Source organism: Klebsiella quasivariicola (genome assembly GCF_002269255.1).
GTDB classification, from domain to species: domain Bacteria; phylum Pseudomonadota; class Gammaproteobacteria; order Enterobacterales; family Enterobacteriaceae; genus Klebsiella; species Klebsiella quasivariicola.
The window spans coordinates 2854028-2910565 of sequence record NZ_CP022823.1; the positions used below are offsets into that span (position 1 = coordinate 2854028).

Here is a 56538-nt window from a genome sequence, read left to right on the forward strand (position 1 = left end):
GAGAAGACAAACCGCATCTGCGGATCGTGCGCCAGCTGTAAGAACGCGTCGAAATCGGCGTAAGCGCTGATCTCCCGGTTGACCGAACGGATCAGGCGCGCATCGCTGACCGCTTCGCCCTTCTCGTTCAGACCGCGAATAATGGTGGTGTAAAGGCCGTCCTGGGTGTTCAGCGACGGCGGAAAATCGGTGGCGATCGGCCGTACGACCACGATGCCCGCATTAAGGTCGGTATGCTCGTTGAGCAGGTCAATCTGCCAGTCAACGAATGCGCGCAGGAAGTTACCTTCTCCAAACTGGATGATACGGTCAGGGTACTGCGCGCCGGGGAAATCACGACGGTTTAAAGTTTTCACAATGGGTTCCCTCTAATAGTAGTCATACAACCTGAGTAATTGGTCCAATAACTTATCAGGTTTTTCTACCATTGAAACCCTGTTTTGATCAAAGCATTCTGCAATAGCGCCCGTCAGGGCAAAAACTTATAGAACAGGGAGGTGGCGGTCATCTCGCCGTCAGGCATCAGCGCATAGCGCGGGATTTCTCCTGCTTTTTCCCAGCCGCAGCGAACGTAGAACTGTTCCGCCCCGCTGCCGGTCGCCGTGTCCAGTACCAGCACCGTCTTTCCTTCCTGTCGGGCAAGCCGCTCAAGCTCAGTCATCAATGCCTGAGCGATCCCCTGTCGGCGGACATTTTGGTGAACCAAAAGTTTGGCGACATCCGCTCGATGGGGCTGGTTTTCCGGTTGACTGGTGATAAGTTGCACGGTGCCGACGGGACGTTCATCCGCGTCAACGGCGGCCAGCACGATGCGCTCCCCGGCGGCCACGCTGTCGGCAGTGCGTTGCCAGAACGTTTTAGCCGTTTGCGGCGCGAAAGCGCAGCATAAAGCTCACCGAAGCGCCGCCGTTGACGCAGCTTGCCAGGATATCGCTTAGTGCTGGGAGGTGATGAAGAATATCGTCACGCGATAGCGTGCGCAGTGAAAAGGATGTGGTCATAAAAGCTCCCTGTTATCGACCACATCACTATGTTTTTAACCAATAATTAACACAAGCAGAATGGGTATAGGATTTTCTTATGGCGCGCTTTCGGTCAGCGTTGGCATACAGATACGGTTGCGGCCGGTCTGTTTGGCTTTCACCATCTCATCGTCCGCCGCCAGCAGTAGCTGATTAAACAGCTCGGTGATGCGGGCCTGTCCTACCTCGCGCGTCTCCAGTCCCATACTGATGGTCAAGTGAATAGGGTTTTGGCCCAGCCCGAAAGTCTGCGACTCCACTCCGTGACGGATCTTCTCCGCCAGTAAATAGCCCTGCTGGGTACTGTCGACGACCGCCGCCACCGCGAACTCTTCGCCACCAATGCGGGCCACCATCCCCTGCTCGCCCACCAGCTGTCGCACCTGCTGGGCAAACTGGGTCAGCACGCAGTCGCCGCCCTCATGACCCAGAGCGTCATTCACCCGCTTAAAGCCATCGATATCCAGCACCATCACCGTCAGCAGTTTATCCGCCGGCAGCGCCTGACGCTTCAGCGCTTCGCTCAGCCCGGAACGGGAATAGACGCGGGTCTGGAAATCAAAATCGGCGCGCAGGGCCAACTGTTTCACCAGCATGTTAATCGCCTCGACGCTGGAGGCGACAATCACCGGGCTAATCAGCATGGCCGCGATCCCCAGCCGGGTGGAGAACAGCTGCCACGGCTGCATTCGCGCATCCGGCGAAAGGTGGATTAACGAGTTAGCCACCAGCAGTATTTCGCCGATGCCGGTGAGAAAAGTCAGCAGGCAGGTCAGCGGCAGCGGATAGCGAACAGCGCACCAGATCAGGGCCGGTAACGGGAAGGTAATGCTGCCCGCGCCCCCCACCGCTACGCCAAGCGCAATCGACAGGACCAGCGCCAGTACCGGCAGCAGCTGGCGAAAGCGAAAGCCGCTTAATGCAGAAGGCAACGTCAGGGTCAGAATAAACGGCACGATCAGCACCGCCGTCGAGAACTGTTCGCTAAACCAGTCCGCCAGCTGGGGAATGAAGGTCGCGCGCTCAACGTCCACCGAACCCAGTGCGCCAACGGCCGCACACAGCAACGCGGCGAACAGGCAGAAACAGAATAAATTCAGCGCATTGATCGGGCCGGGCATGGAATCGGCGCGTCGTTTGTCCCACAGCACCAGCTGCGCCAGCGTCACAATAAAAACAATATTGGAGAAGTTAATTAGCAATGAGGCAAAGCCCATCCCCCAGCGCGAGGTTAATCCGTCATAAACCAGCATGGCTGCAAAACAGACGGCATAAAAATAGCTGCGGTTAAGCCATACGTAGCGCGCAAAAATCCCAGCCATTACTGCATTGAGCGGCCAGAAGAACGAAAGCTCCTGCACCAGACGCAGCATCGCGCCCAGAAAATGCAGCAGTAGTGTTAACGTAAATAAGACCAGTGCATCGCGCACGGGTTGTTCTTCACGAAACAGCGTAAATGACCGAATCGACAGTGAAGACATTCAGTAATTATCCGTCTAATTGTTTCAGGTAGTTATTATGTTAATAATTAGTTAGCGGATTATCATAACATGAGAATATTTATCAGGCATACTCCGGCGCCGATCAAATGCACATTACCGCACCGACGGGCCGTTCATCTGCAGCACCAGCCAGTGATGGATCACCTGCACAATATAGTGTTGTTCCTGTTCGCTCAGCGCGCGGCCGTGGGGAATGGCGTGCCATTTCTCCAGACAGCCGCGACAGCAGGTGGCGGTCGCATGCTGGGCGATAAATACCGGATGGCCGCGCATCGGCGTCTGCTTACCATCGTTCACCGGTTCCGCGGGCGCCAGCCGCTGGCGAATAAAATCCGCCGCGTGCTGGTCGATGATCGCCGGCCCCTTATCGAGACAGTATTGCCGCTCTTTTACCCCCAGCCGAAAACGTGAACGAAACGTCGAGCGCGCCAGGCGGGCAAACAACCGATCCTGATTGTCCATCAGAACACCGACCTCCCCATCCGCTGAGTCAGTTTTTCCAGCAGCGCCACGCCGGCCAGCGAGTTCCCGGCGTCGTCAAGTTCCGGGCTCCACACGGCGATCGCCATCTCCTGCGGCACAATCGCCACAATCCCGCCGCCAACGCCTGATTTCGCCGGCAGGCCAACGCGCCAGGCGAATTCGCCGGCGTTCTGGTACATGCCGCTGGTCATCATCAGGGCATTCACCTGGCGGGACTGAATGGGCGCGATAACCGGCGCATCGAGATGCGGGGCAATACCGCGGTCGGCAAGAAACAGAAAGGTGCGCGCCAGTTCAACGCAGCTCATCTCCAGCGAGCAGTAGTGGAAATAGTTCTGCAGCACGGTGGCGACATCGTTATGGAAATTACCGAAGGATTTCATCAGCCAGGCGATGGCGGCGTTGCGCGCCGAATGCTCAAACTCAGAGCGGGCCACCACCGGATCGTAGGCGATATCGGCTACACCGCTCAGGCGGCGGACAATCTCCAGCATCCGCTGGCGCGGGGCGCTGAGCCGGCTCTGCAGCATGTCGCAGACCACCAGTGCCCCGGCGTTAATAAACGGGTTGCGCGGTTTGCCCTGCTCGATCTCCAGCTGCAGAAGCGAGTTGAAGGGCTGGCCGGAGGGATCTTTCCCCACCCGCTGCCAGATCTCCTCTTCCTGATAGTGGTTCATGGCCACCACCAGGCTCAATACCTTGGAGATAGACTGGATGGAAAAACGTTCATGGGCATCGCCAGCGGCAAAGTGCTGGCCGTCGACCGTACTGATCGCGATACCAAGCTTGTCGCCGCTGACGCTGGCCAGCGCCGGAATATAATCCGCCACTTTTCCGCGGCCAATCAGCGGCCTGATTTCTGCCAGAATGGCTTCCAGCATTGCATTGTTGATCACCGTCGCCACACGCGGCTCCTTGCCCACCATCGAAATTTGGTGGGCGAGTATAGCAGACGAGAACGACGGTCGTCAGGGGGCGAACGATGTATTAGCGGCGGTCTTTCCAGACGGTCTGCGCATTACAGAACTCGTGCAGGCCGAAATGCGACAGCTCGCGACCGAACCCGCTCTTCTTCACGCCGCCGAAGGCCACGCGGGCATCGCTGGCGCAGTAGCCGTTAAGGAAGACGCCACCGCACTCCAGCTCGCGGGCAAAGCGCTGGGCCTGCGCCTCATCGGTGGTATAGACCGTGGCCGACAGGCCAAACTCGCTGTCGTTGGCGAGAGCCAGCGCGTGGTCAGCGTCGCGAGCGGTGGTCAGGGTCGCTACCGGGCCAAACAGCTCCTGGCGAAAGCCGGTCATTCCGGCGGTAACGTTGCCCAGCACCGTTGGCGCATAGTAGTTGCCTGCCCCTTCGATTTTTTCCGCACCCAGCAGCAAAGTCGCCCCTTCATCGAGGGTCGCCGTCACCTGCTGGTGCAGTTCATCGCGTAGATCAAACCGCGCCATCGGCCCGACGTAGTTTTGCTCATCGCGCGGGTCGCCCATCTTCAGCGCCGCGACGGCATCGACGAATTTGCGGGTGAACGCGTCGGCAATGCCGGCTTCGAGAATAAAGCGTTTCGAGGCGGCGCACACCTGGCCGCTGTTCTGATAGCGACCGGTGACGGCAGCCTTCACCGCCTCATCCAGGTCAGCATCGTTGAGCACGATAAAGGGATCGGATCCCCCCAGTTCGAGGACGCATTTCTTCAGCGCCGCGCCCGCCTGCGCGCCAATCGCCTTGCCGGCACGGACGCTGCCGGTGACGGTCACCGCCGCGATGCGGTCATCGTTGATGATCTGCGAGACGCCGTCATTGGTGGCGTTCACCCAACCGAACACGCCATCCGGCAGGCCGGCGGCGGCAAAAATCTCGCCCAGCAGTTGGGCGCTGCCCATCACATTCGGGGCGTGCTTCAGCAGGTAGCTGTTGCCGGCCAGCAGGATCGGCACCGCGCCGCGCAGCACCTGCCAGACCGGGAAGTTCCACGGCATGACCGCCAGAATAGCGCCCAGCGGACGATACTCAACCACCGCCTGATTATTTTCCACCAGGGTGGCTTCGGTCGCCAGCATCGCCGGGCCGTGTTCAGCGTACCAGTCGCAGAGGTTGGCGGATTTCGCCACCTCGCCGCGCGCCTGAGCGATCGGTTTGCCCATCTCAAGGGTGATCATCTGGGCCACCTCTTCACCGCGGGCGCGCAGCGCGGCCCCGATGCGGCGCAGGGCGTCGGCGCGGTCGGCGAGCGGCGTCTGACGCCACTGGCGATAGCCTGCCGCGGCGAGCGCGATCGCCGCATCAACCTCACTTTCGCTGGCCCACGGCAGCGAGGAGACCACCTCACCGGTAGTCGGATTGACGGAGACGGCGTGCGTTGCAGATAAATTCATCGTTATTCTCTCTCTCGTTGCTTGCGAAGTGACCGTATTCTGGCTTACCTTTCCATTCATTGAAAATGAATAATATTAAGCAACACATTCACAAAAGAAGAATATTATGGACCTGACTCAGCTAGAGATGTTTAACGCGGTCGCCAGCACCGGCAGCATTACTCAGGCGGCGCAGAAAGTGCATCGCGTGCCGTCCAACCTCACCACCCGCATCCGCCAACTGGAGGCCGACCTCGGCGTTGAGCTGTTTATTCGCGAGAACCAGCGCCTGCGCCTGTCGCCCGCGGGCCACAGCTTCTTACGCTACAGCCAGCAGATCCTCGCCCTGGTGGACGAGGCGCGGATGGTGGTGGCGGGCGACGAACCTCAGGGACTGTTTTCCCTGGGTTCGCTGGAGAGCACCGCGGCGGTGCGGATCCCCACCACCCTGGCCCACTTTAATCAACGCTACCCGAAAATTCATCTGGCGCTCTCCACCGGCCCGTCCGGGACGATGATCGACGGCGTGCTGGAGGGGGCGCTTAGCGCCGCGTTTGTTGACGGCCCGCTGGTGCATCCGGGTCTGGAGGGGCTGCCGGTGTTCCCTGAGGAGATGATGATCGTTGCGCCTTACGGCCACGCGCCCATCGACCGCGCCAGCGAAGTGAACGGGGCCAACGTTTACGCCTTTCGCGCCAACTGCTCCTACCGCCGGCATTTTGAGAGCTGGTTCCATGCCGACAGAGCGACCCCGGGCCGGATCCACGAGATGGAGTCTTACCATGGGATGCTGGCCTGCGTGATCGCCGGCGCCGGCCTGGCGCTGATCCCGCGCAGTATGCTGGAGAGCATGCCAGGCCATCAGCAGGTTTCCGCCTGGCCGCTGGCCGAAGAGTGGCGCTGGCTAACCACCTGGCTGGTGTGGCGCCGGGGCGCCAAAACCCGCCAGCTGGAGGCCTTTATAGCGCTGCTGAACGAAGATCGACAAACAGCGGTTTCTCCATAAACACGCTGAGCGGATCCGGCAGATACGGCGCAAACGCGCAGCGTGTCTGGTAGCCGTTGCGCGTATAAAGGGCAATCGCCGCATGCTGATGGATGCCGGTCTCCAGGCGCAGGGTATGGCAATCGCGCTGACGCGCTTTCGCCTCCAGCGCCGCCAGCAGTTTTTCCCCCAGCTGTTGTCCGCGGTGCTGCGGATCGATATAGACCCGTTTCATTTCGCCAAAACCTTCCTCACTGAGGACGATAGCCCCGCAGCCAACGGCCTCGCCCAGCGGGCTGCGGATCGCCAGGGCGATCACCGTCTGCGGCGGCAGCTGGCCGAGGTCCAGCAGATGGTTGCTCTCCGCCGGATAAAGTGTCTCCTGCCAGGCGTCAAGAGCGGCAATCAGGGCGGTAAATTCAGCGTCGGTGGCGGCGATGTCGGTGATGGTATACATAGGTGAGCTCCTTTTTTTACGCCACTGTAGCGCGGCCGGCGGCGCTTACCGGCATAGCATTAACTTATATTGTCGCCCTCCTATTGCACTAACTCACTGAAACACAGTAACTTTATTGTCTGTCGTTCGTTTCTGAGACCACAACATGCACACTAAAGCCCGTAAAGTGATGATTATTGGCGCTGGCAACGTCGGCGCATCGGCGGCCTATGCCCTGCTCAATCAGAGTATTTGCGAGGAGCTGATCCTCGTCGACCTTAACCAGCAGCGCGCTGAAGCCCACGCTCAGGACCTGAGCGATGCCGCCGCTTACCTGCCGGGGATGATGACCATCTCCACCCGCGAGGCCAGCGACTGCGCCGATGTCGATATCGCGGTGATCACCGTCTCCGGCGGCGCGCTGCGCCCCGGTCAGAGCCGGCTGGATGAGCTGACCGCCACCGCGAAGATTGTGAAGAGCATTGTGCCGGCGATGATGGCGAACGGATTTAACGGCATCTTCCTGGTGGCCACCAACCCCTGCGATATCATCACCTGGCAGGTATGGCAGCTCTCCGGCCTGCCGCGCAGCCAGGTGCTGGGCACCGGCGTCTGGCTGGACACCACCCGCCTGCGTCGCCTGTTGGCGCAGGAGCTGGAGATTGGCGCCCAGAGCATCGACGCCTTTATCCTCGGCGAGCATGGCGATACCCAGTTTCCGGTGTGGTCGCACTCCTCGGTGTACGGCTCGCCGATCGCCGACCTCTATCAGCAGCGCACCGGCCACCCGCTCGATCGCGAGGCCATGGCCGAAAAAGTGCGTAAGCTGGGGTTTGAGATCTACGCGGGTAAAGGCTGCACCGAATATGGCGTGGCAGGCACCATCGCCGAGATCTGCCGCAATATCTTCACCGGCAGCCACCGCGCGCTGGCGGTCTCCTGCATTCTTGACGGCGAGTACGGGGTCAGCGGCGCAGCGGCTGGGGTGCCGGCGGTGCTGGCCCAGGGCGGCGTGCAGCAGATTATTGAACTGCGGCTGGCCGCCGAAGAGCAGGCGAAGTTCAGCCAGTCGATAGCGGTGATCAAAGCCAATATCGCTCGTCTGCCCTGACGACGTCCGGGTCAGTCGGCAATGATCAGCTGCGGGGAGAGGGTCAGCAGCGCTTCGCGGGTCTCTTCCGGCAGGTGGGCGTCGGTGACGATATCGGTCAACGACGCCAGCGGAGCAATGTTGAACAGTGACCAGGCGCCGTATTTCGAGCTGTCCGCCAGCAGAATCCGCCGCCGGGCATTGGCCATCAGATCCCGTTTCAGGGCGGCCTTCTCTTCGGTCGGGGCGGTGATGCCTTTCTCAAGGTCCCAGCCGTTGCAGCTGACGAAGGCAAGATCCGGCCAGATAGTCTGCAGCAGACGGCGGCCGTGATCGCCGATGCACGACTGGCTGCTGTCGTCGATGCGCCCGCCGATAATCGTCACTTCAATCTGCTTAAATTCCGATAAGAACAGCGCGATATGTAAATCGCTGGTGATCACCCGCAGCGGCAGATGGGTGATCTGCCGCGCCAGCTCAATCATGGTGGTGCCGGCGTCGAGCACGATAGCGTCGCCGGCTTTCACCAGCGCTGCCGCCGCGCTGGCGATCGCCTGCTTCTCCAGCGGGCTGCGCTGGGCTTTCTCCAGCGTCGTCGGCTGGGAAGGAATAAACCGATTCAGCGTCACCCCGCCATGCGTGCGACTGATCACCCCTTCCTGATCGAGTTTGATCAGGTCGCGGCGAATAGTGGCCGGTGAGGCGTTGGTCGCCGCCACCAGCTGGTCGACTGTCACCAGATTATGGCTTTTCAGGAAGTCCATAATCTGCTCTAACCGGTTATATCCCTTCATGTTATTCCTGCGCGATTTGCATGGCGAGCTCAATGGAGGTTGCCATGCTCTCAGACTTCGCTTTACCTGTCCAGGCAATATCAAACGCGGTGCCATGATCCGCTGAGGTGCGGATGAACGGCAGCCCGGCGGTGATATTCACCCCGTCATAGAACCCGAGCAGCTTCAGCGGGATATGCCCCTGATCGTGGTACATCGCCACTACCATGTCGTACATCCCTTCATGACACTGCATAAACACCGTGTCCGGTGGACAGGGTCCGGTGACCGCTATCCCCTGCGCCTGCATGGCGGCGACCGCCGGGGCGACGATGCGGATCTCTTCATCGCCAAACAAGCCATTCTCCCCGGCATGCGGGTTGACCCCGGCGACCGCAATGCGTGGACGCTGATAGCCGACACGGCGCAAAAACCGATCTGCCACGCCAATCACCGTCTCAATCCGCGGCTGGTTGAGGGTATCGAGGAACTTGCGCAGGGAAATATGGGTGGTGATATGGATAACTTTAAGCTTCTCGGTATACAGCACCATGGCGTAATCGGTGGTCTGCGTCAGGTGGGCCAGCAGTTCGGTATGGCCGGGGAAAGCATGCCCCGCCAGATGAAGCGCCTCTTTATTCAGCGGCGCGGTGGCGATGGCGGCGACGGCGCCCTCCAGCGCGAGGGCGGTCGCGCGTTTGATGCAGCGAAACGCGAGATCGCCCGCCTGGGCCTGGACTTCGCCTGGACGCAGCTCCTGCGGGTCGCTGAGCGGTTCATCGATAACGTTAATCGTCGCCGGGGAAAATACTGCTTCGGCGGGATGGTCGATGATGCGTAGCTCCACCCGCGGCGTGATATTCAGCGCCAGGATCCGCCGCAGCGTCTGGGCACAGCCCACCACCACCACCGGTGCGCCGCTCAGCGCCCCCTCGGCGAGGGATTTAATAATAATCTCCGGACCAATACCTGCCGGGTCGCCCATTGTGACTGCAATCGTTTTAGACACTCAGTTTCTCCTCAATAAAATTCACAACATGTAACAGCGTGGTGTCGGTGCCGAATCCTCCGGCTTTGGTCATCACCGGCCGCGACCAGCGGCCACCGAGAAAATGCCCGTAAGGAACGCACTCCGCCACCCGGCCACGGATCTGGAACCCGCTGGCGCCGAGCGCCTGAGCCACAGCGATGGCCACATCGCCGCCGGAGAGATACAGGGCGCCAGGAGGGCACTGCGCCACCGCCTGCGCCGTAAGCGCGGCAAGCCAGCCACAAATGCGCTCGCCGTATGCGGCACGGCTCAGGCCCTGTTCACGGCACCGGGCTTCTATCCCCTGCCGGGCAGCGCTGTCCGGGCGGGTAGTCACCACGCAGTGCCGGCCTTCGCGCAGCACCCCGGCGATCCGCCGGGCCTCATCCTCAGGCGAGCCGCTAAAGACCCGCGCCACGTCAATCTCAATCTGCCTCACCCGGGGGTGGGCCTGCAGGGCCGCAACCTGTCGCTGCGCCATCTCACTCATTGAACCGACCACCGCCAGCAGCGGCCCCTGCTCACTACGTCGCAGGCGGCGGGCCAGCGCGAAGCGCTGGCCCGCCGAGCCGACCAGCAACGTCTTGCGCGCATGGGGCGCGACGGCGTCGATCACCTGATCCAGGTGGCCGTCTTCCCAGGCATCGACAATCAGTACCCGCCTCTCCTCGTCAGCAGCCGCTAACGCCGCCGGAAGCTGCGCGGCGCTCAGCGAGCGGCACGGCAGCCGGCTCTGCATGGCGAGAATGCCGGCAATATCCGCCCGGCTCACCGGCGTTTTCGGATCGCTGGCAAATTCAGTCTGATCGAGGGCTACCCCACGGACATAACAGCGCCCGTCCCGGGTATGCCGCCCGGCCGCCGGATACGCCGGCGCCACCACCGCCACCCGACAATTCTGCACCGTCATCATCGCCTCCAGTTCGGCGCCGGGATTTCCGCGCAGCGTGGAGTCGATCTTCTTTACCTGCCAGTGCGCAGTGAATGTCACCGCACCGCGCAGCAGAGCGGTAACCTTGTACGCCGCCGCGGCGGCGCTCATCGCCCGGCTGTCGCTGTTAAGAATTAATGCCCGCACGGAGGACGCCTGCCCGGCGGTAAATGCCACTTCCACCGCCATCCCTGCTTCTGCCAGGCTGACCCCGGCATCATTCGCCCCGGTAAAGTCATCCGCCAGCACCAGCACGTTGTTATTGCCGTCGTCGTTCATTGTCCTGCCTTGTGGTCGATGAAATCCTGAATTGATTATATGCAATCATATTTGATTAAATGTGAGCAATCTCAAGTTATTAACCTGCCGTATAAATTATAACTTTTCCCCACCAGACGAGTCCTGTGACTCATGAATGATTGAAAATAATCAATTACTACCAAGGAGAAACGTGTGGCGACGATACACAGCACGATTATCAGCGGGGCGGGCGCCTCATCGGCTCTGCGCCCGCTGCTGGCCGGTAAAACCTCTATCCTGCTGGTGACCGACAAGAACGTCGGGGCGCTGGAAGCAACCCAGGCGATCCATCGCCTGCTGACGGCTGAGGGACGCGAGGTCGAGGTCATTGACACGGTGCCGGCGGAGCCAAGCCATCATGATGTGGAGCAGATCGTCAGCCAGCTGGGCGCCAGCCAGCCACAGATGGTCGTTGGCATCGGCGGGGGGAGCGTGCTGGATGTGGCAAAACTGCTGTCAGTACTTCTGCACCCTGAGGCGCCCGCTCTGACGGCCCTGCTGGCCGGTGAGCAGCCGCAACGACGGCTCGGCTCATTGTTAATCCCGGCCACCGCCGGGACCGGCTCTGAAGCGACGCCGAACGCCATTCTGGCAATCCCCGAGCAGCAGACCAAAGTGGGGATCATCTCCCCGGTGCTGCTGCCGGACTATGTCGCCCTGCTGCCGGAACTGACCACCAGCATGCCGGCCAGCATCGCGGCGTCGACCGGCATTGATGCCCTGTGCCATCTGCTGGAGTGCTTTACCTCCACCGTCGCCAATCCGGTGAGCGACAACGCGGCGTTAATCGGTTTGCACAAGCTGGTGCGCCATATCGAGCGCTCGGTGAATCAGCCGCAGGATCTAACGGCAAAACTGGAGATGCTCTGGGCCTCGTGGTACGGCGGCGCAGCGATTAACCATGCGGGCACCCACCTGGTGCATGCGCTCTCCTATCCGCTCGGCGGCACCTGGCATCTGCCGCACGGCGTGGCCAACGCCATCCTGCTGGCGCCCTGTATGCGGGTGGTCCGCCCCCACGCGGTGGCGAAATTTGCTCAGGTCTGGGATCTGATCCCCGACGCGGATCGCACGCTCAGCGAGGAAGAGAAATCCCATGCGCTGGTCGCGTGGCTGGCGGCGCTGGTGAAACGACTGCCGCTGCCCGACAACCTGGCCGCGCTCGGCGTGCCGCAGGAGAGCATTCCCGCCCTCAGCGCGGCGGCGCAAAACGTCAAACGCCTGATGAACAATGCCCCCTGCAGCGTCAGCCGTGAAGAGATAGCGGCTATCTACCAGACGTTGTTTCCAGAACATGCCTAACAGGAGAAAGTAAAATGAGGAAAGCTATTAGCGGCGTACTGACCGCCATCGTCACCCCCTTTACCGCCGAGGGCGCGCTTAACCTGCCTGCGCTACGCCAGCAGGTACAGCGCCAGATCGCCGCGGGCAACGGTATTTTCTGCGGCGGTACCAACGGCGAATTTTTTGTCCTCAATGAGGAAGAGAAGATCGCCGTCGCCAGAACCTGCGTGGAAGAAGCGGCCGGTCGCGTCCCGGTGGTGGCCCATATCGGGGAAATATCCACCCGGGAAACTCGTCGACTGGGCCAGCAGATCGCCCGCCTCGGCGTTGACGCGGTATCGGCCATCACCCCGTGGTTCGTGCCCTTGAAGCAGGAAGAGCTGATTAACCACTATACGGCGATCGCCGACGCGCTGAGCGTCCCGCTCTTTCTTTACAACATTCCCGCGCGCACCGGGAACACCATTGCCCCGGAGACCGCGCGCCAGCTGGCCCGGCACGAGAATATCGTCGGCATCAAGGACAGCGCCGGCAGCTATGAGAGCCTGAAAGGCTTTCTCGACGCGGTGCGCGATATCGACGGCTTCGACGTTCTGAACGGACCGGACTCGCTTATTCATCAGGGATTTGTCGACGGCTGTTCAGCCTGCATCTCGGGGCTTGCCAACGTCGCGCCCGCTGAAATCAACGCCATCTGGTCGCACTTTCACGCCGGGGATATCGCCGGATCGCGCCAGGCCCAGGAGCGAGTGACGGGCCTGCGCACCGATCTGTATAAGGTGGCGTTCTCGCCCGCGGCGGTGAAAAAAGCCCTGCAGCTGATGGGTCATGAGGTGGGCGACAGCCGCTACGCGGTGCAGTTCAGTGACCAACAGCTGCAGCAGATTAAAAATATCATTAACACCTACCTTCACTAATTTACATATCCGCCCCGGCCTTCACTGGCTGGGGCAAGACCTTGTATTTGCGACGCTACGCGTCGCCAGTAAACAGGAAACGGTTATGAAAGTAATTTGCACCTCGCCCTCATTCGCCAAATACGACGACGCGCCTATTTCAGCGCTGAAAGAGGCCGATCTGGAACTGGTCATGTTGCCTGCCGATGCCTCGACAGAAATGCTGGCTCAGCATCTGCCTGATGCCATAGCGATGATTGTCGCCTTTACCGATATCAATGAATCTCTGCTGGAAAAAGCGCCCAGGCTTAAAATTGTCTGCAAACACGGCGTTGGTGTGGATAACATCGATCTTAACGCGACACGTCAGCGCAATATTTTTGTCACTAACGTTCCGGATGCCAATAAGCATGCGGTGGCCGATTTTGCTTTTGGTTTAATTCTCAATACTGCCCGCCAGATTTCTCAGGCAATAAGTGAAACGAAAGCAGGCAACTGGCCTCGTATTTTTGCCACTGATGTTTATGGCAAAACGCTGGGGATCGTCGGTTTAGGCCATATCGGCAAGGAAGTGGCGCGACGTGCGCGCGGATTCAATATGCGAGTGCTGGCCACCGACGCCTGGCCGGACAGAGAATTTGCTCAGGAGCATCAGGTTGAATATGTTTCACTGGATACTCTGACGGCGCAAAGTGATTTTATTAGTCTGCATACGCCGTTAACCCCGGAAACTGAAAATATGTTTAATGCCGCCCGGCTACAGCAGATGAAATCAGGGGCGTTCCTCATTAATGTTTCCAGAGGCGGTATCGTTGATGAACACGCTTTGTATGAGGCACTGAAATCAGGACACCTCGCCGGAGCCGCAGCTGACGTTTTTCTCGAGGAGCCGTGCGCTACGCATCCTTTGTTTACCCTGGCCAATTTTGCGCCAACCTCGCATATTGCTGGATATACGGATGGCGCCATTAGCAATATTAGCGCACGCTGCGTCAACAATATTATTACCTGCGTCTGTCGCGGTGAACGACCTGAAAACATTATGAATTCGCTGTAAATAACGAGGTGGGAAGCATGTCATTCCCACCAATATAACGAACATCTACTCAGAGCCGAATATATGAACACGACAGCTAACACTACTCGTATTCGCTGGTGGATAGCCGGATTAATGTGGTTGGCTATTGCCATTAACTATATCGACCGGACAGTATTATCTGCCGCCGCCCCTCATTTAATTGATGAACTGAAGCTCGACCCCGAAATGATGGGGTTTATCATGGCTGCTTTTTTTTGGTCATATTCGTTATTACAGATCCCCGCGGGGTGGTTCGCCGATCGTTTTGGACAGAAAAAAGGTCTTGGTTTAGCCGTTGCCTGGTGGTCAATCGCCACCTCGATGATGGGGGTTGCCACGGGGTTTAAATCACTTCTCGCCTTGCGTCTGGCTTTAGGTGTTGGCGAGGCCGCCGCCTACCCCAGCAATGCAGGGATCGCCGCACGCTGGTTTCCGGACAAAGAGCGCGCGACGGTATCCGGCCTGTTCGACAGCGCGTCTAAATTTGGCGGTGCCGTTGCCATGCCGCTTATCGTCTGGATGATCTACACCTTTGACTGGCGACTGACCTTTCTGATCATCGGTAGTGTGGGCATTTTATGGGTTATCGCATGGTATTTTATCTATGCTGAAAACCCTGAAGAACATAAACGCATCAGTCCTTCGGAAGTGCGCATTATTCGCGATGGCCAAAAACAACATCACGGCGACAAAACCGTATTGCCAATGAAATGGTATAAGCTCTTGCGTTATCGTAACATTTGGGCAATGTGCATCGGCTTTTTCACCATCAATTATACGTCCTATTTTTTCATTACCTGGCTTCCCACTTACCTGGTAAAAGAGAAAGGTATGGATTTTATTAAAATGGGGATGGTAGCCGCTCTGCCTTTATTATGTGGGATGGTGATTGAAGTTTTTGCTGGCTGGGCCTCAGATCGCCTGGTACATAAGAAAATACTGTCTCTAACAGCGACCCGTAAACTGTTTTTGACCATCGGCTTACTCATGGCACTTTGCATCGGTTTTGCACCATTTACCGACTCGGTTTTCATGACTGTTTTTCTTCTTTGTGTCGCCAAATCAGGAACCACGGTTGCTGCGTCGCAGGTTTGGGCCTTACCGGGTGATGTTGCCCCCAAAAACAGCGTCTCAATTGTCGCTGGGCTGCAAAATACGGTTTCGAATATGGGAGGCGCAGTCGGCCCTATCATTACGGGTGCGATCGTTGCTGCGACAGGCTCATTCAACTGGGCACTGATTTTCTCGGCCATTCTTGTCGTTATCGGGATAATCAACTACCTGTTCCTGATGGGTAAAATTGAACCTATCAATGACAAGGGTGAAAAATCACCCGTCCTTAATGCTGCTGAACAACATTAAGTCCAATCCGCCCGGTAGAGGATGCCACCGGGCGTAAACACATTGTTACCCTCGCAGGTAAACCGTCCCGCGCAGATAGGTGGTCGCCTGGCCGCCGATCAGCACCCGGTCGCCCTGCCACTGGCAGCGCAGGTCGCCGCCGCGGGTGGAACCCTGGCGCGCCATCATGGTGGTTTTCCCCAGCTTTTCGCCCCACCAGGGGATCAGCATGCTATGGGCGGAGCCGGTCACCGGATCTTCCGGTACTCCTTCACCCGGGCAGAAGAAGCGGCTGACAAAGTCATACTCCACATCCGGCGCGCTAACACAGATCATTTTGCCAAGCGTTTGCAGCCGCACCATATCCGGCTGCACGGCTTCAACCTGCTGGCGATCCGCCAGCACCACCAGATAATCGCGCCCTTCCCGTACTTCAACGGCGGACTCAAGCCCCAGCCCGGCCAGCAGGTCCGCTGGCGGATTGGCCACCGGCGCGGTCGACCAGGCCGGGAAGTCGAGCGTCAGCCAGTCGCCGCTGCGGGTGACCCGCAGATCGCCCACAAAGCGAGTACTGAAGGTAATGGTCGCCGAAGGATGGTCAAGATATTCGAAAATCACGTGCGCTGTCGCCAGGGTGGCATGGCCGCAGAGGTTGATTTCGCCGAGTGTGGTAAACCAGCGTAGCTCATAACCCTCGTCGGTACGGACAAAGAAAGCCGTTTCGGACTGGTTATGCTGTTGGGCCATTTTCAGCAGCACATCGTCGGCTAACCACTCGCTGAGCGGGCAGACGGCAGCGGCATTGCCACCGAAGTTTTTATCGCTGAAAGCATCGACCAGATAAAATTGAATTTCCTGCATACACTGTCCTTACTTTTTTTACTTTCCCTCAACATGACATAAAAGCGCCTCCCTGACACTATCCATAGCAAAATTAATTGCTTAACCGCGGCCAGGCGCCGCCAACAAAATGAGATGCAGATCACAAAATGATTGTCTTTTCGCCAGCAATCGTTTTAAGATCAGCGTCACATCTTCCCCTGAATCACCAGTCCAGAGCTTATGACTACGAATACGGTCTCACGCAAGGTAGCGTGGCTACGTGTCGTGACGTTGGCCATCGCCGCGTTTATTTTTAACACCACAGAATTTGCCCCGGTTGGCCTGTTGTCGGATATTGCCGACAGCTTCGGCATGGAAACCGCGCAGGTGGGCATGATGCTGACCATTTATGCGTGGGTAGTGGCGCTGATGTCGCTGCCATTTATGCTGCTGACCAGTAAAGTGGAGCGCCGGCGGCTGCTGATCGCCCTCTTTATTCTGTTTATCGCCAGCCACATCCTGTCGTTTTTTGCCTGGAATTTTGACGTGCTGGTCATCAGCCGCATCGGCATCGCCTTTGCGCATGCGGTGTTCTGGTCGATAACCTCGGCGCTGGCCATACGCATGGCGCCGCCAGGCAAACGCGCGCAGGCGCTGAGCCTGATCGCCACCGGTACCGCGCTGGCGATGGTGTTCGGTATTCCGATTGGCCGCATCATCGGCCAGTATTTTGGCTGGCGGATGACCTTCCTGGCGATTGGCCTCGGCGCGTTAGCCACCCTGGCCTGCCTGGTGAAGCTGCTGCCAACCCTGCCGAGCGAACATTCAGGCTCGCTGAAAAGCCTGCCGGTGCTGTTCCGCCGCCCGGCGCTGGTCAGCGTATATATTCTGACCGTGGTGGTGGTGACCGCCCATTATACCGCCTACAGCTATATCGAGCCCTTTGTCCAGACCGTGGCAGGCCTGAGCGGCAACTTTGCCACCGTGCTGCTGCTGATCCTCGGCGGGGCCGGTATTATCGGCAGCATTCTGTTCGGTAAGCTCGGCAACCAGCACGCTTCCGGGCTGATTAGCATCGCTATCGGCCTGCTGCTGGCCTGTCTGCTGTTGCTGCTGCCGGCCTCGCATAACCCGCACCACCTGATGCTGCTCAGCATCTTCTGGGGGGTGGCGATCATGATTATCGGCCTTGGCATGCAGGTGAAAGTACTGGCCTCCGCCCCGGACGCCACCGACGTGGCGATGTCGCTGTTCTCAGGCATCTTTAATATCGGTATTGGCGCAGGAGCGCTGGTCGGCAGCCAGGTGAGTCTGCATCTGTCGATGGCCTCTGTCGGCTATGTCGGCGCCATTCCGGCACTGGTGGCGCTGGTCTGGTCGCTGATGATTTTCCGCCGCTGGCCGGTATCGCTGGAAGACCATCAGCCGCACCACTCCTGAATCCATCGCACAAAAAAGCCTGCCGGCATTACTACCGGCAGGCTTTTGTCTCTCATCCCATCCGGGGCGGTCAGGGATGCCAGGTCGAAATAATCTCCAGCACGCCGTTAATAATAAACTGCACGCCCATACAGACCAGCAGGAAGCCCATCAGTCGGGAAATCGCTTCGATCCCCCCTTTGCCGACCAGACGCATAATCGCGCCGGAACTGCGCAGACACGCCCACAGAATCACCCCTAGCAGCAAAAAGATGATCGGCGGCGCCGCCAGCACCACCCACTCCGGGAAGTCCACGCCGTGCTTAACGGTCGAGGCAGAGCTAATGATCATCGCTATGGTGCCCGGACCGGCGGTACTGGGCATCGCCAGCGGCACAAAGGCGATATTGGCGGTCGGCTCATCCTGCAGTTCTTCCGATTTGATCTTCGCTTCCATCGAATCGTGGGCTTTTTGCTGGGGAAACAGCATACGGAAACCGATAAAGGCCACAATCAATCCCCCGGCGATACGCAGCCCAGGTATTGATATGCCGAATGTATTCATCACCACCTGTCCGGCATACCACGACACCATCAGAATGGCGAAGACATACACCGATGCCATCAACGCCTGCTTGTTCCGCTCGGCGTTGTTCATATTGCCCGCCAGGCCCAGGAACAGCGCCACGGTTGTGAGTGGGTTAGCCAGCGGTAAAAGCACCGCCAGGCCGAGTCCTATCGCTTTAAACAAATCGAACATAGTTAATTAAAGTCCCGTTAATCTTCATTTTTTCAGGATGATTTCGTTCCGTGAGTATACCGGCTTCGAGGGATCCGACACCAGCCCGGGTGATAAACCACTTCTGTTAAAAAATAACAAGCGTTAGAAAAATCATAAAAAGTGACCCGTGTCAGATTTTTTTCTTTTAGCAAATCGTGGCATCGGCAAATTCATAATGTTGACTTATGATTGCCTGGGCAATAGTATCACCTGCAACTAATTACTTGCCTGGGCAACCATCATGAAAAGTACCAGCGACCTGTTTAATGAAATGATCCCGCTGGGTCGCTTGATCCAGATGGTTAACCAGAAAAAAGATCGCCTGCTCAACGACTACCTCTCACCTATGGATATTACCGCGACCCAGTTTCGCGTGCTCTGCTCCATTCGTTGCGAAGTATGTATTACCCCCGTTGAGCTGAAAACCGTGCTTTCCGTCGACCCGGGCGCGATGACGCGTATGCTCGACCGCCTGGCGTGCAAAGGCTGGATTGAACGGTTACCCAACCCCGCTGACAAACGCGGCGTGCTGGTGCAGTTGACGCCAGACGGCGCAGCCCTTTGCGAGCAGTGTCATCAGGTTGTGGGTCAGAAGTTACACCAGGAGTTAACAAAAAATCTGTCGGCGGACGAAGTCGCCATGCTTGAGCAACTGCTCAAGAAGGTCCTGCCGTAAAAATAAGAAGAGGTAAGATGATGTCCAGACGTAATAATGACGCCATCACTATCCATAGTATTTTGTCGTGGATCGAGGATAACCTGGAATCGCCCCTGTCGCTGGAAAAAGTGTCTGAGCGCTCAGGTTACTCCAAGTGGCACCTGCAACGTATGTTTAAGAAAGAGACCGGCCATTCCCTCGGCCAGTACATCCGCAGCCGCAAGCTGACGGAGATTGCGCAAAAGCTCAAGCAGAGCAATGAGCCAATCCTGTACCTGGCGGAACGCTACGGTTTCGAGTCGCAGCAGACCCTGACGCGAACGTTCAAGAACTATTTCGATGTTCCGCCCCACAAATATCGCATAACGAATGTACCTGGCGAGTCCCGCTATCTACATCCGCTAACTCACTGTTGTTAAACACCTGCACGATAAAAAACGTATTGAGGAAATCATGAAACTATTCGCTGCCGCAGCTATCGTACTCTTGTCGCTGGCCTCCAGCCTCAGCTATGCGGAGCAAAACACCACGCCGGTGCGTCAAAACCAGCGTGATACGATGATTATCCCTTCGGAACATAACGACTCGCCATTTGATTTCAATCATATGGCGGCCGGCAATGATAAATCTGACGAGCTTGGCGTGCCGTACTACCAGCAGCACGACCTGTGATGCCATTACACGCATAATTGTGTATAGCCCCGTCTCCGGGGCTTTTTTTTATCCGCGCGCCATGCCTGGCCGCACCAGACGTAAGCCGAAGACGTTAATGTAGAGCCCGGCCATAATCAGCACCGCCCCGGTGAGCTGCAGTCCGCTGAGCGTCTCCCCCAGCAGCAGTGCGGCGCTGGCCATTCCCACCACCGGCACCAGCAGCGACAGCGGCGCCACCCGCCAGGTTTCATAGCGCCCCAGCAGCGAACCCCAGATACCATAGCCGACGATAGTAGCGATAAACGCCAGATAGAGCAGCGACAGTATCGTCAGCAGATCGATGTGTTGCAGACTCGCCAGCATGGTCTGCGGGCCATCAATCAACCATGAGGCCAGCATAAACGGCAGCACCGGGATCAGCGCGCTCCACACCACCAGCGACATAATCGGCGGCCGGGCGGCATGCGACATGATTTTCTTGTTGAAGATATTACCGCAGGCCCAGCTGAGCGCCGCCGCCAGGGTCAGCATAAAGCCCACCAGCGGCACATGCTCCCCGCCGAGGCTGCCCTCCACCAGTACCAGTACGCCGAAGATTGCCAGCGCGATCCCCGCCAGCTGCTTGCCCTGCAGGCGTTCGCCAAAGACGAAGGCGCCGAGAATAATGGTAAAGAAGGCTTGCGCCTGCAGTACCAGCGAAGCCAGCCCGGCAGGCATACCCAGGCCGATAGCGCAGAACAGGAAGGCAAACTGACCAAAGCTGATGGTCAGGCCATAGCCCAGCAGCAGGCGCAGCGGGATGGCCGGTCGGGACACAAACAGCAGCGCCGGGAAGGCCACCAGCATAAAGCGCAGCCCCGCCAGCATCAGCGGCGGCATGTTGTGTAATCCCAGCTTAATCACCACGAAATTAAGCCCCCACACCACCACTACCAGCAGCGCCAGCAGTCCATCTTTCCTCGTCATACCCTGCCTCTGTCGTTATTGGAATTTTTGTGAACAAAATCAAAGTAACCAAAAAGCGGCCGCCGGGATAGATCATTATTTTTGGCAGGGCCGGAAGTGCACCCGGCGGCCGGGGCGACCTGTACAAGGCGTAATGGCCGTGTTATTTGTGATCGAAGACATAAAATGATAACAACATGACAGGCAAGGAAATCATGATCACCACTCTCCGGCGCTCCACCATTGCGCTGCTGGCATCGTCGTTGCTATTAACTATTGGCCGCGGAGCCACACTGCCGTTTATGACTATCTACCTCACCCGACGCTTTCAGCTGGAGGTGGATGTGATTGGCTACGCCCTGTCACTGGCGCTGGTGATCGGTGTGCTGTTCAGCATGGGCTTTGGCATCCTCGCGGATAAGTTCGACAAAAAGCGCTATATGGTGTGGTCAGTGCTGGTGTTTATTCTGGGATTTAGCGCGATACCGCTGGTCAATAACGCTATCCTGGTAGTGATCTTCTTTGCGTTGATCAACTGCGCCTACTCGGTGTTTTCCACCGTGCTAAAAGCCTGGTTCGCCGACCGGCTGACGCCGGAGAAAAAAGCGCGTATCTTCTCGCTGAACTATACCATCCTCAATATCGGCTGGACCGTTGGCCCGCCCATCGGCACCCTGCTGGTGATGCACAGCATCAATTTGCCATTCTGGCTGGCGGCCGCCTGCGCCGCTTTTCCGCTGGTGTTTATTCAGCTGTTTCTCCAGCGGGATGGCGCCGCCACGGCCCCGCCGGGCGCCGCGCCCTGGTCGCCGTCGGTGTTGCTGCGCGACCGGGCGCTGCTGTGGTTTACCTGTTCCGGGCTGCTGGCCTCCTTCGTCAGCGGCGCCTTCGCCTCCTGTCTCTCGCAGTATGTGCTGGTGGTCGCCAGCAGTGACTTCGCCGAGAAAGTGGTGGCCGTGGTGCTGCCGGTTAACGCCGCGGTGGTGGTCGCTTTGCAGTACGCGGTTGGCCGGCGGCTGAGCGCCAGAAATATTCGCCCGCTGATGACCTTCGGCACCGTCTGCTTTGTTATCGGCCTCGTGGGCTTTATGTTCTCTGGCGCCAGCCTGTGGGCGTGGGGGATCTCGGCGGTGATCTTCACCCTCGGGGAAGTGATTTATGCCCCCGGGGAGTATATGCTGATTGACCATATTGCCCCGCCGGGGATGAAGGCCAGCTACTTCTCCGCCCAGTCGCTGGGGTGGCTGGGCGCGGCATTCAACCCGATGTTCACCGGGATGATCCTCACCCATCTGCCGCACTGGTCGCTTTTTGTCATTCTTATCGTGGCGATTGTCGCCGCCTGGCTGATGATTTTCCGCGGGATGAATGCCCGTCCCTGGCAGCCGGATTGTCCGCTGGCTAACGCCTGACACCAGCTGGCATGCGGCTGTCGGGTTGATGTCGGGCCGTTGTCGGGTCGCTGTCGTGGTGGCTGGCGGCCCGGTTCACCATACTCCATCACAGGTTTACATCCGCAGAACGTTATGGAGCATACGAATATGAACAGCACCAATCAGGTCAAACAATTACGGCTGCAGCGCGCCTGGTCCCAGGAGCAGCTGGCCGAAATGGCGGGTCTCAGCGTCCGCACGATCCAGCGTATTGAGAATGGCGAACGCCCGGGGCTGGAGACCCTCAGCGCCCTCGCCGCGGTCTTTGAGGTGACGGTGGCCGAGATCGGCGGCGAATCCCGGCGGGAAGACGCGCCGGGCCCGGAAGCCTCGCTCGATCTGCGCATCGAGGAAGCCAAAGCGCGGGTGCATCAGGAGAGCCGCTTTTTCCGTTCGCTGTCGGTGGCGCTGGTGGTCTGCGTGCTGCTGGCGGTGCTCAACCACTTCACAAACCCGCAGTACGCCTGGTCCGGCTGGGTGGCCCTGATCTGGGGCGCTCTGCTGGTGGTAAGAGGATTACGCCTGTTTGTGTTCGGCGAATGGATCAAAAACTGGCGGCAGGCGCGCCTGCAGCGGCTGTTGCGCAAATAGCTCGCATACCGGCGGCGCGCACGCCGCCGGCCTGGTCAGATGGTCACCATGGCGCGCACGCCGTCGCTCTCCATATCACCGCCCTTGCCCTGCTGGACGATGGCGCCGCGCGACATCACCAGGTAGTGGTCCGCCAGCCCGGCGGCAAAGTCATAGAACTGCTCCACCAGCAGGATCGCCATATCCCCGCGGCTCGCCAGCTGGCGGATCACCTCGCCAATCTCTTTGATAACCGAAGGCTGGATCCCCTCGGTGGGTTCATCGAGGATCAGCAGCTGGGGACGGCTGGCCAGCGCGCGGCCGATCGCCAGCTGCTGCTGTTGGCCGCCGGATAAATCACCGCCCCGCCGCTGCTTCATGGTCCTGAGCACCGGAAAAAGCTGGTAGATCTCCTCCGGCACCTGCTGCGCTTCACGGGCGGGAAAGCGCGACAGCCCCATCAGCAGGTTTTCTTCCACCGTCAGGCGCGGAAAAATCTCGCGCCCCTGGGGGACGTAGGCGACCCCGGCCTGTACCCGCTGGTGCGGTTTGCGATGGGTGATGTTCTGATCTTGCCAGCGCACCTCACCGCTGCGCGCCGGGATCAGCCCCATCAGGCATTTCAGCAGCGTGGTCTTACCGACGCCATTGCGCCCCAGCAGGCAGGTGACTTCGCCCTGGCGGGCGGAAAATTCCACCCCACGCAAAATATGGCTGCCGCCGTAGTACTGATGTAACTGACTCACCTGTAACATTGGCGCTCCTTAACGTCCCAGATAAACTTCAATGACCTGCTCATTGGCCTGCACCTCGCGCAGCGATCCCTCCGCCAGCACCTGGCCCTGATGCAGGACCGTCACCCGGTCGGCGATGGTCTCGACAAATCCCATGTCGTGCTCCACCACCATCAGAGAGTGCTGTCCGGCCAGGGTACGAAACAGCTCCGCCGTATACTCCGTTTCCGCATCGGTCATGCCGGCCGCCGGCTCATCAAGCAGCAGCAGATGCGGCTCCTGCACCAGCAGCATGCCGATCTCGAGAAACTGCTTCTGACCATGGGACAGCAGACCGGCCTGGCGGTAGCGCTCGCCGTCGAGACGCAGCAGGCGCAGCACCTCATTGAGCCGATCGCCCTGTTCGCTGCTCAGCCGGGCGCGCAGGCTGGCCCACACCGATTTATCCCCCTTCATCGCCAGGGCGAGATTTTCCGCCACCGTCAGCGCTTCGAAGACCGTCGGTTTCTGAAACTTGCGCCCGATGCCCTGGCGGGCGATGGCCACTGGGTCAAGAGTAGTCAGATCCACCGACTGGTCATAGAGCGCTTTGCCGCTCTGCGGTCGGGTCTTGCCGGTGATCACGTCCATCAGGGTGGTCTTGCCCGCCCCGTTGGGGCCGATCACACAGCGCAGTTCGCCGACGCCTATCGCCAGCGACAGATCCGTTAGCGCCTGAAATCCGTCGAAATTGACGTTGATGTTCTCCAGCTGCAGCACCGGATCGGTTTGTTCGCGAAAACGATCTCCGGGCAGCTGACGGGTAAACAGTCCTTCATCCGGTTGCATTAGCGGTCTCCTCGACGCAGCAGGCCCATCACCCCGCGGGGTAAAAACAGGGTCACGATGATAAAGATGAGGCCCAGAAACAGCTGCCAGTACTCCGGCATCGCCACGGTGAAAATGCTTTTCGCGCCGTTGACCAGCCCGGCGCCAAGCACCGGACCGATCAGGGTGCCGCGCCCGCCGAGCGCCACCCAGATGGCGGCCTCGATGGAGTTGGTCGGCGACATTTCGCTGGGGTTGATGATCCCAACCTGCGGGACATATAACGCCCCCGCCAGACCGCAGAGCACCGCCGACAGCGTCCACACCAGCAGCTTAAAGCCGCGCGGGTCGTAGCCGCAGAACATCAGCCGGTTTTCGGCATCCCGCACCGCGGTGAGGATCCGGCCAAACTTACTCTGCGCCAGCGCCGAACCCAGCCACAGGGTCAGCAACAGCAGCAGGACGGTGGTCATAAACAGAGCAGCGCGGGTGCCGGTGGCAGTGATCGGAAAGCCCAGCAGCGTGGTAAAACCGGTGAAGCCATTGTTGCCGCCAAACCCGGTCTCGTTGCGAAAGAACAGCAGCATGCCGGCATAGGTCAGCGCCTGGGTCATGATCGAGAAATAGACCCCTTTGATCTTCGAGCGAAAGGCAAACCAGCCGAAGACCAGGGCCAGCAGACCGGGTACCAGCACCACCAGCGCCATCGCCCAGGCGAAATGCTGCGTGCCCCACCAGAACCAGGGCAGCTCGCTCCAGGAGAGAAAAGACATAAACGCCGGCAGACCGTCGCCCGCCGCCTGACGCATCAGGTACATCCCCATGGCGTACCCGCCGAGGGCAAAGAAAATCCCGTGCCCCAGCGACAGCATGCCCGCATAGCCCCAGACCAGATCCAGCGCCACCGCCACAATGGCGTAGCAGAGGATTTTGCCGCTCAGCGTCAGCAGCCAGCTCGGCACCGCCAGCGGATGCGAGGCCGGCAGCAGCGCCAGGAATGGCATACTCAGCAGCCCCAGCACCAGTAAGATCCCCAGCCAGCGCAGCGGCCGCGGCGCGCGCTGCGCCAGCGTTAAGGTGATTGGTTGGCTCATCAGTCAATAACCCTCCCTTTCAGCGCGAACAGACCCTGCGGGCGTTTCTGAATAAACAGAATAATCATCACCAGGATCAGGATTTTGCCCAGCACCGCGCCCATCTGGGGTTCGAGAATTTTGTTAAAAATGCCCAGCCCAAAGGCCGCCGCCACGCTGCCGGCCAGCTGGCCGACGCCGCCCAGCACCACCACCAGAAACGAGTCAATGATGTAGCCCTGACCCAGCTCCGGCCCAACGTTGCCAAGCTGCGACAGCGCCACGCCGCCCAGCCCGGCAATACCGGAGCCGAGGCCAAAGGCCAGCATATCCACCCGCCCGGTAGGCACGCCGCAGCAGGCGGCCATCGCCCGGTTCTGCGTCACGGCGCGGACGTTCATCCCCAGACGGGTGCGGTTCAGGATGAGCCAGGTAAAGCACAGCACCAGCAGGACGAACGCCAGCACCGCCAGCCGGTTCCACGGCAGGATCAGGTTCGGCAGGACCTGCACGCCGCCGGAGAGCCAGGCGGGATTAGCCACTTCGACGTTCTGCGCGCCAAACAGCATCCGCACCAGCTGGATAAGCATCAGGCTGATCCCCCAGGTGGCGAGCAGCGTTTCCAGCGGCCGACCATACAGATGACGAATAATGGTGCGCTCCAGCGCCATACCGATCCCGGCGGTCACCAGAAACGCCACCGGTAGCGCGACCAGCGGATAAAAGGCCAGCCACTGCGGCGCGATCTGCGCCAGCGCCTGCTGGACCAGCCAGCAGCTGTAGGCGCCGATCATTAACATCTCGCCGTGGGCCATGTTAATCACCCCCAGCAGGCCGTAGGTGATCGCCAGCCCCAGCGCCGCCAGCAGCAGCACCGAGCCCAGCGACAGCCCCATAAAGGCCTGGCCCAGCAGATCGCCGAGCAGCAGACGATGTTTGATCTTCTGCAGACTGTCGCTGGCCGCCTCGCGCACCGCCGCATCCGGCTCATGCTGGGCATCGGTAAAGGGGATCAGCAGCGCCTGGGTCTCCGGGTCCGCCGAATGGCCGAGCAGCGTCACGGCGGCCAGCCGCGCGCTGGCCTCAGGCTGAGTGAGCTGCAGGCGCGCCAGCGCCACCTCCAGCAGGCCGCGCACATTATCATCGGTTTCCGCCTTCAGCCGCTGTTGCAGCAGCGCGGCCATGGCCGGGGTCGCTTCCCGCTGTAGCGTACGCGCGGCGGAAGCCCTCTCCGTGACGTTGTCACTTAAAATAAGGTGGCTGGCCAGCGCGCCGGCAGCCAGATTGCGCAGCCGGTTGGTCAGACGGACCGGTCGGGTTTCGCCCTGCGGCGCGGCGGCAGCGCCCAGTGGCTGTAATCCGCCCTGTCGGGTGCGGAAAGCATGTTTTCCGTAGTCCATCACCAGGCTCTCGGTGGTCAACGCCCGCAGCAGCGGCAGGCGATCCGCCTGCGGTGCTGCCGCCCACTCAGTCAACAGCTGCGCCTGCTGGCTGCGGCTGGCGGCAACGAAGTCGTCCGCCTCCGCGGCCTGCGCCCGCCATGGCAGCAAGGTCAGCAGTAGCGCCAACACACTCATGAGACGCAATGCGTTCATGTCGTTCTCCTCTGGTCAGCGGCCGACGGTCCCTATGCTTCAGCCCCGCCGGCCCTGGCGCTTACTGGCTGACGGTTTTCACCGGATGGTCAGGTTTCTTATCGTTACCGGGGATCCACGGGCTCCACGGCTGCGCGCGAACGGGTTTATCGGTCTGCCAGACCACGTTGAACTGACCGTTGCCTTCAATTTCACCGATCATCACCGGCTTATGCAGATGATGGTTAGTGGCGTCCATGGTCAGGGTAAAGCCGGACGGCGCGTTGAAGGTCTGCCCGGCCATCGCCTCGCGCACTTTGTCGACATCGGTGGTGCCCGCTTTGGTCACCGCCTGCGCCCACATATGCAGACCCACCCAGGTCGCCTCCATCGGATCGTTGGTCACCACCGTATCGGCATTCGGCAGCTTGTGCGCTTTGGCATACGCGCGATAATCGGCGACGAAGGCTTTGTTGGTCGGATTATCGACAGACTCAAAGTAGTTCCATGCCGCGAGGTTGCCGACCAGCGGTTTGGTATCGATGCCGCGCAGCTCCTCTTCCCCCACCGAGAAGGCCACCACCGGCACATCGGTCGCTTTCAGACCCTGGTTAGCCAGCTCTTTGTAGAACGGCACGTTGGAATCGCCATTGATGGTGGAGACCACCGCCGTTTTGCCACCGGCGGCGAATTTTTTGATATTGGCGACGATGGTCTGGTAATCGCTGTAGCCGAACGGGGTGTAGACCTCCTCGATATCTTTGTCCTGGATCCCTTTGGCATGCAGGAAGGCGCGGAGGATCTTGTTGGTGGTGCGCGGATAGACGTAGTCCGTCCCCAGCAGGAAGAAACGTTTAGCGCCGCCGCCATCCTCGCTCAGCAGGTATTCCACCGCCGGGATGGCCTGCTGGTTAGGCGCCGCGCCGGTATAGAAGACGTTGGGGGACATCTCTTCCCCTTCGTACTGCACCGGGTAGAACAGCAGGCCGTTCAGCTCCTCAAACACCGGCAGCACCGATTTACGCGAGACCGAGGTCCAGCAGCCAAACACTACCGCCACTTTATCCTGGGCCAGCAGCTGGCGCGCCTTCTCGGCAAACAGCGGCCAGTTGGAGGCCGGGTCGACCACCACCGGCTCCAGCTTTTTGCCCAGCACCCCGCCTTTGGCGTTGATGTCGTCGATGGCCATCAGCGCGACGTCCTTCAGCGGCGTTTCGGAAATCGCCATCGTCCCGGAGAGCGAATGCATGATCCCGACTTTGATGGTGTCGGCGGCATAGGCCTGAAAGGAGAGACCCATAGCCATAACAGAGGCGGAGAGTGCAAAAGCTTTTAATAACGTTCTACGTTGCATGATTCACTCCTGAGTAGCGCAAAAATAAAGAATTAACAGCTAACCAGAGGTGATAAGGCAAAAAAGGTGCCAAGTTGTGAAAACAGCAGGATGCGGCGCAGGTGGGCGATAGTGGCGAAGAGGATGGCAGCGTTGCCTCATCACGGTGCAACGCTGCGCTAAGAAAGCAATTACCAGACGTCGGCGGCGATGGAGGTCACCAGGCGAACTTTCTGCCACTGCTGGTCTTCGCTGAGGGCATTGCCCTCTTCCGTGGAGGCGAAACCGCACTGCGGGCTGAGGCAGATCTGCTCGAGCGGTACGTACTGCGCGGCCTCGGCGAGACGCGCTTTGACCCCCTGCGGATTTTCCAGCTCACCGTTTTTGGTGGTGATCAGTCCGAGAACCACCTGCTGATGACCGGGACGAATAAAGCGCAGCGGCGCGAAATCCCCGGAGCGGTCGTTGTCGTACTCGAGGAAGAAGGCATCGACATTGACGCCGCCAAACAGCACCTCGGCCACTGGCTCGTAACCCCCTTCCGAGATCCAGGTTGAACGGAAGTTACCCCGGCAGACGTGCAGGCCCACCGTCAGATCGGCTGGTTTACCCTCCAGCGCCTGGTTCAGCACCCGGGCATAAATACGCGCCAGCGCATCCGGATCCTCGCCGCGCTCGCGAACCTGCTGACGCTGGGCATCGGAGCACAGATAGGCCCAGACGGTATCGTCCAGCTGCAGATAGCGGCAGCCGGCGTCATAAAACGCGCGGATCGCATCGCGCCAGGTGGTGGCCAGATCGTCGAAGTAGTCGCTCAGATCCGGGTAGACCGTGGCATCAATATCTTTCCGTCCGCCGCGGAAGTGCAGCACGCTCGGGCTGGGAATGGTCATCTTCGGCTGCGCGTCGCCGCTGATGCTTTTCAGATAGCGGAAATCTTCGAGCATCGGGTGATCGCCGAAGGCCAGCTTGCCGGTGACGCGCACGCCGTGCGCTTTGGTTTGCACACCGTTGAACTGGATCCCCTGGTCGGCATCATAACGCTCAACCCCCTGCAGGCCGTCGAAGAAATCGAAGTGCCACCATGCGCGACGAAACTCGCCGTCGGTGACCACATGCAGGCCGCAGTCGCACTGCTGCTGGACCAGATGACGGATCGCGTTATTCTCGATCTCGCGTAGCTGACCGGCGTCGATAACCCCCTCAGCCAGCTGCTGACGCGCCTGTTTAATACTGTTCGGGCGCAAAAAACTGCCGACGATGTCTGCGCGGAACGGGGCCTGTTGACGTTGCATGCTGTCTCCTTAGCGGTGGGCGCGTTAGTTGCCCACCGTGATAGTTCATTATTTGAATTTTTAGACTTCTGGATGGCTATATGTCCAGATACTGGCATGCAGGCTGGCGGGTCGCAAACGAGAATATTTCATGGTACATGAAAAATTTTCAATCACCGGAAGCAAACGCATAGCCCTCATCTTCCCAGCCGGTCAGCCCACCGAGCATCATTTTCACCGGTCGCCCCAGCTCAGCCAGCTTCAGCGCGGCAACGTCGGCACCGTTGCAGTGCGGCCCGGCGCAGTAGACCACAAACACGGTATCTGCCGGCCAGGCCGCCATTCTCCCGGCGGTGATCTGACTGTGCGGGAGATGCAGCGCGCCGGGAAGATGCCGATGCGCGAAGGCCGCCTCGCTACCCACCACGTGCAGCAGGACAAAGTCGACCTCGCCGGCACGCTGGGCGCTGTGTACATCGGCGCAGTCGGTTTCAAGATGCAGCTTATGGCGGAACCAGCGGATAGCCTCAGCGGAAGCGGCGGGGGTAAATTGGGTTACTACACTCATGGCGTCTTCTCCTTGTCTGTGATAACACTACTTTACTGACGCCCCTCACCCTTATCTGCCGGCAACCATGACAGAAAACGCTAACATCCTGACAACCCCTTCGGTGACACCGTCACGTCATCAGGTGGTCGCCCTTGCCTACGATGGCCTGTGCACCTTTGAGTTTGGCGTGGCCGTGGAGATCTTCGGCCTGCCGCGCCCGGAAATGGGCGACAACTGGTACCAGTTCGTCGTCGCCGCCGTCGATGAAGGCCCGCTGCGCGCCACCGGCGGCATCCGCCTGATGACCGACGGCGGCCCTGAACTTCTCGCCCAGGCGGATACGATTGTGGTCCCCGGCTGGCGCGGCATCGACGCCCCGGTCCCCGAGGCGCTGTGCGCCGCCCTGGCCGCCGCCCACGCCCGCGGGTGCCGGATTATTTCCATCTGTTCCGGGGTGTTCGTTCTCGCTGCCGCCGGGCTGCTCAATGGCCGCCAGGCGACAACCCACTGGCGCTACACCGCGGCGCTGCAGTCGCGTTTTCCGCAGATTCAGGTGGTGGAAGATGTCCTTTACGTGGGCGACGGTGTGCTGATGACTTCCGCCGGCAGCGCGGCGGGGATCGACCTCTGTCTGCATCTGGTGCGCGAGGATTTCGGCAGCGAAGCCGCCAACGTCGTCGCCCGCCGCCTGGTCGTCTCTCCCCATCGCGACGGCGGTCAGGCGCAGCAGGTCCTGCGCCCGGTCGCCCGCAGCCGGGAGAGCCTGCGCCTTGGGCAGCTGTTTGACTATCTGCACCAGCATCTTGCCGCCAGCCATACCGTCGCTTCCCTCGCGCAGCGCGCCGGCATGGGACCGCGCACCTTTTTGCGCCGCTTTGAGGAGGCGACCGGAAAAACGCCCGCCCGCTGGCTGCTGGAGGAACGACTGCTGCGCGCCCGCCAGCACCTGACGGAGAGCACGATGGGCATCGATCAGATCGCTGAGCGCTGCGGGTTTGCCAGCGCCGGCACCCTGCGCCACCATTTTCGCCAGCACTTCGCGCTAAGCCCGCTGCAGTATCGGAAACAGTTTACGCCTTCTCCGATTGCAAAATCGTCGCAGCCACGGACAATAGGCGGCCACGGTAAACCGGTCGCCAGGAGGGTCGATGATGAAGAAAGAGTGTCGGGTAGTGATCTATAAAGAGGGGCTGCTGGGCAGCCTGTTTTTTGGCGAAGCCAAGGCCGACCCTGACAAAATGAGCCAGTTTCTCAGCAGCTATACCCGTGAGGGCTGGGAAGTGAAAACCATGTCGGTGGAGCGCCGCCGTACCGCCCTGTTCTGGTCGCGGGAAGCGTATCTGTTTGTGCTTGAACGCCCCCTCTGACAGCGCCTGCGCCTGGTTTACACGCTTAAGCCAGGCGTGCTCAGGGCTGGCGAATATAGCCCTGCGCCTGCATGTTGTGCATACCCTCCTCGCTGGCGCAGACCATACCGGTGGTCAGCATGGCAAAACCAACGCGCTGATAAAACGCAATCTTATCCGCCACCGCATAGATAAAAATTTTGCCGAAGGGCAGTAATTGTTCCCGAACGGCCAGCATCAGCTGTTGTCCGTAACCCTGCCCCTGCCGCGCGGGGACGATCGCCACATCCGCCAGATAGCTGCTCCAGGTGCAGTCGCTAATGGCTCGCGCCACGGCAATCAGCTGACCGTTCTCATAGCCAAACCAGCAGAAGGTGCTGTGGCGGAACGCCTGCTCCAGTTGCGCAACATCACGTTCATTGAGCCCGGCCTCGGCGATGATGCTTCGCACCCGCTGCCAGTCCACCCGCCCGATCGCCTCTTTGCCCTCTATCACCATCATGACCTTGTCTCCCGTCGTCTCCCGGATGGATCCCCGGAAGCAAGATCTAGCATGCCGCCGCAGGATCTGCCAGACGGCAAGCCGGACTGAAGACAACGCGAGAGGATGGAAGCGGCAAAAAAAAACCGCCATATGACTGGCGGTAAATCAATGCTTGCATGGATAGATTTTGTTTTGCATTTTCGCAGACAGATAATCCTGACCTCTCTACGTTGGCTGCCGAGGTTAGCATGGTCAACCTCAATAAAGCCTCAACGGTCAACGGCTATAGCTTTTCCACCAGTGCTTTGAGCTGCGCCAGGGTTTGCTGCCGGTCCTGCGCATCGGCGACCGGCCAGGCCGACTGGCGCACGATAAGCCGGGTCGGCAGCAGCTCGCGGATCCGCAGCTGCGGCGCCGCCATCAGGGCAATGAGCCGCTCCACCGCCCGCTGCCCCAGCAGATTGAAGTCCTGCGCCACCGTGGTCAGCGGCGGCTGGAAATAGAGACTGTCGGCGGTGTCATCGTAACCGGTCACCGACACCGCCTGGCTGCCGCTGCGGTTGAGCTGGGCCAGGGCGCTGAGCACGCCGAGCGCCATCTGATCGTTCGCCACGACAATGGCGCTAATCCGCGGCTGCAGATGCAGCAGCTCAAAAGTTTTCTGCCAGCCGCTGGCGGCGCTCCAGTCGCCGAATACCGTGGTTGAACGGGCGATATTCAGACTGTGCAGGGCCTCGCGCCAGCTGGCGAGACGCAGACGGGCGGAAACTGAGCTTTCCGGCCCCGCCAGCAGGCCAAATTCGCGATGCCCCAGCTCCCACAGGTGGCGCACGCAGGCCCCGCAGCCGTCGCGATGGTCGAAGCGCACGCAGCAGACCTCGGCCTCCGGGGAGACGTCCAGAAACAGGCAGGCCATATCCGGGTTCTCTTTAACCAGCCGCTCGGCGGTGGCGCTCTCCAGCGGCAGGCTGACGATCACCCCGCGAATATGCTGGGCGCGCAGTTCGTCCAGCCGGGCCTGCAGCGCGACAAAATCGGCCTGCGCCGGCATCGCTATCGCCACCTCCAGCTGGTGCAGGCTGGCATGGCTTTTTACCGCAGCCGCGATCTGCGAGGGGGCATGCAGCGTCAGGGAGGCGGTAATCAGCCCGATGGAGGGCGCCGCCTTGCCGGCCAGCAGCTGCGCCGAACGGTTGGGCACATAGTGCAGCGTCTGCATCGCGCGGATCACCTGCTCCCGGGTGCGGGCTGACACCACCTCAGGACGGTTCAGCACCCGGGAAACCGTCTGTTGGGACACGCCCGCCGCGCGGGCGACATCCTCCAGGGTTGCGGTACGACGCGGCATCTTTTCTCCTCAGCAATTACAATGTCGTGCGCTAACATTTTATGTTCAAAATACGACAAAAAATAGCGCTTTGGCCTCGCTTTCGTGATCGTCTGTTAATTTCATATCCAGTGCGGTTGCTGGAAAAAACAAATTACCCGATAACGTTAATCATCCTGTTTAGCGAACGACATTTTTTCTGACTTATTGGGTATTCACATGCAAATTTATGATACCGGGCACGGCCATGTCCCTGATTTTCACGCGATCCTCGCCCGCAAAGACTGGCAAAACCAGACCATCACCCACCTCAACCGCCTGCCGGCGCATCCCGCTTTCGCCAGCTGGCGCGATGAGCTTGCCGCCAGGGATGAGCAGCCCTCTCCCTATCGCCGTCAGCTGGACGGCGAGTGGCAGTTCGCTTACGCCCGCAGCCCGTTTGCGGTGGATGCGCAGTGGCTGACGCAGGATCTGCCGGACAGTCGCAGTACCCCGGTCCCTTCCAACTGGCAGATGGAGGGCTATGACGCGCCGATCTACACCAACGTTCGCTATCCTATCGACACCACCCCGCCGCGGGTGCCGGAGGAGAACCTGACCGGCTGCTACTCCCTGCACGTTACGGTTGAGGACACGTGGTGCGAGAACGGGCAAACGCAGATTATTTTCGATGGCGTCAACTCGGCGTTTCATCTGTGGTGCAATGGCGTGTGGGTCGGCTATTCGCAGGACAGTCGCCTGCCGGCAGCGTTCGATCTCAGCCCCTTCCTGCGCCCGGGTGACAACCGCCTGTGCGTGATGGTCATGCGCTGGAGCGCCGGCAGCTGGCTGGAAGACCAGGATATGTGGCGGATGAGCGGCATTTTCCGCTCGGTATGGCTGCTGAATAAGCCGCACCAGCGACTGACCGACGTACAGCTGATGCCGACCCTCGACGCCCTCTACCGCGACGGCACTCTGCAGGTGCGGGCCACCGTCGACGCGACAGAGGCGGCGCTTGCCGGGCTCAGCGTCGGGGTTAGCCTGTGGCGCGGCGAGGAGCAGGTCGCCGCCGGGCGGCAGCCGTTAGGCACCCCGACGGTGGATGAGCGCGGCCACTACGCGGAGCGGGTCGATTTCTCCCTGGCGGTGGCGGCGCCGGCGCACTGGAGCGCGGAAACCCCAAACTGTTATCGCGCCGTGGTCACCCTGTGGCGCGGCGACGAACTGCTGGAGGCCGAAGCGTGGGACATCGGCTTTCGCCGCATCGAGATAGCCGACGGCCTGCTGCGCCTCAACGGCAAACCGCTGCTGATCCGCGGCGTTAACCGCCATGAACACCATCATTTGCGCGGTCAGGTGGTCACCGAGGCGGATATGGTGCAGGACATTCTGCTGATGAAGCAGAACAACTTTAACGCCGTCCGCTGCTCGCACTACCCCAACGCGCCGCGCTGGTATGAACTCTGCAACCGCTACGGTCTGTACGTGGTCGACGAGGCCAATATTGAAACCCACGGGATGGTGCCGATGAATCGGCTGTCCGACGATCCGGCGTGGCTGCCAGCCTTCAGCGCCCGCGTCACCCGGATGGTACAGAGCAACCGCAACCATCCGTGCATTATCATCTGGTCGCTGGGCAACGAGTCCGGCGGCGGCGGCAACCACGAAGCGCTGTACCACTGGCTGAAACGCAACGACCCGAGCCGTCCGGTGCAGTACGAGGGCGGCGGCGCGGATACCACCGCCACCGATATTATCTGTCCGATGTACGCCCGCGTCGAACGCGACCAGCCGATCCCGGCGGTACCCAAATGGGGGATCAAAAAATGGATCAGCCTGCCCGGCGAGCAGCGGCCGCTGATCCTTTGCGAATATGCCCACGCGATGGGCAACAGCCTCGGTAACTTCGCCGATTACTGGCAGGCCTTCCGCGAGTACCCGCGGCTGCAGGGCGGGTTTATCTGGGACTGGGCCGACCAGGCGATCCGCAAAACCTTTGCCGACGGCAGCGTCGGCTGGGCCTATGGCGGTGACTTTGGCGATAAGCCTAACGATCGCCAGTTCTGTATGAACGGTCTGGTGTTTCCCGATCGCACGCCACACCCGTCGCTGGTGGAGGCGAAGCACGCCCAGCAATATTTTCAGTTCACGCTGCTGTCGACCTCGCCGCTGCGGGTGCGCATCACCAGCGAATACCTGTTCCGTGAAACCGACAACGAAGTATTGCGCTGGCAGGTGCAGTCGGCCGGTGAAACCCTGTATCACGGCAACCAGACCCTGGCGCTGCCGCCGGAGGGCAGCGACGAGATAACGCTGCTCGACAGCCTGACCCTGCCGGCAGGCGCCCGCGCGGTGTGGCTGACGCTGGAGGTGACCCAGCCTAAGGCCACCGCCTGGTCAGAAGCGGAGCACCACGTCGCCTGGCATCAGTTTCCCCTGCCGGCGCCGCTGGCCCTGCCGGAACGGCCTGCCCCGACGAGCGCGCCGGATCTTATCGTCAGCGATGAAGCCTGGCAGATCCGCGCCGGTTCGCAATGCTGGACCGTCGATCGCTTGACAGGGCTGCTGAGCCACTGGTCGGTTAATGGCCAGGAGCAGCTGCTCACCCCGCTGCGCGACCAGTTTATTCGCGCGCCGCTCGACAACGACATCGGAGTCAGCGAAGTGGAGCGCATTGACCCCAACGCCTGGGTGGAGCGCTGGAAAAGCGCCGGCCTGTTCAATCTGGAGGCGCGCTGCGTGCAATGCGACGCGCAGCGCCTGGCGAATGAAACCCTCGTCGACTGCCGCTGGCACTATCTGCGCGGCGAAGAGGTGGTGATTGTCAGCCACTGGCGCATGCACTTCACCGCGGACGGTACGCTGCGGCTGGCGGTGGACGGCGAACGGGCGGAAACCCTGCCGCCGCTGCCGCGGGTCGGGCTGCACTTCCAGGTGGCGGATCAGCAGGCGCCGGTGAGCTGGCTGGGCCTGGGTCCGCATGAGAACTACCCTGACCGGCGGAGCAGCGCCTGCTTCGCCCGCTGGGAGCAGCCGCTGGCGGCGATGACGACCCCCTACATCTTCCCGACGGAAAACGGCCTGCGCTGCGATACCCAGGCGCTGGACTGGGGACGCTGGCACGTCAGCGGTCATTTCCACTTCTCCGTTCAGCCGTGGAGCACCCGTCAGCTGATGGAGACCGACCACTGGCACAAGATGCAGGCCGAAGACGGCGTCTGGATCACCCTCGACGGCCTGCACATGGGGGTGGGAGGCGATGACTCCTGGACCCCGAGCGTGCTGCCGCAGTGGCTGCTGACCGGGACGCGCTGGCAGTACGAGGTCTCATTGCGTTGCCTTTAATCCGTGGGGGCGAAAGTCCCCACCCTACAAACAGAATAACAAGGGATCATGGTGATGAAATTCTCTGAACTGGCGCCACGAGAACGGCATAATTTTGTCTATTTCCTGCTGTTCTTTTTCTTTTACTATTTCATTATGTCAGCCTACTTTCCGTTTTTCCCGGTGTGGCTGGCGGACGTTAACCATTTAACCAAAACGGAAACCGGGATCGTTTTCTCCTCCATCTCGTTATTCGCGATTATTTTTCAGCCGGTGTTCGGCCTGATGTCGGATAAGCTCGGCCTGCGCAAGCATCTGCTGTGGACCATTACGGTGCTGTTAATTCTCTTCGCACCGTTCTTTATTTTCGTTTTTTCCCCGCTGCTGCAAATGAATATTATCGCCGGGTCGCTGGTGGGCGGGATCTATCTGGGGATTGTTTTCTCCAGCGGCTCCGGGGCGGTGGAAGCCTATATCGAACGCGTCAGCCGCGCCAACCGCTTTGAATATGGCAAAGTGCGGGTCGCAGGCTGCGTCGGCTGGGCGCTGTGCGCCTCGATAACCGGCGTGCTGTTCGGCATCGACCCGAATATCACCTTCTGGATCGCCTCCGGCTTTGCGCTGGTGCTCGGCCTGCTGCTCTGGCTGTCGCGGCCGGAAAGCAGCAACAGCGCCGACGTTATCGAGGCGCTCGGCGCCAATCGCCAGGCCTTTTCGCTGCGCACCGCGGCAGAGCTGCTGCGTATGCCGCGCTTCTGGGGCTTTATTATCTATGTGGTGGGCGTCGCCAGCGTCTACGACGTGTTTGACCAGCAGTTCGCCAACTTTTTCAAAAGCTTTTTCGCCAGCCCGCAGCGCGGTACCGAAGTGTTTGGCTTCGTCACCACCGGTGGCGAGCTGCTCAATGCGCTGATCATGTTCTGCGCGCCGGCCATTGTTAACCGTATCGGCGCCAAAAACGCCCTGCTGACGGCGGGGATGATCATGTCGGTGCGTATTCTCGGGTCGTCGTTTGCCTCATCGGCGGTGGAGGTGGTGATCCTCAAGATGCTGCATATGTTTGAGATCCCCTTCCTGCTGGTCGGAACCTTTAAATATATCTCCTCCGCCTTTAACCCGCGGCTTTCGGCCACCCTGTTCCTGATCGGTTTTAACCTGTCGAAACAGTTGTCCGGGGTGGTGCTTTCCGCCTGGGTCGGCCGGATGTACGACACCGTGGGGTTTCATCAGGCGTATCTGATCCTCGGGTCTATCACCCTGAGCTTCACCCTGCTCTCATTCATCACCTTGCGCGGCGGTAAAAGCCTGCTGCCTGCTGCGGAGACGCAGACCCCCGCCTGACCGACGCGCCCGTCAGGGATGACAGGGCTCACTCAACAATCCGCGTCTCCCCGTCGCGATTCTCCAGCGCATAGCGCTGACACGGCGCCCCGGCGGCAATCAGCGCCGCCAGCTCTGCCGAGTGGCTGGTCAGCCAGATCTGGCTGTAACGGGATGCCTCGATAATCAGCCGGGCCAGCGCGGGCAACATGTCGCGATGCAGGCTGTTCTCCGGTTCATTGATTGCCAGAAAGGCCGGCGGGCGCGGACTGAGCAGCGCAACGGCGAGGCACAGAAAGCGCAGCGTGCCGTCGGACATCTCCGCCGCCAGCAGCGGGCGGCGGATCCCTTCGCGGCGCATTTTCAGAACGAAACGCGAGTACTCGTTTTCACAGTAAAACTGACAGCCGGGAAAGGCGTCCGCGAGGATCGCATACATCATCTCTTCCGCGCCAATTTCGACAATGGTCTGAAAGGCGGCCGCCAGGTTGTGACCATCGCTGTCGAGCACCGGTGAACGGTATCCTACGGCCGGCTGGCGCAGCGGCGAGTGGCGGCCGATGGCGAACTCATGATAAAACCGCCAGCGACGCAGGGTCTCGCGCACCCGCGACACTTCGGGAAAACGATGCGGTTCGCCGAGCTGACCAAATACCGACTCGTTTTCATAAATGCTTTCGGTGAAAGTACTTTTCTCCCCCGTCACATCGACGAGGAACGCCGCCTGATTTTTACGTTGTAATACGCGAGAGGAAGGCCGGCGGGCGTAGCCGGCCAGCCAGATGTTCTCTTCTTTAACGATCGGATCGAGCATGAACTGCGTCGGATAGGGTAATTTTTCCGGGAAACCTATCTGCAGCTCATAATCAAAGCTGTCCGTCCGGCAGGCGATTTGCAGCCGCCGGGGGTGGCGATCAACCGGCGAACGCTCCCCGGACCACATCATATTCTCCAGACCGCCCTCTTCGCTGATAAATCCCGACAGCCTGCCGTCAGCGGCGGCGGTCAGCAGGTGGATGGCGTTATAAATATTGGATTTACCGCAGCCGTTGGGGCCGAAGACAATGTTCAGCGGCCCAAGCTCCAGCGCGATATCCCTCACTGAGCGAAAGTTTTGAATACGGATGTACTGGATCATGATGCGTCCTGCCCAAAGAAGAAGGCTGCCACGGTAGCACAGCGGCGCCAGAGAGCCCCTGTCACATCCCTTTCAGGCATGGTTTAACAGAACATTTTTTTCATTCCACGGGTCAGAGCCACCCGCGTCAGCTTATCGCTATCCTGATGGGCGTCACTGAAGACGCCAAAGAAATAACGTTCATCGTCAATGGTTTGACTTACGATGCGATAGCTCAGCGGTTGCCCGGATGGCGCACCATACTGCGCAGGCGTCACCGAGACCTCGGTCGCGTCATCGGCGACGCTGACCAACAGCCCGTCGGCCTTACCTCCCACCAGCATGACCTTAATTATCGGGTGCACCAGTTCCTCCCGGTATGGTGTATATCATTGACGAACCGCGGAGACCGGCGGGCGTTATCGTCAGCAAGCGGCGCTAGCCAGAGTGCGGTATTACGTACTTTCTTATAGTTCATCGCGGCCTTGAGTCAAAAAATAGCGTGCTGAGGCTGGGCTAAATATTGATTATTCGAAATAAAAGATGACAAATGATGAAGGAAAAAAGAGGAATTGTGAATCAGCAAAACGCCGGGTTATTCTTATTTGTCGCTCCTTTGCTCGCCTTTATCGGCCCTCACTCAAGGAAGTATTGCGGTTATGCGTTATGTTCGCCTGTGTGTTATCTCCCTGTTAGCCAACCTGCCACTAGCGGTATACGCCGGTCCACAGCCGCTTGAGCAGATTAAACAAAGCGAAAGCCAGCTGTCGGGCCGCGTGGGGATGGTGGAAATGGATCTGGCCAGCGGCCGCACGCTGGCCGCCTGGCGCGCCGATGAACGCTTTCCCATGGTGAGCACCTTTAAAGTGCTGCTGTGCGGCGCGGTGCTGGCGCGGGTGGATGCCGGGGTCGAACAACTGGATCGGCGGATCCACTACCGCCAGCAGGATCTGGTGGACTACTCCCCGGTCAGCGAAAAACACCTTACCGACGGGATGACGATCGGCGAACTCTGCGCCGCCGCCATCACCATGAGCGATAACAGCGCTGGCAATCTGCTGCTGGCCACCGTCGGCGGCCCCGCGGGATTGACCGCCTTTCTGCGCCAGATCGGTGACAACGTCACCCGTCTTGACCGCTGGGAAACGGCACTGAATGAGGCGCTTCCCGGCGACATGCGCGACACCACTACCCCGGCCAGCATGGCCGCCACGCTGCGTAAACTACTGACTGCGCAGCATCTGAGCGCCCGTTCACAGCAGCAGCTCCTGCAGTGGATGGTGGACGATCGGGTTGCCGGCCCGCTGATCCGCGCCGTGCTGCCGGCGGGCTGGTTTATCGCCGACAAGACCGGGGCTGGCGAACGGGGTGCGCGCGGCATTGTCGCCCTGCTCGGCCCGGACGGCAAAGCGGAGCGCATTGTGGTGATTTATATGCGGGATACGCCGGCGACCATCGCCGAGCGTAACCAGCAGATCGCCGCTATCGGCGCGGCGCTGATCGAGCACTGGCAGCGCTAACCGGCGCGCAGCACTTCGCAGGCATGCCGGGCGATATGACTGGCGGCGGCATCGGAGAGATGCCGGTCGGTAATGATGGTGGTGAACCGGGTCAAGGGTAACGCCATAAAGGTGGCCACCTGATTGTATTTCGAACTGTCGCACAGCAGGATGCTTTTCGCACTGACCTGGCTGACGGTCTCCTTGACGGTAACCTTGTTCTCATCAGGGGTGAAAATACCGCGGCTGTCCCACCCGCTGGCGGAGATAAAGGCCGTATCAATAGCCAGATGGCGTAACGTTCGCGCCGCCGATTCGCCCACGCAGGAGCGGTTCTCCCGGCACAGCGTGCCGCCGGTGTGGATCACCCCGCACTGGCTGGCATCGATCAACAGCTGGGTTATCTCAAAATCATTGGTGACCACCTGAAGATCATCCCGGTCGAGGATCGCCCGCGCCAGCGCCAGGGTGGTGGTCCCGGCATCCAGATAGATACAGCTGTTTTTAGCGATTTGACTCGCCGCCAGCGCGCCAATCGCCTGCTTCTCTTCACTCTGCAGGGTGCTCTTCACCAGATGGCTGGGCTCCGTGGCCAGCCGGCTGACGGCGCGTACACCGCCCGAGACGCTGACCAGCAGCCCCTGTTCCTCCAGCTTACTGACGTCCCGACGGATGGTCATATGGGACACGCCGAGGATCTCCGTCAGCTCATTGATGCTTACTGCCCCGCGCTGCTCCACGAGGGCTAAAATACGCTGATGACGTTCTACTGGAATCACCGCTCTCCCCTTACCATTTTTTCACACCTGGCGTCACAACCTGCGCTGTGCACCTGGTGACACCCTGTGTCGTTATCGCGCTTTACCGCTGTTTTTTCACTATTTTAGGGCAAGAATCGGCAATGTGCAGCCTCTTTCAACCTGTGAATTTTTTATATTCATGTGGGTTATTCGTGATTACCCTCACATAACTTCACATGATAACGCTTTATTCTATCATTAAATCACATTAATTAACGAATATTCACAAGGAGACCGTCATGACTGTACACACTAACGTCTGCGTGATTGGACTGGGTTCGATGGGCATGGGCGCCGCCCGCGCCTGCCTGCAGGCGGGCCTGAACACCTGGGGCGTTGACATCAACCCTGATAACTGTCGCGCACTGCTGGAAGCGGGCGCCAAAGACACGGGTCCCAGCGCGGTGCCTTTCGCCGCTGAACTGGATGCGGTCGTCCTGCTGGTGGTCAATGCCGCCCAGGTGCGAGGGATCCTGTTCGGCGAGAACGGCCTCGCCGCCCATCTGAAGCCGGGCACCGTCGTCATGGTGTCGTCCACCATCGCCTCTGCCGATGCCCAGGCGATTGCCACGGCGCTGGCGGAGTACCAGCTACTGATGCTCGACGCGCCGGTATCAGGCGGCGCAGTGAAAGCGGCCGCCGGCGACATGACGGTGATGGCTTCCGGGAGCGATGCCGCCTTTGCCCGCCTCGCACCGGTGCTGGACGCCGTGGCCGGCAAAGTCTATCGCATCGGGAGCGATATTGGCCTTGGATCGACGGTCAAAATTATTCATCAGCTGCTGGCCGGGGTGCATATCGCCGTTGCCGCCGAAGCGATGGCGCTGGCCGCCCGTGCCGGGATCCCGCTGGAGACGATGTACGACGTGGTGACCCATGCGGCGGGTAATTCCTGGATGTTTGAGAATCGCATGCCGCACGTCCTCGATGGCGATTACTCGCCAAAATCCGCCGTCGATATTTTTGTCAAAGATCTCGGCCTGGTAAATGACACCGCCCGGGCGCTGACCTTCCCGCTGCCCCTCGCCACCACCGCGCTGAATATGTTCACCGCCGCCAGCAATGCCGGATTCGGTCGGGAAGATGACAGCGCGGTGATCAAGATTTTCAACGGCATCACCCTGCCGGGCCACAAACAGTAAGGAGAGACAAGATGCAGCTTGGTGTCATTGCCGATGACTTCACCGGCGCCACGGATATTGCCAGCTTCCTCGTGCGTAACGGCATGCCGACGGTACAACTGAATGGCGTGCCGACCCGCGATCTTCCGCTGACCAGCGAGGCGGTGGTCATCAGCCTGAAAACCCGCTCATGCCCGGCGCAAAGCGCCGTTAGCCAGTCGCTGGCGGCCCTGCGCTGGCTGCAGGCGCAGGGCTGTCAGCAGTTTTATTTCAAGTACTGTTCCACGTTCGACAGCACTGCGGAGGGCAACATTGGCCCGGTGCTGGATGCCCTGCTGGCCGAGCTGGGTGAGACCAGGACGGTGATTTCCCCGGCGCTGCCGGTGAATGGCCGCACGGTCTATCAGGGATATCTGTTTGTCGGTCAGCAACTGCTGAATGAGTCCGGGATGCGCCACCATCCGGTGACGCCGATGGAGGATGCGCACCTGGGGCGCTTAATTGAACGCCAGGGGCGTGGAAAAGCGGCGCTGATTGCCTGGCCGATCGTCGACCAGGGGCCGCAGGCGGTCGCTGCCGAGCTGGCGGCAATCAGCGATCCGGCGGTGCGCTATGTGGTACTCGACGCCCTCCGTGAACAGGATTTGCTCACCCAGGGCGTGGCGCTACGGGAGGTGAAGCTGGTCTCCGGCGGCTCGGGTCTCGCCATCGGTCTCGCTCGCGACTGGGCGCAACGCCATGGCGCCCGCGGCGAGAGCGCTCACGCGGGCATGCCGCTGGCCGGCCCGGCGGTGGTGCTCTCGGGCTCCTGCTCGGTGATGACCAACAGCCAAGTGGCGGCCTACCGTGAACAGGCCCCCGCCCGCGCCGTCGACTTAAGCGCCTGCTTTACCGATCTGGAAAGCTATGTCGAGACCCTGACAGACTGGGTAGAGGCGAACCGCGATGCGCCGCTGGCGCCGATGGTCTATGCCACCACCGAGCCGCAAACGCTGCAGCGGATCCAGGCGCAGTATGGCGATAAGGCCAGCAGCGAACGGGTGGAACAGCTGTTTGCCGCCCTCGCTGCCGCCCTCAAGGCGAAAGGGTTTACCCGCTTTATTGTCGCCGGCGGGGAAACCTCGAGCATTGTGGCGCAGACGCTGGGCGTCGAGGCGTTTCATATCGGGCCGACGATCTCCCCAGGCGTTCCCTGGGTCCGCGACACCCGCCAGCCGCTCTCCCTGGCGCTGAAGTCAGGTAATTTTGGCGATATCCAGTTCTTTGCCCGTGCCCAGCAGGAGTTTCGTCATGACTGAGCAACAACTGCGAGAGGAAATGGTGCAGATTGGCGCCTCACTGTTTAACCGCGGCTATGCCACCGGCTCCGCCGGTAATCTGTCGCTGCTGCTGCCGGACGGCAATTTGCTGGCGACGCCGACCGGCTCCTGCCTGGGCGAACTGCAGGCGCAGCGGTTGTCGGTGGTGACGCTGCAGGGGGAATGGATCTCCGGCGACAAACCGTCGAAAGAGGTCACGTTTCACCGGGCGGTCTATTTGCATAACCCGGCCTGCAAAGCGATCGTCCACTTGCACAGCCACTACCTGACCGCGCTCTCCTGTCTGCAGGGGCTCGATCCGCACAACTGTATTCGCCCCTTTACCCCCTATGTGGTGATGCGCGTCGGCGACGTCCCGGTGGTTCCCTACTACCGACCGGGCGATGAGCGTATTGCCCAGGCGCTGGCCGGGCTGGCGCCGCACTATAACGCCTTTTTACTGGCTAACCACGGTCCGGTGGTCACCGGCTCATCGCTGCGCGAAGCCACCAACAATACCGAAGAGCTGGAAGAGACCGCGCGGCTGATGTTTACCCTCGGCAATCGCGAGATCCGTTACCTGACCGCTGACGAAGTGAATGAACTGAGATAACACTATGCCAAAATTCGCTGCAAATTTATCCATGCTGTTTACCGAACTGCCCTTCCTGGACCGCTTTGCCGCCGCTGCCGGCGCCGGTTTTGAAGCCGTCGAGTTTCTGTTTCCCTATGAGTATGCCGCCGGGGAAATCAGACAGCGCCTGCAGGAAAACCAGCTGCAGCTGGTACTGTTCAATACCCCACCCGGCGACGTCAACGCCGGAGAATGGGGTCTCGCCGCCCTCCCCGGAAGAAGCGCGGAGGCCCGGCGCGATATCGAGCTGGCGCTGGAGTATGCCCGCGAGCTCGATTGCCCGCAGGTGCATATCATGGCCGGCGTGGTACCGCCGGGAATGGATCGCGCGGCCTGCGAGGCGGTGCTGATCGATAATCTGCGCTACGCGGCGGAGTGCTTTGCCCGCCACGACAAGCGGATACTTATCGAAGCGCTGAATCCCCAGACCAAACCGGGCTATCTCTATCACAGCCAATATCAAACGCTGGAGATGATGAAGCGGGTCGACAGGCCGAACCTGGCGGTGCAGTTAGATCTGTTTCACGCGCAGAAAGTGGACGGCAATTTAAGCCATCTTATTACCGAATATGCTGGCCAGTATCGCCATATTCAGATTGCCTCTTTACCGGACCGTCATGAACCGGATGAGGGCGAAATTAATTATCCGTGGATCTATGCACTACTGGATAAAACTGGTTATGACGGCTGGATCGGCTGCGAATATATTCCCCGGGCGGACACGCTTTCCGGACTGGGATGGTTCTCGCCTTACCGCAAAAAATAAAGCCGTTTAATAAAAAATATCTCTCTGTACACCTGTTAATACCCGAGGCAAACCTATGTCGACATCGGCGCTGTTACTTATTGCGTTAGCCAGCGTAGTGCTGTTGCTCCTGCTGGTGATTAAAGCGAAAGCGCATCCTTTTGTGGCGCTCCTGATCGTCAGCCTGCTGGTGGCGTTCGCCACCGGCATTCCGGCGGATAAAATTATTACGACAATCGAAAAAGGTATGGGTGGCCTGCTCGGCCACATTGCCAGCATTATTATTTTAGGATCAATGCTGGGGGTGCTGATTGAAATTTCCGGCGGCGCCGAATCGCTGGCGAAAACATTAACCGGCGTGCTGGGCTCTAAACGGACGATTGCCGCCTTAACCATCGTGGCTTTTATTCTCGGCACCCCGGTCTTTTTTGAAGTCGGTTTTATTATCATCATTCCGTTAATTTACGGCTTCAGCAAAGTCGCCCATCTGTCGCCGCTGAAGTTTGGTCTGCCGATGGCCGGCGTGATGCTAACCGTCCACGTGGCGCTGCCCACCCACCCTGGCGCAGCGGCCGCGGCAGGCATTCTGCATAGCGATGTCGGCTGGCTGATGCTGGCGGGGATTGGTGTATCGATAGTCGTCGGTATCGTGGGCTATTTTGTCGCCCGGTTTATCAATCGACGCCATTATCATCTGTCGATTAATGTGCTGGAGCAGCAGCAAACGGCTGAAGTGCCCGACCTCTCCGTTAACGCGCAACAGACCCGTCTGCCACCGCCGAATGCGCTGGTTATCGGCGGCCTGATCGTGGTGCCTATCGTGCTGATTGTTTCCGGGACGTTGTGTCAGGCGCTGTTGCTGCCGGAAAACGCGGTGCGCCAGCTGATGACCGTCATTGGAACCCCGCCGGTCGCTCTGCTGATCTCCCTGGGACTGGCCAGCTGGACGCTGGGCATTCGTCGGCGGATGAGCCTGAAAAAGCTGGGCGACGTCACCGGCAGCGCGATCCCCTCCTCGGCGGATGTAATCCTTGTTGCCGGGGCCGGCGGCGCCTTTGGCGGCGTGCTGGTCGCCTCCGGCATCGGCAATGCCTTAGCCGAGGCGCTGGAGACCATTCATCTGCCGCTGATGCCCGCCGCTTTCCTGCTCTCGCTGGTACTTCGGGCCTCGCAGGGGTCGGCCACCGTGGCGATCCTCACCACCTCCGGTCTGCTATCGCAGGCGGTTATCGGGCTGGCCCCGATTCAGCTGGTGCTGGTGACGCTGGCGACCTGCTTCGGCTCACTCGGGTTGTCGCACGTTAACGATGCTGGTTTCTGGGTGGTCACGCGCTATCTTGGCCTCTCCGTTCCGGACGGGCTCAAAACCTGGACCGTGTTGACGACCATCATGGGAGTGACGGGCTTTCTGATCACCTGGCTGCTGTGGTTTGTACTGTGATATTCGCGAAGGTGGCCGCCAGGCCACCTTTATTTGTCATTTGTCAGTTACCGGGACGCTGGCAGGCTGTCACCTCACCAGACAGCGTCACCGGGATAAAATAGCGTACGCGATAGCGCCTTTCCGCCGCGGGTCCACCTTCCGTATGGCGCTCCACAAAACATTCAATATCGACCCCCTCTCGTCGGCTTGCTCCCAGCGCTGGCAACAACTCCATATACAGATCGTTGGATAATCGGGCGTAGCGCGCCCAACTGCCGTAAAATTCGACGCCAACATACAGCCCGGACCTTGTCGTCAGCGTGCTGCTCATCTTCAGCGCAGGCAGCGCCTCTCGCTGCAGATGACAACCGACAAAGGCGTTAACCTCGACGTTAAGCTCATTGTTTCTCGCCGCATAATAATCGGATAACACAGAGAGGCTGTCTCCGCCGGCGGTAAAAAAGCGGTCAATCTTTTGTCTGACAGCCGTCTTCGAGGGGCTTTGCAATACCATATCCGACAGGCGCAGTTCATACGTCATTGAAGAGCCACGATAGACCCTTTCAGGCAGCGAACAGAAACGGGCCAGAGGCAGGCTCTCTCCCTCGGGGTCGAATTTCTTTAACAGCAAAGCCGTGTCCCAATGCACAGCGCATCGGTATTCCCGAGGCGAGAGCGAGAAGCGCTTCTTAAACTCCCGGGAAAAGGTTTGCGGCGAGTCATAGCTTAACTGCCAGGCAATGGCGGCGATCGGCTGCCGTGTTAATCGCAAACTTACCGCCGCGATAGTCAACCGCCGTAGTCGGATATACTGTCCGATAGGTAACTGGCCATACTGATAAAACACCTCATAGACAAACCGACGCGAATAGCCCATATACTGCGCCAGGTCATCGATAGCCGGGTTACAGTAGATATTATCCTCGAGCCACGCCAGCATTTTTAAATAGAGCATCTGCTTCATAAGTACCGCATACTTCCTGTATTCTTGTCCTCCGCTAATTTTAGCAACAGGTGGTAGCCCGCACTAAGCTTTTTATGCATCGCAAAAATAAAAAAACAAGAAACCACTTAAAATACCGGCATATATATGCTTAACGTTTTGTTTATTAGGAATTTTCGCATGCCAATATACCATTATCTTACTTTCCTCGCCAGATATTGCATTAATGAAAAACATCCCTTAGATTACCTCGGCTAAAAATAGTCTTTGCATCATCATTATATTCTTTAATTTATCCTGACATGTTATTTAATGCCCACAGGGAAGTTATATGACTTATTTTTTGTTCAATATAAAAAATCACTATTTGCGGATCGCTATTGCGGAACTAATTGATGAAGCGATGAAGGCCTCCGGGCGGCCAGACTATCAGTTTTCTCAACAATGGGATGCAGGATCGATGGCGCAAGCTGATGTGGTATTCACGGAAATGGTCGCAGGTGAATGGTACCTGTGTCATGATCTTTTTCAGCATGCCCCAGAACAATACTCGCTTTTTATTTTCCCGGACAATGAACACATTACCGTCGAAAAGGGTTTACCCAACTGTCTACGGCATGCGGTGTTTATGCCCCCTCACGCTTGCGTTCAGCGTCTAAAAGATGAGATAGCTCACGCAATTGAGCGTCCTCTGCTATCGCGGCAAGACCAGACGTTCAATCGCCTGCGGCGTTGCATTAATTGCGCGTGTAAGTCGGTCAGCGACGCGCAAACCAAAGTTATTTACGCGTTTAGTATTGGCCTAAGTCCGCATGAAGTCGCCGCTGCGCTAAAAATTAGTCACAAAACGATTCATTCGCATAAAAAGAATATTATGAGTAAGTTTAATTTGAATAGCCGCCAGCAATTTAACAATCTTGTGCAATTACTCACCAGACGCTGATACGAATCGTTAGTTTATCCCATTCACAGGTCATCGTTTGGAACGGAAGACGTATCGTCTCTTACGTCTTTCCTTTATATAAGAAATACCTTTACATAAAGAAGTAATGGGACATAAAACAAGGCGCAAAATAATAAAAAGATCGCTCCCGTCAGTCCTGATAAAATAATTTAATTTAGACTGATAATATTCACTCAATTTTATTCAGGCAAGACCAACACCACTTTTTGAGAGCGAGAAATACTATGGTAGGATAATTCCTAGTGGCGGATTTTAAGTAGCAAATTAAAACGCTGCACCAGTACTTCAGAAGGGGAATGAGAGGCCTGTGAGGGCCTTTTTCCATTGAGGATGAGAAAAAGATAGCTAAATATATGATTCCCTGTAGAGTGAAGGGAATCACAAAGTGAAGCTCCCGTTCCGCGTAGCGGACATCACGGTTGGTTGAATGTCGGAAAATGCAGGCTTCCCTCTCCGAGGTCAGGCCATACCTCCCTGTTAACGCGCTGTACAAGCCATTATACCTTGCTACAGTGACCGGAATAACTATGCTAACCACCCTGATTTACCGCAGCCAGGTTGATCCTGCACTCCCGCTCGTCGATCTCGATGCCCTTATCCTTCACGCCAGCGCCAAAAATTTACCCCTGGGGATCACCGGCATTTTACTTTTTAATGGCCTGCAGTTCTTCCAGGTACTGGAAGGGCACGAGGAGAGCCTTGAGGCGTTATTCAGTGAAATACAACACGACTCGCGCCATCGTGACGTGGTGGAGCTCATGCGCGACTACTCGGCCTATCGCCGCTTCCTGAACGTTGGGATGCACAAGCTGGATCTTCGCGATTACGCAAACGATGCCGCGCTGGAGGAAATCCTGCGCTTTAGCTCGTTCGGCGAATCCGAACCGGTCAATGACCGTATGTTCAGGCTGATAAGCGCCTTTATCGCCGATGGCGGACGCTATTGTCTGCCCGACGCCTTGCAGCCCTCTCGCTGGACGATGATGCCCTCCTCTACCACCGTGCCGCCGCGCAATCTTCCCGGTCAACCCTGCCAGTTTGCGCTGCAGGCGATTGTTGAGCCGGCTAAAAAAAGGGTCTCTTCCTATGAGTAATGCCAGTCAGTTAAGCAACTGACTGGCCCTTTCTCAGGGCGGTGGTGTATTTCTGAGGCCTCTCTTTCACCACCCTTGGGAAGACCCTTTCCCTCCTTATCGGTAACTTGACTAACTGCCCCATACTTTCAAGATCACGCATCAACTCCGGGATACGACCCGGTGAAGCGCCCTGCAACGTCATTAGCATCCGCATCACCATCCCGCAGGACTCTGAGAAGCTCAGCTGATTTGGCCAGTATCCTTTCAGTTGCCCTGCCATTTTAATCATCTGATATCTCACCAGATTATAAGCCAGCAACACGCCCCACAACTCCTGCTCCACAAGCTCCGGCTTTTTACTTCTCAGTGTCAACCTGCTCAGTTGCATCGTCTGCTTTATCTCCCGGTAACCCAGCTCAATTTCCCAGCGATAGCTATACAGATCCGCCATTTCCCCGCCGGGGTAGCGCATGGCGTCCGTCATCGACGTCAGCAGATGGCAGACTTTTCCTTTGCGCGTGATGGTCAGCAGGCGGGCTGTCATCTCATTTCCCAGACCCGGCCACTTTTTTCGTGCCTGCGGGCTGGTTTTCAGCTTCACCAGGTGGTCGCCTTTACCCAGTTTTCTGACCTCTTCGTACTGCGCGCCTTTTTTCAGAGGGATCAGCCAGTGCCGGTGTTCTCCCGCCTGGTTCCATGCGTTCAGCAGACCCAGTGAGTAATAGCCTTTATCCATTAGCGTCAGGGTGTTATCGCCGGTTTGCTCTATAAGTTTCTCCGCGAGCGCATTTTCGCTGTCTTTCATCGTGCCGAAGGCTGCTGCCGTCAGCAGATGGCTGGTCAGCTCCATCTGGCAGACCATTTTAACCTGTGGGTAGAGTGCCGGGTTTCCGCCATGCGTCTGGCGGGGGAAGGCGATATCGTTCTCTGGTGTGTCCGGTGTGCGCCAGAACACACCATCAATGGCCAGCAGGGTCAGGCCGCACCAGTGTGGATGCGGCGTGGCGTTATGCCAGAGCTGTGCTGTCTGCGAGAATACGCGGCGGACGGCTTCGCTTCCCAGACGCTGACGGGCCTGGATCACCGCGCTGGGGGCGACGAAGGGACGACTGCCCGGCAGCATGATGTCCAGACGGTTGACGATCTGATGAAGGGGTTCTTTACGTTCAAGCGCCATGCCGACAATGCACCAGACCATCATTTCCAGCGGCAGGCGACGCTTGCGCAGGGTGACGGTACCGGCTTCGGCCAGACAGCGGGAAATGAGTTCCGGGTCCAGATAGTCGCCCAGAGAAGTCAGTGGGTTACGCAGAGAATCGTAACGGGATACCAGATCAAGAGCCTGTCCAATGTGCATAAAAAAATCCGGAAACGGGTGAGCATTTCCGGATTCTTACACAGCCACTGGATCGATCAACTGATCCTTAACTGATCGGCATTACTCTTCCTATGAGGCGCTGATCCGCAGCCCAACCGGGGGTTCGCCGGTGGAAATGTTTGCCGCCGTCCCTGCGGAGGATCGGTACCGGTTTGATCTGGAGAGCAAGGCCTTTGCTTTTTCTCTCGCCGGCCAGTTGCCGCTCGGCAAGCAGCAACTGGCGATCAACCTGTTGCCCGGGTCGCTGTATAACCATCCTGACGCGGTAGGCTGGCTTATGGACAGTCTGCAGGCTGCGGGTCTCAGACCGAATCAGGTACTGATTGAGGTCACCGAGACAGAAGTTATCTCCTGCTTCGATCAGTTCCGTAAGGTGCTGAAAGCGCTGCGCGTTGCTGGCATGAGAGTGGCCATCGATGACTTTGGCGCAGGCTATTCCGGGCTGTCGCTACTGACCCGCTTTCAGCCTGATAAAATCAAAGTAGATGCAGATCTGGTGCGCAATATTCATATCAGTGGCACTAAACAGGCGATCGTCGCCTCGGTGGTCCGCTGCTGCGAGGATCTGGGTATTACCGTCGTCGCCGAGGGCGTCGAAACCCTCGAAGAGTGGTGCTGGCTGCAGTCGGTCGGCATTCGCCTGTTTCAGGGGTTTCTCTTCTCGCGACCGTGTCTTAACGGTATCGGAGACATTCACTGGCCGGTGGCGCGCCAGACCACCGACCTGTAAGGTCGCCGGGCCGGGGCGCTTCACTGCCAGTGGGGAAGCTTTTCACCCAGCGCTGACAGGGCGTAACGCACTGCCTGCGCCAACACCGCCTCGCAGTCGCCGGCAAAGCACATCCTTTTGGTTTCAGTCTGGCCGCGAAAATTCCACGCGAACCATACGGTACCAGCGGGAGTACCATCTTCTCCTCCTTCCGGGCCGGCATAGCCGCTAATGGCGATAGCAATATCGGCCCTGGCAATCTCCAGAATACCGGCGGACATCTCCTTGACGCAGGCTTCGCTGACGGCGCTGTGGACTGCCAGCGTTTCCTCACGAACCTGCAGCACATGACGCTTGGCCTCATCGCTAAAGGTCACGACGCCGGTATCATAAAAGGCCGCAGTATCCGCCTGCGCACAGAGCGCGGCCGCCAGATTACCCCCGGTGCAGGATTCCGCTGTCGTCAGTCGCCATCCGCGCGCGATCAGCGCCTGGGCCACTTCTGCCGTCAGCGCCTGGGTGGTTTTCAGATAGTCTCCGTTCTCGTCAGTCATTGTGAGTCCTCACCGCCAGTAACAGGAATAAAAGCCTTACAGCGTCAGTAAACAGAATAGCATACGGGGTTTCTCCTCCCCTGGCAGGCCGCACTCCCCATAAAAAAGGCCCGCAACACCGCGGGCCTTGACAGTATTTACCCAACGCAAACAGCGAATCATACCTTGTGTTCAATCACCCGGCCCTGATTCTCGATGGCGATTTTGCGCGGTTTTTCACTCTCAGGGATCTCCTGGTGAATGGCTATTTTTAAGATCCCCTTATCCAGCTGCGCCTGATTGATCTGGGCATGCTCAGGAAGAGAGAAACTGAGCTGGAAATTAGCGCGGCGGATGCCTTTATAAATCCAGCGTTCACCGCTGTCTGTCGAGGGTTCAGTTTCCTGGCGTTTGCCGGAAATATGCAGATTGCCCCCAACGGTTTCTATTTCCAGCTCCTCGTCTTTCCAGCCAGGCACGCTGACGCTGAGCAGGAAATTGCTGTCATCGACTTTCTGTAAATCATAAGCCGGTAATGTACCCACCGGCGTGTCGCCTGTTAACTGGCTGAAAAGGCGATCAATGCGGTTAAAACGATCGGCAAAAAGAGAATCAGCAAAAACGGGGAGTGCTGACAAGGTTTTGAGTGCCATAATTAACCTCCTGAATATCCATTCAAAAGCTCAACATAAAGGCAAGCATTGCTTGTCCGCTATATAAAATAATATCCATTGGGCATTTTTCAAGGGCGGAAATAAAAATTTTTCTTTCCAGCGACGTGGCTATATACACCACGCCCTGAAATAACCCCCGCCGGACGGCGGGGGCGTTAGCGCTTCTGCATCCCATAACTGATGCTGTTTAACATTCAATAAACAGAAGCGACATGTATATATAATCTGTCGGGGGTATTGTCAACAACCCGAGCGCCACACGCTACAGGCCCCCAGCGCCTCTGTGCCAGTACCAGAGCAGCGTCGTACAAACGTCGGCCACTTACATCGCCGAACGAAGGTGCATTGCCTCCATTGACCGGGTGCCCGGCCTGCCTGGACCACTGGTGGAAATATAGCTGCAGCAGGAAGGAACCTTTCTTGTGAGCCCGTGCCTAACAGAATGCATACGCACTCATTGAGGTCTCATTATGATCGGCATTTTTATCACCACCAGTCTGTTCGCCCTCCTCGCGTCGATGTTGTTCGGCCTGGGAATGGTGTGGAAAAGCGTCTCGAACAACCCGGATAACTGATCCTTTGGCACGCCGTTGCCATCCCTCTTCTGCAGCGGCGAAACATGTTCTCTCCCCGTAATAACCACCACACGCCTTATTCTGGCAACGCTGACTCAGGAAGCATGGTTGTACCTTTTTTTTCTGAAAAAACAATTCATATAGTGAATGTATTGCTTGAATTAATCTATCAGGACCTAAAATTAATGTGCGCTGAATAAGCAATTTAAGCAGTTTGTGCCAAACTATTGAAAACCTAAACATAACAATGACTCACAACCCTATGATTCAAAAAGAATAATTATAATAATTGAACAACAGGTCCAAAATTGGACTTGTTGCTTTTGCTGTGTATTAGAAATATCCTAATCCCATATCCATAAAGCACGCCTGCTGGGAAATTAGCTCATCAACATTTATTGACTTTGTGTCTACCACCACTATGCCTGATTTTTTAATTAACACTGAGAATATTTTCCTGAAACGAGGGGTTTGCGAACTTCTTCTCGAAATCGCCAATGAAGAGAATATTTGCACTCCCTTTTTACTGCACGCCTACAGCCCTGACACCATTAATCTGGTTGATATGTTGTTTACTGAAATGGAAAGCGGCGAGCATTATCTATGCCACCCATTATTCAAGAAAACTCCTCGTCAGAGCCGTATTTTCATTTTTGTTTCCAAAACCGAACTTGTACGCGCTGACCGGCTACCGCTTTGTCTGCAGAATGCGACTTTTATCAATAAAAATACCGATCTACACAGTCTTAAAAAGCTGATCGCTTATCGTCTGGCGGAGTTAATCAGGCCCAAAATTATCGAATCGGAACCAGACAGCCGCCGCTGTCTTAAATGCCCGAGGTTAACATTGACCAAGTCACAGCTTTTTATTATCGACGCGATAAATACGGGAATGAGCAACCAGCAGATAGCGCAAGAGCTGGGTATCAGCCACAAAACGGTATTTTCACATAAAATTAATATAATGAAAAAATTCCAAATCGACACCAGGCAAGAGCTTGCGATATTTTCATCCGTCGCCCATGCGCTATCCTCGGGCAGAAACCGCTAACGACGGGTTTTGTTAAACCGCATCTTCAGTTTTCTTCGTTCCTTAACATATGAAAGGCCAAAAAATAATGATATTAACAACAGCACCACAGTGAGAACTAATAACAGAAAATTACTCATGCATGACCTTTCCAAAGATAAAGATACTGCAGAGATAATAAGGGGTATAAGTTTTCAAAAACAACCCGACGCCATGCCTTTAAGATAAAGGTAAAGCCTTGTAGGATAATTCCGAATGTTAATAAAATAACTGACATTATTTTTAGCTTTCGGCGGCTGTTTGAGGTCTTAAAAATTAATCGTAAAATGCGTTAAATCAGACGTAACGCTAAAAGCTAAGCGATAAAGCCACCGTGACACGACGGATAGCGCCACTCTGGCGAAAACACCGCTGCCGAAGGTAGACCTGTCGGCGAGCGGTGTTGCTGCAGATTACATTTCAGGCGTAAATCCCGCTACGCGCTCAACCCGCGGTTTTTCAGCATCGGTTCAATTTGCGGATCGTGCCCGCGCCACTGGCGATAAAGTTCCGCTAAATCAGTACTGTTTCCGCGTGACAAAATCGCGTCGCGGAAACGCTGGCCGTTCTCGCGGGTCAATCCCCCCTGCTCCACGAACCACTGATAACCATCGTCGGCCAGCATCTGCGTCCACAGATAGGCGTAATAGCCAGCCGCATAGCCGCCGCCGAAGATGTGAGAGAAGTAGCTGCTGCGATAGCGCGGGGGTACTGCCGCCAGATCCAGCTGTTCATCCCGCAATATCTTCTGCTCAAACGCGTCGACGTCTTCCGGTAACGCCGAGGTCGACAGGCTATGCCAGCGCATATCAAGCAGTGCGGCAGCCAACAGTTCGCTCATGTCGTACCCTTTATTGAAAGTGGCGGTACGCAGCATATTGTCGCGCAGCGCCTCCGGCATCGGTTCACCGGACTGATAGTGCTTCGCATAATGAGCAAACACCTGCGGCTGGCTGGCCCAGTGTTCGAAGATCTGTGACGGAAACTCGACAAAATCCCGCGGGGTATTGGTTCCGGCAAGGCTGGCGTAGCGCTGGCTGGCAAACAGCCCGTGCAGGGTATGACCAAATTCATGGAACAGGGTGATCACCTCATCCCAGGACAGTAGCGCGCTCTGCCCGGTCTGCGGCCGGGCGTAATTGCACACATTGTAGATAACCGGTCGCTGCTCTTGCAGGGTCGACTGCTCGACAAACACATCCATCCACGCGCCACCGCTTTTTGAATCCCGCGCATAATAGTCGCCGTAAAACAGCGCCATACCTTCACCGTTACAATCGAAGATCTCCCAGACCCGCACATCCGGGTGATAAACCGGGATATCGAAGCGCTCGACAAAGCGGATACCAAAGAGCCGGGAGGCCGTCCAGAATACCCCGTCATGCAATACGCGCTCGAGGGAGAAATAAGGTTTTAGCTGCGCGTCATCGATGGCGAAGGCGGCCCGACGCACCTGCTCGCTGTAATAAAGCCAGTCCCATGCCTGTGCGTCAAACTCGCCACCTTCGTTGTCGATAACCTGCTGGATGTCCGCCAGCTCGCGTTCCGCCCTCGCCCGCGCCGCCGGCGCGATCCGGCGCATAAAGGTCAATGCCTCTGCCGGGGAAGCCGCCATTTGATCGGTCAGCGCCCAGCTGGCGTAATCGGCCGCCCCCAGCAGCTCCGCCTGCTGCGCGCGGATCGCCGCCAGTCGCAGCACCAGGCCACGGGTATCATGCTCATCGCCCTGCTGATTGCGGGTCCAGCCGGCGTTAAAGAGGTTCTCCCGCGTTTGCCGGTCGCGCAGCGAAAGCAGTAGCGGCTGCTGGGTGGTATTGGTCAGCGTCAACAACCAGCGGTCGCTGAGCCCTCTTTCCCGCGCTGCGTCTGCCGCCGCCGCCATCTCCTCTTCGGTCAGGCCATCCAGTTGATGCCGGTAATCAACGACCAAGCCGCCGCTTTTAGCCGCTCCCAGCAGTCGCTGCTGGAACTGGCTTTGCAGCGTGGCCGCTTCGGTATTCAGCGTGCGTAGTACCGCCTTTTGCCCGGGCGTCAGCGTCGCCCCGGCGTGAACAAAACGGTGCCATG

General features: G+C 58.6%; 56 protein-coding genes and 4 pseudogenes (2 of these 60 only partly in view). 27 read left to right on the plus strand and 33 right to left on the minus strand.

Going from position 1 to position 56538, the window contains the following annotated elements:
- From B8P98_RS14260 to sad, 6 genes and pseudogenes are all read right to left on the minus strand, one after another.
- Positions 1-356: the 5' end (the start) of a tagaturonate reductase gene (locus B8P98_RS14260; protein ID WP_025713180.1), read on the minus strand. Its footprint begins 1096 nt before the window's first position; the window shows 356 of its 1452 coding nt (coding positions 1-356); it begins with the start codon at positions 354-356; the stop codon falls past the left edge of the window.
- Positions 357-469: 113 nt separating this feature from the next.
- A pseudogene (locus B8P98_RS14265) lies at positions 470-1001 on the minus strand (N-acetyltransferase family protein).
- Positions 1002-1078: 77 nt separating this feature from the next.
- Positions 1079-2503, minus strand: a complete 1425-nt coding sequence (locus tag B8P98_RS14270) for a GGDEF domain-containing protein (RefSeq protein ID WP_025713182.1) — start codon at positions 2501-2503, stop codon at positions 1079-1081.
- A gap of 114 nt (positions 2504-2617) precedes the next feature.
- Positions 2618-2986 (minus strand): DUF4186 domain-containing protein, encoded by a 369-nt coding sequence (locus tag B8P98_RS14275; RefSeq protein WP_025713183.1) that lies wholly within the window; start codon positions 2984-2986, stop codon positions 2618-2620.
- Entirely contained in the window at positions 2986-3888 is a 903-nt protein-coding gene (gene glsB, locus B8P98_RS14280) for a glutaminase B (RefSeq protein ID WP_227673413.1), read from the minus strand. The genes B8P98_RS14275 and glsB overlap by 1 nt, the downstream gene beginning before the upstream one ends.
- A gap of 106 nt (positions 3889-3994) precedes the next feature.
- Complete coding sequence (gene sad, locus B8P98_RS14285; protein ID WP_025713185.1) at positions 3995-5380, minus strand: succinate-semialdehyde dehydrogenase; 1386 nt, start codon at positions 5378-5380, stop codon at positions 3995-3997.
- Between the two features lie 106 nt (positions 5381-5486).
- On the opposite strand from sad, the gene ptrR reads away from it, so the two are divergent.
- Positions 5487-6365 carry a putrescine utilization regulator PtrR gene (ptrR, locus tag B8P98_RS14290; RefSeq protein WP_025713186.1) on the plus strand — a complete coding sequence of 293 codons (879 nt, stop codon included), beginning with the start codon at positions 5487-5489 and terminating at the stop codon, positions 6363-6365.
- Here ptrR and B8P98_RS14295 read toward each other — a convergent pair.
- The gene (locus B8P98_RS14295) at positions 6319-6801 is read right to left on the minus strand and encodes a GNAT family N-acetyltransferase (RefSeq protein ID WP_025713187.1); all 483 of its coding nucleotides are present in this window, start codon (positions 6799-6801) and stop codon (positions 6319-6321) included. The two genes, ptrR and B8P98_RS14295, sit on opposite strands and share 47 nt — an antisense overlap.
- Positions 6802-6946: 145 nt before the next feature.
- Here B8P98_RS14295 and B8P98_RS14300 point away from each other — a divergent pair, with 145 nt between their 5' ends.
- A complete protein-coding gene (locus B8P98_RS14300; protein ID WP_025713188.1) occupies positions 6947-7891 on the plus strand; it encodes an L-lactate dehydrogenase in 945 nt (314 codons plus the stop codon).
- Between the two features lie 11 nt (positions 7892-7902).
- Here the strand turns inward: B8P98_RS14300 and B8P98_RS14305 are convergent, their stop codons facing one another.
- The 3 genes from B8P98_RS14305 to dtnK are packed head-to-tail and all read right to left on the minus strand — an operon-like array spanning position 7903 to position 10883.
- Positions 7903-8664, minus strand: coding sequence for a DeoR/GlpR family DNA-binding transcription regulator (locus B8P98_RS14305; protein WP_025713189.1), 762 nt, complete (start codon positions 8662-8664; stop codon positions 7903-7905).
- A gap of 1 nt (position 8665) precedes the next feature.
- Entirely contained in the window at positions 8666-9652 is a 987-nt protein-coding gene (locus B8P98_RS14310; RefSeq protein ID WP_025713190.1) for a D-threonate 4-phosphate dehydrogenase, read from the minus strand.
- Positions 9645-10883 (minus strand): D-threonate kinase, encoded by a 1239-nt coding sequence (dtnK, locus tag B8P98_RS14315; RefSeq protein WP_095033151.1) that lies wholly within the window; start codon positions 10881-10883, stop codon positions 9645-9647. Before dtnK ends, B8P98_RS14310 begins: the two co-directional genes overlap by 8 nt.
- A gap of 174 nt (positions 10884-11057) precedes the next feature.
- Here dtnK and B8P98_RS14320 point away from each other — a divergent pair, with 174 nt between their 5' ends.
- From B8P98_RS14320 to B8P98_RS14335, 4 genes are all read left to right on the plus strand, one after another.
- A complete protein-coding gene (locus B8P98_RS14320; protein ID WP_025713192.1) occupies positions 11058-12206 on the plus strand; it encodes an iron-containing alcohol dehydrogenase in 1149 nt (382 codons plus the stop codon).
- A 14-nt stretch (positions 12207-12220) separates the two neighbouring features.
- The gene (locus B8P98_RS14325) at positions 12221-13105 is read left to right on the plus strand and encodes a dihydrodipicolinate synthase family protein (RefSeq protein WP_025713193.1); all 885 of its coding nucleotides are present in this window, start codon (positions 12221-12223) and stop codon (positions 13103-13105) included.
- A gap of 85 nt (positions 13106-13190) precedes the next feature.
- Positions 13191-14141 (plus strand): phosphoglycerate dehydrogenase, encoded by a 951-nt coding sequence (locus tag B8P98_RS14330; RefSeq protein ID WP_080897383.1) that lies wholly within the window; start codon positions 13191-13193, stop codon positions 14139-14141.
- Positions 14142-14204: 63 nt separating this feature from the next.
- Positions 14205-15524 carry an MFS transporter gene (locus B8P98_RS14335; RefSeq protein WP_087805619.1) on the plus strand — a complete coding sequence of 440 codons (1320 nt, stop codon included), beginning with the start codon at positions 14205-14207 and terminating at the stop codon, positions 15522-15524.
- Positions 15525-15569: 45 nt separating this feature from the next.
- On the opposite strand, the gene B8P98_RS14340 is transcribed toward B8P98_RS14335, so the two are convergent.
- Entirely contained in the window at positions 15570-16364 is a 795-nt protein-coding gene (locus B8P98_RS14340; RefSeq protein WP_087805617.1) for a PhzF family phenazine biosynthesis protein, read from the minus strand.
- A gap of 201 nt (positions 16365-16565) precedes the next feature.
- On the opposite strand from B8P98_RS14340, the gene B8P98_RS14345 reads away from it, so the two are divergent.
- Positions 16566-17765, plus strand: a complete 1200-nt coding sequence (locus B8P98_RS14345; protein WP_042929292.1) for a sugar transporter — start codon at positions 16566-16568, stop codon at positions 17763-17765.
- A 70-nt stretch (positions 17766-17835) separates the two neighbouring features.
- Here the strand turns inward: B8P98_RS14345 and B8P98_RS14350 are convergent, their stop codons facing one another.
- Positions 17836-18504: a MarC family NAAT transporter gene (locus B8P98_RS14350; protein WP_002904403.1), complete on the minus strand. Its 669-nt coding sequence runs from the start codon at positions 18502-18504 to the stop codon at positions 17836-17838.
- A gap of 46 nt (positions 18505-18550) precedes the next feature.
- Positions 18551-18677 (minus strand): annotated as a pseudogene (locus tag B8P98_RS31895) (hypothetical protein); the annotation flags it as partial.
- Positions 18678-18766: 89 nt separating this feature from the next.
- Between B8P98_RS31895 and marR the strand changes: the two are divergent.
- From marR to marB, 3 genes are read left to right on the plus strand one after another with little or no spacing between them, the layout of a single operon-like run.
- Positions 18767-19201: a multiple antibiotic resistance transcriptional regulator MarR gene (gene marR, locus B8P98_RS14355; RefSeq protein ID WP_004143563.1), complete on the plus strand. Its 435-nt coding sequence runs from the start codon at positions 18767-18769 to the stop codon at positions 19199-19201.
- Positions 19202-19221: 20 nt separating this feature from the next.
- Positions 19222-19602, plus strand: a complete 381-nt coding sequence (marA, locus tag B8P98_RS14360) for an MDR efflux pump AcrAB transcriptional activator MarA (RefSeq protein ID WP_025712219.1) — start codon at positions 19222-19224, stop codon at positions 19600-19602.
- Between the two features lie 34 nt (positions 19603-19636).
- Positions 19637-19855, plus strand: coding sequence for a multiple antibiotic resistance protein MarB (gene marB, locus B8P98_RS14365; RefSeq protein WP_002904394.1), 219 nt, complete (start codon positions 19637-19639; stop codon positions 19853-19855).
- 48 nt (positions 19856-19903) lie between these two features.
- Here the strand turns inward: marB and eamA are convergent, their stop codons facing one another.
- Entirely contained in the window at positions 19904-20803 is a 900-nt protein-coding gene (eamA, locus tag B8P98_RS14370; protein ID WP_008804965.1) for an O-acetylserine/cysteine exporter, read from the minus strand.
- 194 nt (positions 20804-20997) lie between these two features.
- Here eamA and ydeE point away from each other — a divergent pair, with 194 nt between their 5' ends.
- Together ydeE and B8P98_RS14380 are read left to right on the plus strand one after the other, a co-directional pair.
- Positions 20998-22194 (plus strand): efflux MFS transporter YdeE, encoded by a 1197-nt coding sequence (gene ydeE / locus B8P98_RS14375; protein WP_080924586.1) that lies wholly within the window; start codon positions 20998-21000, stop codon positions 22192-22194.
- A 129-nt stretch (positions 22195-22323) separates the two neighbouring features.
- Positions 22324-22806, plus strand: a complete 483-nt coding sequence (locus tag B8P98_RS14380; RefSeq protein ID WP_080924585.1) for a helix-turn-helix domain-containing protein — start codon at positions 22324-22326, stop codon at positions 22804-22806.
- A gap of 35 nt (positions 22807-22841) precedes the next feature.
- Here the strand turns inward: B8P98_RS14380 and urtE are convergent, their stop codons facing one another.
- The 7 genes from urtE to B8P98_RS14415 all read right to left on the minus strand — a co-directional run bounded on the left by urtE (position 22842) and on the right by B8P98_RS14415 (position 30148).
- Positions 22842-23540: an urea ABC transporter ATP-binding subunit UrtE gene (gene urtE, locus B8P98_RS14385; protein ID WP_004179759.1), complete on the minus strand. Its 699-nt coding sequence runs from the start codon at positions 23538-23540 to the stop codon at positions 22842-22844.
- Positions 23541-23549: 9 nt separating this feature from the next.
- A complete protein-coding gene (gene urtD / locus B8P98_RS14390) occupies positions 23550-24347 on the minus strand; it encodes an urea ABC transporter ATP-binding protein UrtD (RefSeq protein WP_095033152.1) in 798 nt (265 codons plus the stop codon).
- On the minus strand, positions 24347-25420 hold the full coding sequence (urtC, locus tag B8P98_RS14395) for an urea ABC transporter permease subunit UrtC (protein ID WP_095033153.1): 1074 nt from the start codon (positions 25418-25420) through the stop codon (positions 24347-24349). Before urtC ends, urtD begins: the two co-directional genes overlap by 1 nt.
- Positions 25420-26994 (minus strand): urea ABC transporter permease subunit UrtB, encoded by a 1575-nt coding sequence (gene urtB, locus B8P98_RS14400; protein WP_095033154.1) that lies wholly within the window; start codon positions 26992-26994, stop codon positions 25420-25422. The genes urtC and urtB overlap by 1 nt, the downstream gene beginning before the upstream one ends.
- Before the next feature lie 61 nt (positions 26995-27055).
- Positions 27056-28327 carry an urea ABC transporter substrate-binding protein gene (urtA, locus tag B8P98_RS14405; protein ID WP_004176249.1) on the minus strand — a complete coding sequence of 424 codons (1272 nt, stop codon included), beginning with the start codon at positions 28325-28327 and terminating at the stop codon, positions 27056-27058.
- 170 nt (positions 28328-28497) lie between these two features.
- Positions 28498-29601, minus strand: coding sequence for a cobalamin-independent methionine synthase II family protein (locus tag B8P98_RS14410; RefSeq protein WP_025712228.1), 1104 nt, complete (start codon positions 29599-29601; stop codon positions 28498-28500).
- A 148-nt stretch (positions 29602-29749) separates the two neighbouring features.
- A complete protein-coding gene (locus B8P98_RS14415; protein ID WP_080897390.1) occupies positions 29750-30148 on the minus strand; it encodes a rhodanese-like domain-containing protein in 399 nt (132 codons plus the stop codon).
- A 67-nt stretch (positions 30149-30215) separates the two neighbouring features.
- On the opposite strand from B8P98_RS14415, the gene ftrA reads away from it, so the two are divergent.
- Entirely contained in the window at positions 30216-31313 is a 1098-nt protein-coding gene (gene ftrA / locus B8P98_RS14420) for a transcriptional regulator FtrA (protein ID WP_080897391.1), read from the plus strand.
- A complete protein-coding gene (locus B8P98_RS14425; RefSeq protein ID WP_004205985.1) occupies positions 31282-31497 on the plus strand; it encodes a DUF4177 domain-containing protein in 216 nt (71 codons plus the stop codon). Before ftrA ends, B8P98_RS14425 begins: the two co-directional genes overlap by 32 nt.
- 40 nt (positions 31498-31537) lie before the next feature.
- On the opposite strand, the gene B8P98_RS14430 is transcribed toward B8P98_RS14425, so the two are convergent.
- Entirely contained in the window at positions 31538-31978 is a 441-nt protein-coding gene (locus tag B8P98_RS14430) for a GNAT family N-acetyltransferase (protein ID WP_025712233.1), read from the minus strand.
- 265 nt (positions 31979-32243) lie between these two features.
- Positions 32244-33308, minus strand: a complete 1065-nt coding sequence (locus tag B8P98_RS14435) for a LacI family DNA-binding transcriptional regulator (protein ID WP_025712234.1) — start codon at positions 33306-33308, stop codon at positions 32244-32246.
- A 198-nt stretch (positions 33309-33506) separates the two neighbouring features.
- Between B8P98_RS14435 and B8P98_RS14440 the strand changes: the two genes are divergently transcribed.
- Positions 33507-36614 carry a beta-galactosidase gene (locus tag B8P98_RS14440; protein WP_095033155.1) on the plus strand — a complete coding sequence of 1036 codons (3108 nt, stop codon included), beginning with the start codon at positions 33507-33509 and terminating at the stop codon, positions 36612-36614.
- Positions 36615-36668: 54 nt separating this feature from the next.
- Positions 36669-37934 carry an MFS transporter gene (locus B8P98_RS14445; RefSeq protein ID WP_025712237.1) on the plus strand — a complete coding sequence of 422 codons (1266 nt, stop codon included), beginning with the start codon at positions 36669-36671 and terminating at the stop codon, positions 37932-37934.
- A gap of 28 nt (positions 37935-37962) precedes the next feature.
- Here the strand turns inward: B8P98_RS14445 and B8P98_RS14450 are convergent, their stop codons facing one another.
- The gene (locus B8P98_RS14450; protein ID WP_095033156.1) at positions 37963-39051 is read right to left on the minus strand and encodes an AAA family ATPase; all 1089 of its coding nucleotides are present in this window, start codon (positions 39049-39051) and stop codon (positions 37963-37965) included.
- A gap of 83 nt (positions 39052-39134) precedes the next feature.
- On the minus strand, positions 39135-39395 hold the full coding sequence (locus tag B8P98_RS14455) for a hypothetical protein (RefSeq protein WP_004205993.1): 261 nt from the start codon (positions 39393-39395) through the stop codon (positions 39135-39137).
- Positions 39396-39689: 294 nt separating this feature from the next.
- Here B8P98_RS14455 and B8P98_RS14460 point away from each other — a divergent pair, with 294 nt between their 5' ends.
- A complete protein-coding gene (locus B8P98_RS14460) occupies positions 39690-40550 on the plus strand; it encodes a class A beta-lactamase LEN-26 (protein WP_025712239.1) in 861 nt (286 codons plus the stop codon).
- Here B8P98_RS14460 and B8P98_RS14465 read toward each other — a convergent pair.
- The gene (locus B8P98_RS14465) at positions 40547-41308 is read right to left on the minus strand and encodes a DeoR/GlpR family DNA-binding transcription regulator (RefSeq protein WP_025712240.1); all 762 of its coding nucleotides are present in this window, start codon (positions 41306-41308) and stop codon (positions 40547-40549) included. The two genes, B8P98_RS14460 and B8P98_RS14465, sit on opposite strands and share 4 nt — an antisense overlap.
- Before the next feature lie 260 nt (positions 41309-41568).
- Between B8P98_RS14465 and ltnD the strand changes: the two genes are divergently transcribed.
- Genes ltnD through B8P98_RS14490 form a run of 5 tightly spaced genes read left to right on the plus strand, consistent with a single transcriptional unit; the run spans position 41569 to position 46568 of the window.
- A complete protein-coding gene (ltnD, locus tag B8P98_RS14470; RefSeq protein WP_025712241.1) occupies positions 41569-42471 on the plus strand; it encodes an L-threonate dehydrogenase in 903 nt (300 codons plus the stop codon).
- Positions 42472-42482: 11 nt separating this feature from the next.
- The gene (otnK, locus tag B8P98_RS14475) at positions 42483-43748 is read left to right on the plus strand and encodes a 3-oxo-tetronate kinase (RefSeq protein WP_080897397.1); all 1266 of its coding nucleotides are present in this window, start codon (positions 42483-42485) and stop codon (positions 43746-43748) included.
- Positions 43741-44361 (plus strand): 3-oxo-tetronate 4-phosphate decarboxylase, encoded by a 621-nt coding sequence (gene otnC, locus B8P98_RS14480; protein ID WP_025712244.1) that lies wholly within the window; start codon positions 43741-43743, stop codon positions 44359-44361. Before otnK ends, otnC begins: the two co-directional genes overlap by 8 nt.
- A 4-nt stretch (positions 44362-44365) precedes the next feature.
- Complete coding sequence (locus B8P98_RS14485; RefSeq protein WP_025712245.1) at positions 44366-45148, plus strand: HPr family phosphocarrier protein; 783 nt, start codon at positions 44366-44368, stop codon at positions 45146-45148.
- Between the two features lie 55 nt (positions 45149-45203).
- Positions 45204-46568, plus strand: a complete 1365-nt coding sequence (locus B8P98_RS14490; RefSeq protein WP_080897398.1) for a GntP family transporter — start codon at positions 45204-45206, stop codon at positions 46566-46568.
- Positions 46569-46611: 43 nt separating this feature from the next.
- Here the strand turns inward: B8P98_RS14490 and B8P98_RS14495 are convergent, their stop codons facing one another.
- Positions 46612-47514 carry a helix-turn-helix domain-containing protein gene (locus B8P98_RS14495; RefSeq protein WP_080897399.1) on the minus strand — a complete coding sequence of 301 codons (903 nt, stop codon included), beginning with the start codon at positions 47512-47514 and terminating at the stop codon, positions 46612-46614.
- A 310-nt stretch (positions 47515-47824) separates the two neighbouring features.
- Here B8P98_RS14495 and kbvR point away from each other — a divergent pair, with 310 nt between their 5' ends.
- On the plus strand, positions 47825-48436 hold the full coding sequence (kbvR, locus tag B8P98_RS14500) for a LuxR family transcriptional regulator KbvR (RefSeq protein WP_095033157.1): 612 nt from the start codon (positions 47825-47827) through the stop codon (positions 48434-48436).
- Positions 48437-48466: 30 nt separating this feature from the next.
- Here the strand turns inward: kbvR and B8P98_RS32020 are convergent, their stop codons facing one another.
- A complete protein-coding gene (locus tag B8P98_RS32020) occupies positions 48467-48634 on the minus strand; it encodes a small membrane protein (RefSeq protein WP_201758064.1) in 168 nt (55 codons plus the stop codon).
- A 350-nt stretch (positions 48635-48984) separates the two neighbouring features.
- On the opposite strand from B8P98_RS32020, the pseudogene B8P98_RS14510 reads away from it, so the two are divergent.
- A pseudogene (locus B8P98_RS14510) lies at positions 48985-49548 on the plus strand (BLUF domain-containing protein); the annotation flags it as partial.
- Between the two features lie 13 nt (positions 49549-49561).
- Here the strand turns inward: B8P98_RS14510 and B8P98_RS14515 are convergent.
- Positions 49562-50890, minus strand: a complete 1329-nt coding sequence (locus B8P98_RS14515) for an IS4 family transposase (protein WP_080896980.1) — start codon at positions 50888-50890, stop codon at positions 49562-49564.
- Positions 50891-50966: 76 nt separating this feature from the next.
- On the opposite strand from B8P98_RS14515, the pseudogene B8P98_RS14520 reads away from it, so the two are divergent.
- Positions 50967-51641: pseudogene (locus tag B8P98_RS14520) on the plus strand (EAL domain-containing protein); the annotation flags it as partial.
- 20 nt (positions 51642-51661) lie between these two features.
- Here B8P98_RS14520 and B8P98_RS14525 read toward each other — a convergent pair.
- Positions 51662-52174 (minus strand): 2-oxo-tetronate isomerase, encoded by a 513-nt coding sequence (locus B8P98_RS14525; protein ID WP_025712250.1) that lies wholly within the window; start codon positions 52172-52174, stop codon positions 51662-51664.
- Positions 52175-52332: 158 nt separating this feature from the next.
- A complete protein-coding gene (locus B8P98_RS14530) occupies positions 52333-52806 on the minus strand; it encodes an Hsp20 family protein (RefSeq protein ID WP_042929297.1) in 474 nt (157 codons plus the stop codon).
- A gap of 491 nt (positions 52807-53297) precedes the next feature.
- Here B8P98_RS14530 and B8P98_RS31900 point away from each other — a divergent pair, with 491 nt between their 5' ends.
- Together B8P98_RS31900 and B8P98_RS14540 are read left to right on the plus strand one after the other, a co-directional pair.
- On the plus strand, positions 53298-53402 hold the full coding sequence (locus B8P98_RS31900; RefSeq protein WP_275763443.1) for a YnaM/YnfT family protein: 105 nt from the start codon (positions 53298-53300) through the stop codon (positions 53400-53402).
- Positions 53403-53823: 421 nt separating this feature from the next.
- Complete coding sequence (locus B8P98_RS14540; protein WP_080897401.1) at positions 53824-54453, plus strand: response regulator transcription factor; 630 nt, start codon at positions 53824-53826, stop codon at positions 54451-54453.
- On the opposite strand, the gene B8P98_RS32025 is transcribed toward B8P98_RS14540, so the two are convergent.
- On the minus strand, positions 54450-54572 hold the full coding sequence (locus tag B8P98_RS32025; protein WP_042929298.1) for a small membrane protein: 123 nt from the start codon (positions 54570-54572) through the stop codon (positions 54450-54452). The genes B8P98_RS14540 and B8P98_RS32025 overlap by 4 nt on opposite strands.
- A gap of 335 nt (positions 54573-54907) precedes the next feature.
- Positions 54908-56538, minus strand: partial view of a peptidyl-dipeptidase Dcp gene (dcp, locus tag B8P98_RS14545; protein WP_025712253.1) — the 3' portion only. It continues 415 nt past the right edge of the window; 1631 of the gene's 2046 nt are visible here — the last part of the coding sequence; the start codon falls outside the window, past its right edge; its stop codon occupies positions 54908-54910.

Bases quoted from the DNA above. Each gene is read 5' to 3' on its own strand.
- B8P98_RS14270 (WP_025713182.1), bottom strand. From the start codon at position 2,503: ATGTCTTCACTGTCGATTCGGTCATTTACGCTGTTTCGTGAAGAACAA.
- B8P98_RS14275 (WP_025713183.1), bottom strand. From the start codon at position 2,986: ATGGACAATCAGGATCGGTTGTTTGCCCGCCTGGCGCGCTCGACGTTT.
- glsB (WP_227673413.1), bottom strand. From the start codon at position 3,888: ATGCTGGAAGCCATTCTGGCAGAAATCAGGCCGCTGATTGGCCGCGGA.
- sad (WP_025713185.1), bottom strand. From the start codon at position 5,380: ATGAATTTATCTGCAACGCACGCCGTCTCCGTCAATCCGACTACCGGT.
- ptrR (WP_025713186.1), top strand. From the start codon at position 5,487: ATGGACCTGACTCAGCTAGAGATGTTTAACGCGGTCGCCAGCACCGGC.
- B8P98_RS14295 (WP_025713187.1), bottom strand. From the start codon at position 6,801: ATGTATACCATCACCGACATCGCCGCCACCGACGCTGAATTTACCGCC.
- B8P98_RS14300 (WP_025713188.1), top strand. From the start codon at position 6,947: ATGCACACTAAAGCCCGTAAAGTGATGATTATTGGCGCTGGCAACGTC.
- B8P98_RS14305 (WP_025713189.1), bottom strand. From the start codon at position 8,664: ATGAAGGGATATAACCGGTTAGAGCAGATTATGGACTTCCTGAAAAGC.
- dtnK (WP_095033151.1), bottom strand. From the start codon at position 10,883: ATGAACGACGACGGCAATAACAACGTGCTGGTGCTGGCGGATGACTTT.
- B8P98_RS14325 (WP_025713193.1), top strand. From the start codon at position 12,221: ATGAGGAAAGCTATTAGCGGCGTACTGACCGCCATCGTCACCCCCTTT.
- B8P98_RS14330 (WP_080897383.1), top strand. From the start codon at position 13,191: ATGAAAGTAATTTGCACCTCGCCCTCATTCGCCAAATACGACGACGCG.
- B8P98_RS14335 (WP_087805619.1), top strand. From the start codon at position 14,205: ATGAACACGACAGCTAACACTACTCGTATTCGCTGGTGGATAGCCGGA.
- B8P98_RS14340 (WP_087805617.1), bottom strand. From the start codon at position 16,364: ATGCAGGAAATTCAATTTTATCTGGTCGATGCTTTCAGCGATAAAAAC.
- B8P98_RS14345 (WP_042929292.1), top strand. From the start codon at position 16,566: ATGACTACGAATACGGTCTCACGCAAGGTAGCGTGGCTACGTGTCGTG.
- B8P98_RS14350 (WP_002904403.1), bottom strand. From the start codon at position 18,504: ATGTTCGATTTGTTTAAAGCGATAGGACTCGGCCTGGCGGTGCTTTTA.
- marR (WP_004143563.1), top strand. From the start codon at position 18,767: ATGAAAAGTACCAGCGACCTGTTTAATGAAATGATCCCGCTGGGTCGC.
- marA (WP_025712219.1), top strand. From the start codon at position 19,222: ATGTCCAGACGTAATAATGACGCCATCACTATCCATAGTATTTTGTCG.
- marB (WP_002904394.1), top strand. From the start codon at position 19,637: ATGAAACTATTCGCTGCCGCAGCTATCGTACTCTTGTCGCTGGCCTCC.
- eamA (WP_008804965.1), bottom strand. From the start codon at position 20,803: ATGACGAGGAAAGATGGACTGCTGGCGCTGCTGGTAGTGGTGGTGTGG.
- ydeE (WP_080924586.1), top strand. From the start codon at position 20,998: ATGATCACCACTCTCCGGCGCTCCACCATTGCGCTGCTGGCATCGTCG.
- B8P98_RS14380 (WP_080924585.1), top strand. From the start codon at position 22,324: ATGAACAGCACCAATCAGGTCAAACAATTACGGCTGCAGCGCGCCTGG.
- urtE (WP_004179759.1), bottom strand. From the start codon at position 23,540: ATGTTACAGGTGAGTCAGTTACATCAGTACTACGGCGGCAGCCATATT.
- urtD (WP_095033152.1), bottom strand. From the start codon at position 24,347: ATGCAACCGGATGAAGGACTGTTTACCCGTCAGCTGCCCGGAGATCGT.
- urtC (WP_095033153.1), bottom strand. From the start codon at position 25,420: ATGAGCCAACCAATCACCTTAACGCTGGCGCAGCGCGCGCCGCGGCCG.
- urtB (WP_095033154.1), bottom strand. From the start codon at position 26,994: ATGAACGCATTGCGTCTCATGAGTGTGTTGGCGCTACTGCTGACCTTG.
- urtA (WP_004176249.1), bottom strand. From the start codon at position 28,327: ATGCAACGTAGAACGTTATTAAAAGCTTTTGCACTCTCCGCCTCTGTT.
- B8P98_RS14410 (WP_025712228.1), bottom strand. From the start codon at position 29,601: ATGCAACGTCAACAGGCCCCGTTCCGCGCAGACATCGTCGGCAGTTTT.
- B8P98_RS14415 (WP_080897390.1), bottom strand. From the start codon at position 30,148: ATGAGTGTAGTAACCCAATTTACCCCCGCCGCTTCCGCTGAGGCTATC.
- ftrA (WP_080897391.1), top strand. From the start codon at position 30,216: ATGACAGAAAACGCTAACATCCTGACAACCCCTTCGGTGACACCGTCA.
- B8P98_RS14425 (WP_004205985.1), top strand. From the start codon at position 31,282: ATGAAGAAAGAGTGTCGGGTAGTGATCTATAAAGAGGGGCTGCTGGGC.
- B8P98_RS14430 (WP_025712233.1), bottom strand. From the start codon at position 31,978: ATGATGGTGATAGAGGGCAAAGAGGCGATCGGGCGGGTGGACTGGCAG.
- B8P98_RS14435 (WP_025712234.1), bottom strand. From the start codon at position 33,308: ATGCCGCGTCGTACCGCAACCCTGGAGGATGTCGCCCGCGCGGCGGGC.
- B8P98_RS14440 (WP_095033155.1), top strand. From the start codon at position 33,507: ATGCAAATTTATGATACCGGGCACGGCCATGTCCCTGATTTTCACGCG.
- B8P98_RS14445 (WP_025712237.1), top strand. From the start codon at position 36,669: ATGAAATTCTCTGAACTGGCGCCACGAGAACGGCATAATTTTGTCTAT.
- B8P98_RS14450 (WP_095033156.1), bottom strand. From the start codon at position 39,051: ATGATCCAGTACATCCGTATTCAAAACTTTCGCTCAGTGAGGGATATC.
- B8P98_RS14460 (WP_025712239.1), top strand. From the start codon at position 39,690: ATGCGTTATGTTCGCCTGTGTGTTATCTCCCTGTTAGCCAACCTGCCA.
- ltnD (WP_025712241.1), top strand. From the start codon at position 41,569: ATGACTGTACACACTAACGTCTGCGTGATTGGACTGGGTTCGATGGGC.
- otnK (WP_080897397.1), top strand. From the start codon at position 42,483: ATGCAGCTTGGTGTCATTGCCGATGACTTCACCGGCGCCACGGATATT.
- otnC (WP_025712244.1), top strand. From the start codon at position 43,741: ATGACTGAGCAACAACTGCGAGAGGAAATGGTGCAGATTGGCGCCTCA.
- B8P98_RS14485 (WP_025712245.1), top strand. From the start codon at position 44,366: ATGCCAAAATTCGCTGCAAATTTATCCATGCTGTTTACCGAACTGCCC.
- B8P98_RS14490 (WP_080897398.1), top strand. From the start codon at position 45,204: ATGTCGACATCGGCGCTGTTACTTATTGCGTTAGCCAGCGTAGTGCTG.
- B8P98_RS14495 (WP_080897399.1), bottom strand. From the start codon at position 47,514: ATGAAGCAGATGCTCTATTTAAAAATGCTGGCGTGGCTCGAGGATAAT.
- kbvR (WP_095033157.1), top strand. From the start codon at position 47,825: ATGACTTATTTTTTGTTCAATATAAAAAATCACTATTTGCGGATCGCT.
- B8P98_RS14515 (WP_080896980.1), bottom strand. From the start codon at position 50,890: ATGCACATTGGACAGGCTCTTGATCTGGTATCCCGTTACGATTCTCTG.
- B8P98_RS14525 (WP_025712250.1), bottom strand. From the start codon at position 52,174: ATGACTGACGAGAACGGAGACTATCTGAAAACCACCCAGGCGCTGACG.
- B8P98_RS14530 (WP_042929297.1), bottom strand. From the start codon at position 52,806: ATGGCACTCAAAACCTTGTCAGCACTCCCCGTTTTTGCTGATTCTCTT.
- B8P98_RS31900 (WP_275763443.1), top strand. From the start codon at position 53,298: ATGATCGGCATTTTTATCACCACCAGTCTGTTCGCCCTCCTCGCGTCG.
- B8P98_RS14540 (WP_080897401.1), top strand. From the start codon at position 53,824: ATGCCTGATTTTTTAATTAACACTGAGAATATTTTCCTGAAACGAGGG.
- B8P98_RS32025 (WP_042929298.1), bottom strand. From the start codon at position 54,572: ATGAGTAATTTTCTGTTATTAGTTCTCACTGTGGTGCTGTTGTTAATA.